The sequence below is a fragment of the Aeromonas sp. JL9 genome (genome assembly GCF_024436075.1).
Classification (GTDB): domain Bacteria; phylum Pseudomonadota; class Gammaproteobacteria; order Enterobacterales; family Aeromonadaceae; genus Aeromonas; species Aeromonas veronii.
Genome location: NZ_JANFNV010000010.1, coordinates 69,162 through 126,832, shown reverse-complemented (window position 1 = coordinate 126,832; position 57,671 = coordinate 69,162). Strand labels below are relative to the sequence as shown.

General features: G+C 55.7%; 53 protein-coding genes, 1 tRNA gene and 1 pseudogene (2 of these 55 cut by a window edge). 33 read left to right on the top strand and 22 right to left on the bottom strand.

Features of this window, described 5'->3' with window-relative positions:
- The 4 genes from NOM06_RS10175 to NOM06_RS10160 form a co-directional block, all read right to left on the bottom strand.
- Positions 1 to 788, bottom strand: the 5' portion of a protein-coding gene (locus NOM06_RS10175) for a fimbria/pilus outer membrane usher protein (protein ID WP_255911445.1). The gene continues 1,519 nt to the left of window position 1, outside the view; 788 of the gene's 2,307 nt are visible here — the first part of the coding sequence; it begins with the start codon at positions 786 to 788; the stop codon falls past the left edge of the window.
- Between the two features lie 43 nt (positions 789 to 831).
- Positions 832 to 1,491 carry a fimbria/pilus periplasmic chaperone gene (locus NOM06_RS10170; RefSeq protein WP_255911443.1) on the bottom strand — a complete coding sequence of 220 codons (660 nt, stop codon included), beginning with the start codon at positions 1,489 to 1,491 and terminating at the stop codon, positions 832 to 834.
- Positions 1,492 to 1,555: 64 nt separating this feature from the next.
- A complete protein-coding gene (locus tag NOM06_RS10165; RefSeq protein ID WP_255911441.1) occupies positions 1,556 to 2,164 on the bottom strand; it encodes a hypothetical protein in 609 nt (202 codons plus the stop codon).
- Between the two features lie 889 nt (positions 2,165 to 3,053).
- Positions 3,054 to 3,506: an antitoxin Xre/MbcA/ParS toxin-binding domain-containing protein gene (locus NOM06_RS10160; protein ID WP_255911463.1), complete on the bottom strand. Its 453-nt coding sequence runs from the start codon at positions 3,504 to 3,506 to the stop codon at positions 3,054 to 3,056.
- 111 nt (positions 3,507 to 3,617) lie between these two features.
- Between NOM06_RS10160 and NOM06_RS10155 the strand changes: the two genes are divergently transcribed.
- From NOM06_RS10155 to NOM06_RS10145, 3 genes are all read left to right on the top strand, one after another.
- Complete coding sequence (locus NOM06_RS10155; protein ID WP_255911439.1) at positions 3,618 to 3,809, top strand: hypothetical protein; 192 nt, start codon at positions 3,618 to 3,620, stop codon at positions 3,807 to 3,809.
- Between the two features lie 117 nt (positions 3,810 to 3,926).
- A complete protein-coding gene (locus NOM06_RS10150; protein ID WP_255911437.1) occupies positions 3,927 to 4,226 on the top strand; it encodes a hypothetical protein in 300 nt (99 codons plus the stop codon).
- A gap of 768 nt (positions 4,227 to 4,994) precedes the next feature.
- Positions 4,995 to 5,402 carry an H-NS family nucleoid-associated regulatory protein gene (locus NOM06_RS10145; protein WP_255911435.1) on the top strand — a complete coding sequence of 136 codons (408 nt, stop codon included), beginning with the start codon at positions 4,995 to 4,997 and terminating at the stop codon, positions 5,400 to 5,402.
- 397 nt (positions 5,403 to 5,799) lie between these two features.
- On the opposite strand, the gene NOM06_RS10140 is transcribed toward NOM06_RS10145, so the two are convergent.
- From NOM06_RS10140 to NOM06_RS10115, 5 genes are all read right to left on the bottom strand, one after another.
- Complete coding sequence (locus NOM06_RS10140; RefSeq protein WP_370688917.1) at positions 5,800 to 6,927, bottom strand: Fic family protein; 1,128 nt, start codon at positions 6,925 to 6,927, stop codon at positions 5,800 to 5,802.
- A gap of 609 nt (positions 6,928 to 7,536) precedes the next feature.
- Positions 7,537 to 7,923, bottom strand: coding sequence for a DUF3289 family protein (locus NOM06_RS10135; RefSeq protein WP_255911431.1), 387 nt, complete (start codon positions 7,921 to 7,923; stop codon positions 7,537 to 7,539).
- A 601-nt stretch (positions 7,924 to 8,524) separates the two neighbouring features.
- Positions 8,525 to 10,711, bottom strand: a complete 2,187-nt coding sequence (locus tag NOM06_RS10130; protein WP_255911429.1) for a ThiF family adenylyltransferase — start codon at positions 10,709 to 10,711, stop codon at positions 8,525 to 8,527.
- Between the two features lies 1 nt (position 10,712).
- Positions 10,713 to 11,771, bottom strand: coding sequence for a hypothetical protein (locus tag NOM06_RS10125; protein WP_255911427.1), 1,059 nt, complete (start codon positions 11,769 to 11,771; stop codon positions 10,713 to 10,715).
- A gap of 1,266 nt (positions 11,772 to 13,037) precedes the next feature.
- Positions 13,038 to 13,244: a helix-turn-helix domain-containing protein gene (locus NOM06_RS10115; RefSeq protein ID WP_150389443.1), complete on the bottom strand. Its 207-nt coding sequence runs from the start codon at positions 13,242 to 13,244 to the stop codon at positions 13,038 to 13,040.
- Positions 13,245 to 13,362: 118 nt separating this feature from the next.
- On the opposite strand from NOM06_RS10115, the gene NOM06_RS10110 reads away from it, so the two are divergent.
- Positions 13,363 to 13,917, top strand: coding sequence for a hypothetical protein (locus NOM06_RS10110; RefSeq protein ID WP_123172642.1), 555 nt, complete (start codon positions 13,363 to 13,365; stop codon positions 13,915 to 13,917).
- 65 nt (positions 13,918 to 13,982) lie between these two features.
- Here the strand turns inward: NOM06_RS10110 and NOM06_RS10105 are convergent.
- A tRNA-Thr gene (locus NOM06_RS10105) sits at positions 13,983 to 14,058 on the bottom strand.
- Positions 14,059 to 14,413: 355 nt separating this feature from the next.
- Positions 14,414 to 15,154 carry a phosphatase gene (locus NOM06_RS10100; RefSeq protein WP_255911424.1) on the bottom strand — a complete coding sequence of 247 codons (741 nt, stop codon included), beginning with the start codon at positions 15,152 to 15,154 and terminating at the stop codon, positions 14,414 to 14,416.
- A gap of 468 nt (positions 15,155 to 15,622) precedes the next feature.
- Here NOM06_RS10100 and NOM06_RS10095 point away from each other — a divergent pair, with 468 nt between their 5' ends.
- The 5 genes from NOM06_RS10095 to ruvC all read left to right on the top strand — a co-directional run bounded on the left by NOM06_RS10095 (position 15,623) and on the right by ruvC (position 23,596).
- Complete coding sequence (locus tag NOM06_RS10095) at positions 15,623 to 16,276, top strand: TetR/AcrR family transcriptional regulator (protein WP_255911422.1); 654 nt, start codon at positions 15,623 to 15,625, stop codon at positions 16,274 to 16,276.
- 48 nt (positions 16,277 to 16,324) lie between these two features.
- Positions 16,325 to 18,664 (top strand): acyl-CoA dehydrogenase, encoded by a 2,340-nt coding sequence (locus tag NOM06_RS10090; protein ID WP_255911420.1) that lies wholly within the window; start codon positions 16,325 to 16,327, stop codon positions 18,662 to 18,664.
- Between the two features lie 167 nt (positions 18,665 to 18,831).
- Positions 18,832 to 21,894 (top strand): efflux RND transporter permease subunit, encoded by a 3,063-nt coding sequence (locus NOM06_RS10085; RefSeq protein ID WP_255911418.1) that lies wholly within the window; start codon positions 18,832 to 18,834, stop codon positions 21,892 to 21,894.
- Positions 21,895 to 21,909: 15 nt separating this feature from the next.
- Positions 21,910 to 22,959 (top strand): efflux RND transporter periplasmic adaptor subunit, encoded by a 1,050-nt coding sequence (locus NOM06_RS10080; RefSeq protein WP_255911416.1) that lies wholly within the window; start codon positions 21,910 to 21,912, stop codon positions 22,957 to 22,959.
- A gap of 115 nt (positions 22,960 to 23,074) precedes the next feature.
- On the top strand, positions 23,075 to 23,596 hold the full coding sequence (gene ruvC / locus NOM06_RS10075; RefSeq protein ID WP_005334512.1) for a crossover junction endodeoxyribonuclease RuvC: 522 nt from the start codon (positions 23,075 to 23,077) through the stop codon (positions 23,594 to 23,596).
- A gap of 143 nt (positions 23,597 to 23,739) precedes the next feature.
- On the opposite strand, the gene NOM06_RS10070 is transcribed toward ruvC, so the two are convergent.
- Both NOM06_RS10070 and malX read right to left on the bottom strand, forming a co-directional pair.
- The gene (locus NOM06_RS10070; protein WP_255911414.1) at positions 23,740 to 24,930 is read right to left on the bottom strand and encodes a MalY/PatB family protein; all 1,191 of its coding nucleotides are present in this window, start codon (positions 24,928 to 24,930) and stop codon (positions 23,740 to 23,742) included.
- An 87-nt stretch (positions 24,931 to 25,017) separates the two neighbouring features.
- On the bottom strand, positions 25,018 to 26,589 hold the full coding sequence (malX, locus tag NOM06_RS10065) for a maltose/glucose-specific PTS transporter subunit IIBC (RefSeq protein WP_255911412.1): 1,572 nt from the start codon (positions 26,587 to 26,589) through the stop codon (positions 25,018 to 25,020).
- A 281-nt stretch (positions 26,590 to 26,870) separates the two neighbouring features.
- Here malX and NOM06_RS10060 point away from each other — a divergent pair, with 281 nt between their 5' ends.
- Positions 26,871 to 27,908, top strand: a complete 1,038-nt coding sequence (locus NOM06_RS10060) for a Mal regulon transcriptional regulator MalI (RefSeq protein WP_255911410.1) — start codon at positions 26,871 to 26,873, stop codon at positions 27,906 to 27,908.
- Between the two features lie 46 nt (positions 27,909 to 27,954).
- On the opposite strand, the gene NOM06_RS10055 is transcribed toward NOM06_RS10060, so the two are convergent.
- Positions 27,955 to 29,199 (bottom strand): NADH:flavin oxidoreductase/NADH oxidase family protein, encoded by a 1,245-nt coding sequence (locus NOM06_RS10055; RefSeq protein ID WP_255911408.1) that lies wholly within the window; start codon positions 29,197 to 29,199, stop codon positions 27,955 to 27,957.
- A 210-nt stretch (positions 29,200 to 29,409) separates the two neighbouring features.
- Here NOM06_RS10055 and NOM06_RS10050 point away from each other — a divergent pair, with 210 nt between their 5' ends.
- From NOM06_RS10050 to NOM06_RS09970, 17 genes are all read left to right on the top strand, one after another.
- The gene (locus tag NOM06_RS10050; protein WP_255911406.1) at positions 29,410 to 29,874 is read left to right on the top strand and encodes a MerR family transcriptional regulator; all 465 of its coding nucleotides are present in this window, start codon (positions 29,410 to 29,412) and stop codon (positions 29,872 to 29,874) included.
- Between the two features lie 96 nt (positions 29,875 to 29,970).
- Entirely contained in the window at positions 29,971 to 30,234 is a 264-nt protein-coding gene (locus NOM06_RS10045) for a hypothetical protein (RefSeq protein WP_043850394.1), read from the top strand.
- Between the two features lie 357 nt (positions 30,235 to 30,591).
- Positions 30,592 to 31,050, top strand: coding sequence for a hypothetical protein (locus NOM06_RS10040; RefSeq protein WP_255911404.1), 459 nt, complete (start codon positions 30,592 to 30,594; stop codon positions 31,048 to 31,050).
- A 56-nt stretch (positions 31,051 to 31,106) separates the two neighbouring features.
- Complete coding sequence (locus NOM06_RS10035; protein ID WP_255911402.1) at positions 31,107 to 31,823, top strand: sugar isomerase domain-containing protein; 717 nt, start codon at positions 31,107 to 31,109, stop codon at positions 31,821 to 31,823.
- A 105-nt stretch (positions 31,824 to 31,928) separates the two neighbouring features.
- Positions 31,929 to 32,444 (top strand): AAA family ATPase, encoded by a 516-nt coding sequence (locus NOM06_RS10030; RefSeq protein WP_255911400.1) that lies wholly within the window; start codon positions 31,929 to 31,931, stop codon positions 32,442 to 32,444.
- 11 nt (positions 32,445 to 32,455) lie between these two features.
- The gene (locus NOM06_RS10025) at positions 32,456 to 33,232 is read left to right on the top strand and encodes a phosphotransferase family protein (protein ID WP_255911398.1); all 777 of its coding nucleotides are present in this window, start codon (positions 32,456 to 32,458) and stop codon (positions 33,230 to 33,232) included.
- 535 nt (positions 33,233 to 33,767) lie between these two features.
- A complete protein-coding gene (locus NOM06_RS10020; RefSeq protein WP_058055764.1) occupies positions 33,768 to 35,675 on the top strand; it encodes a fructose-specific PTS transporter subunit EIIC in 1,908 nt (635 codons plus the stop codon).
- A 579-nt stretch (positions 35,676 to 36,254) separates the two neighbouring features.
- Positions 36,255 to 37,661, top strand: a complete 1,407-nt coding sequence (gene uhpT, locus NOM06_RS10015) for a hexose-6-phosphate:phosphate antiporter (RefSeq protein WP_005334609.1) — start codon at positions 36,255 to 36,257, stop codon at positions 37,659 to 37,661.
- Between the two features lie 219 nt (positions 37,662 to 37,880).
- Positions 37,881 to 38,186, top strand: a complete 306-nt coding sequence (locus NOM06_RS10010) for a PTS fructose transporter subunit IIB (protein WP_005334611.1) — start codon at positions 37,881 to 37,883, stop codon at positions 38,184 to 38,186.
- Positions 38,186 to 38,953, top strand: coding sequence for a PTS sugar transporter subunit IIA (locus NOM06_RS10005; RefSeq protein ID WP_255911396.1), 768 nt, complete (start codon positions 38,186 to 38,188; stop codon positions 38,951 to 38,953). The genes NOM06_RS10010 and NOM06_RS10005 overlap by 1 nt, the downstream gene beginning before the upstream one ends.
- Before the next feature lie 106 nt (positions 38,954 to 39,059).
- On the top strand, positions 39,060 to 39,998 hold the full coding sequence (locus tag NOM06_RS10000) for a pseudouridine synthase (RefSeq protein WP_255911394.1): 939 nt from the start codon (positions 39,060 to 39,062) through the stop codon (positions 39,996 to 39,998).
- A complete protein-coding gene (locus NOM06_RS09995) occupies positions 39,998 to 40,495 on the top strand; it encodes an NUDIX hydrolase (protein ID WP_255911392.1) in 498 nt (165 codons plus the stop codon). Before NOM06_RS10000 ends, NOM06_RS09995 begins: the two co-directional genes overlap by 1 nt.
- A gap of 150 nt (positions 40,496 to 40,645) precedes the next feature.
- A complete protein-coding gene (mnmA, locus tag NOM06_RS09990; protein ID WP_005353619.1) occupies positions 40,646 to 41,752 on the top strand; it encodes a tRNA 2-thiouridine(34) synthase MnmA in 1,107 nt (368 codons plus the stop codon).
- A gap of 23 nt (positions 41,753 to 41,775) precedes the next feature.
- On the top strand, positions 41,776 to 42,390 hold the full coding sequence (hflD, locus tag NOM06_RS09985; RefSeq protein ID WP_005334622.1) for a high frequency lysogenization protein HflD: 615 nt from the start codon (positions 41,776 to 41,778) through the stop codon (positions 42,388 to 42,390).
- 129 nt (positions 42,391 to 42,519) lie between these two features.
- Positions 42,520 to 43,890, top strand: a complete 1,371-nt coding sequence (purB, locus tag NOM06_RS09980; protein WP_076491440.1) for an adenylosuccinate lyase — start codon at positions 42,520 to 42,522, stop codon at positions 43,888 to 43,890.
- Between the two features lie 139 nt (positions 43,891 to 44,029).
- Positions 44,030 to 45,160, top strand: coding sequence for a cupin domain-containing protein (locus tag NOM06_RS09975; protein WP_255911390.1), 1,131 nt, complete (start codon positions 44,030 to 44,032; stop codon positions 45,158 to 45,160).
- 184 nt (positions 45,161 to 45,344) lie between these two features.
- A complete protein-coding gene (locus NOM06_RS09970; RefSeq protein ID WP_255911388.1) occupies positions 45,345 to 45,758 on the top strand; it encodes a hypothetical protein in 414 nt (137 codons plus the stop codon).
- A 96-nt stretch (positions 45,759 to 45,854) separates the two neighbouring features.
- Here NOM06_RS09970 and NOM06_RS09965 read toward each other — a convergent pair whose 3' ends face one another.
- From NOM06_RS09965 to NOM06_RS09940, 6 genes are all read right to left on the bottom strand, one after another.
- Positions 45,855 to 46,394, bottom strand: a complete 540-nt coding sequence (locus NOM06_RS09965; protein ID WP_236344671.1) for a GNAT family N-acetyltransferase — start codon at positions 46,392 to 46,394, stop codon at positions 45,855 to 45,857.
- Positions 46,395 to 46,400: 6 nt separating this feature from the next.
- On the bottom strand, positions 46,401 to 48,041 hold the full coding sequence (locus NOM06_RS09960; RefSeq protein WP_255911386.1) for a GNAT family N-acetyltransferase: 1,641 nt from the start codon (positions 48,039 to 48,041) through the stop codon (positions 46,401 to 46,403).
- Entirely contained in the window at positions 48,041 to 48,655 is a 615-nt protein-coding gene (locus NOM06_RS09955; RefSeq protein ID WP_255911384.1) for a glutathione S-transferase family protein, read from the bottom strand. The genes NOM06_RS09960 and NOM06_RS09955 overlap by 1 nt, the downstream gene beginning before the upstream one ends.
- A gap of 36 nt (positions 48,656 to 48,691) precedes the next feature.
- Entirely contained in the window at positions 48,692 to 49,330 is a 639-nt protein-coding gene (gene pdxH, locus NOM06_RS09950; protein WP_019444749.1) for a pyridoxamine 5'-phosphate oxidase, read from the bottom strand.
- 171 nt (positions 49,331 to 49,501) lie between these two features.
- Entirely contained in the window at positions 49,502 to 49,825 is a 324-nt protein-coding gene (locus NOM06_RS09945) for a hypothetical protein (protein ID WP_236344678.1), read from the bottom strand.
- Positions 49,822 to 51,837: a reprolysin-like metallopeptidase gene (locus NOM06_RS09940; RefSeq protein ID WP_216979247.1), complete on the bottom strand. Its 2,016-nt coding sequence runs from the start codon at positions 51,835 to 51,837 to the stop codon at positions 49,822 to 49,824. Before NOM06_RS09940 ends, NOM06_RS09945 begins: the two co-directional genes overlap by 4 nt.
- A gap of 544 nt (positions 51,838 to 52,381) precedes the next feature.
- Here NOM06_RS09940 and NOM06_RS20915 point away from each other — a divergent pair.
- From NOM06_RS20915 to NOM06_RS09920, 4 genes and pseudogenes are all read left to right on the top strand, one after another.
- Positions 52,382 to 52,663: an antibiotic biosynthesis monooxygenase gene (locus tag NOM06_RS20915; protein WP_255911382.1), complete on the top strand. Its 282-nt coding sequence runs from the start codon at positions 52,382 to 52,384 to the stop codon at positions 52,661 to 52,663.
- A gap of 146 nt (positions 52,664 to 52,809) precedes the next feature.
- The gene (locus tag NOM06_RS09930; RefSeq protein WP_255911380.1) at positions 52,810 to 52,956 is read left to right on the top strand and encodes a hypothetical protein; all 147 of its coding nucleotides are present in this window, start codon (positions 52,810 to 52,812) and stop codon (positions 52,954 to 52,956) included.
- 15 nt (positions 52,957 to 52,971) lie between these two features.
- Positions 52,972 to 53,235 (top strand): annotated as a pseudogene (locus tag NOM06_RS09925) (GNAT family N-acetyltransferase); the annotation flags it as partial.
- A gap of 112 nt (positions 53,236 to 53,347) precedes the next feature.
- Positions 53,348 to 53,596 carry a DUF3297 family protein gene (locus NOM06_RS09920; protein ID WP_005338226.1) on the top strand — a complete coding sequence of 83 codons (249 nt, stop codon included), beginning with the start codon at positions 53,348 to 53,350 and terminating at the stop codon, positions 53,594 to 53,596.
- A 127-nt stretch (positions 53,597 to 53,723) separates the two neighbouring features.
- On the opposite strand, the gene NOM06_RS09915 is transcribed toward NOM06_RS09920, so the two are convergent.
- A complete protein-coding gene (locus tag NOM06_RS09915; protein WP_255911378.1) occupies positions 53,724 to 55,001 on the bottom strand; it encodes an FAD-binding oxidoreductase in 1,278 nt (425 codons plus the stop codon).
- Positions 55,002 to 55,046: 45 nt separating this feature from the next.
- Positions 55,047 to 55,649: an HTH-type transcriptional regulator PuuR gene (puuR, locus tag NOM06_RS09910; RefSeq protein WP_255911376.1), complete on the bottom strand. Its 603-nt coding sequence runs from the start codon at positions 55,647 to 55,649 to the stop codon at positions 55,047 to 55,049.
- 413 nt (positions 55,650 to 56,062) lie between these two features.
- Between puuR and NOM06_RS09905 the strand changes: the two genes are divergently transcribed.
- Positions 56,063 to 57,526: an NAD-dependent succinate-semialdehyde dehydrogenase gene (locus NOM06_RS09905; protein WP_255911374.1), complete on the top strand. Its 1,464-nt coding sequence runs from the start codon at positions 56,063 to 56,065 to the stop codon at positions 57,524 to 57,526.
- A gap of 124 nt (positions 57,527 to 57,650) precedes the next feature.
- A protein-coding gene (gene gabT, locus NOM06_RS09900) for a 4-aminobutyrate--2-oxoglutarate transaminase (protein WP_255911372.1) crosses the window boundary here: on the top strand, positions 57,651 to 57,671 show its 5' portion. 1,269 nt of this gene lie beyond the right edge of the window; the window shows 21 of its 1,290 coding nt (coding positions 1–21); it begins with the start codon at positions 57,651 to 57,653; the stop codon falls past the right edge of the window.

The following is a 57,671-nucleotide window of genomic DNA, read 5'->3' as shown; positions in this document are numbered from 1 at the left end:
TTTTCCAATAAAATTATCGGGATTGATGGTACCGCTACATTCTCATATGGTGAGTGCAGTCTTGGTTCGATTATGTACTCGGCACCAGTAAAATATCTAGAGTCAAAGAGATTTTGCTGTGTTGACTTCTTACCGAAAAACATCGCTGCTTTGCTATCAACTATAGGTCTATATATGTAAATGTCCCTGCTGTTAAAACTAATTTTATTGGCATAATCTTGCGTTAAATTTGAATTTGATATGAAACGCCACGCATCTATGTTTGCTTGCGTTGATAATGTAGCAAAGCTGCTCCTTTTACTGCCACTACTATTATTGTCAGTAATAAACTGTGTTGCAGTATCATAATTTACTCGAAAGGCATTAATACCATGATCCAATGCTTTAATATTTTTCTCATAATCGGTCATGATTAAGTTTTTATTTGCGGATAAGTCAATCGACATGTTATTATTATCGTATTGGTATTCAATGATTCCATGGATAGGAACAATACAACCGTGTTCATTAAATGATAAATGTCGACTATCAGACTTAATTCCTAATAATTGCAGAAGCTCAGTATTAATGCATGGTACAGTTTTTCCTGCATTTTCAATAAAGCGAACCTTAACCTCACCAGATGATATCGAGTTCACATTAACAACAATATCATACACACCAGGGAGCATTTCGTTATTTACGATTGCATTCGCATCTTTTATTGGGTTTGGCAATAAATTAAAGTCAAAGTTAGCAGCAAAAACAGGGTTCACTACTATGAACATGCCGAAAAACAGCCTAAACATGTTTACGCCTTATTGAAAACCTAAAAAAATTTAATAGTGGGTTTTAAAATGAAAATCTAGGTAGCGGTATGTAGTCACCATTATCGTTTATATACTTTCCAATAATCGTTTTTGGAGTTCCTTTACTGACAAGAATCTTTTTATTTGGAGCAATATAGTCAACCTCAACATTCCTTCCATTTACCTCTAACTCAGATAAAACAATATTAAATGGAGAGCTATTAACTAAAAAGCAATCTGACCCATCACATGATACTTTCAGTGCATTCACTGCCTCCTCTAACTTACCGTTAGCCATGTTATTAGGGCGTAGCATCATTTTATATCTTGCATTTACAACCATCTTCAATGCACTACCTTTATCGCCTTCTGGCGGTATAGTTGCAACGTGAAGATAACGTATAGATTCTTCTCGTTCTAATAGGAGGTTATTTAAACCATATATCTTAACAATGCGTCGACCATTCGCTGGAAGTGTAAATACTGATGGATATACACGAATATTTGATGAAACACTGTCTTTTGAATCGACATAGACTTGGATTAATACTTCATGTGGATCTGGATTAACAATCACTACAGATGCAGGCCCAGATTTTTCTTGATATATAAACCTTGTTTGTGGAAGTCCAGCCGCATTTGCTTCAGAAATATTCAATACCGAAAAAATATTAAAGAGTACAAAAAATAATATAAACTTCACAAAAAAACCTCAAATTATAATAGGGCTGCCATTTATATTAGCAGCCCTGCATGTATTTCAGATATTACTTGATTGTAACAATCAAAGTAGCAATAGAGTTATAGTTGCCACTTCCCATGCTCTTCGCGGCTACTTTATCCTTAGCATTGATAGAGTAAGTCAGTGGAACTTCGTTTGCAGTTTTCAGTATTGTATCACTGATATCACCAGGCTTACCCACGTTCTGCAAATATCCATTGTCCAGCGTACGAGGCATAAACAAGGTCATACCGAGTTTGCCCGCAGCCGCACCATCAAAGTTCCACTGTGGAATATTATCGAGCTTAAAAGATGTTACTGGCTGCCCTGCATTATTAATTGGTTGCATATTTACAGAGGAATTAAAGTTACCGCCAGCATGAATCCCCAGTCTTGTCCCTACAGGACAGTTGTCAAGAGTTAGGGTAGCTTGGCCAGTTTTAATTGTCGGTGCAGAATAGCCAGATACACTTTCTACTTGGGCCGCTTCAGCTGCACTCAACTGTACATTAGTTTGTGAAATACTTTTCGGCACACATTTATCAGCACCAGTAAAACTTACAGTTACAGGCATGTCCACTTGTCCACCATCAGCTGCATTAGCAACAGATGTCATGCAAAGGAGAGCGCTAGCTACGGCAGTGAATTTACGCATTTTCGTTCCTATAATATATGTATATTAAAATTAATTTTGATATGAATTTACATTACACACCTAGAGAAAATGCTAGGTGTGCGCTTTATTTTGGCTTACTACTTGTGAGTGGCAGCGACGAAAGAATAGCCCCACCACTGAAAATGCAAAACAAAAAACAACTAAAACAAAATAAATCAAATAAAATCAATGAGTTATCTGTTGGTTAAAAAGATTTAATAAGGGTTTTAAAATGCTCTTTAACAAGTAATGCTATTGCTATCCCCTCATTAAACGCCTTTTATATTCCTTTTTATTAAATTTCATTCTTCTAACCATGACCCCATGGCTAGTTAGTGATGGGGCGATAGAGGGAGAGGGGCTTGCTGATAAGGATGATGTATAGATGTGTTATAGTTGAGGTAAGTATAAAGCAAGAGGTCATATGATAAAAAGAGAGCTGATTTCTCAGCTCTAAAACACGGGATAACATGATAAGCAAGCTTGCTAGCTTGCTAGCACTGCATCCTGCAATGCAGGGTTAAAGTTACACGAGTCAATACAAAACAACACTAAAAATTATTAATTTTAACAAAAAACAAATCAATATGCAGAGCTGAGCTTGTAAAAGCCACTGTTTGCATTTAATAAAAACGCATTAATAAATGTATTTTAGGTGGTGGTAAAGTTCAGTCATTATTAAATAGCATCTAATATCCAAAATGATTAGTCATCATGACTTAACAAAGTAGTGGGAATGAATTTTCATTGATCACCATCAACACGATTTATACTCAAACATCAAGAATATTTTGTCGCATGCATTACCACATAGATACTGGATGGCATGGATATTGTCTAGAGGCAATTTAAAAGTTCAAATGTGCTCGGTTCTACTAGATATTGGGAGCTATTGGATTAGCCCATGTTCAATCCGACCCACAAGGTCGATAACAGCCTGAACCCCCGGTGGTGTAGCCAACAACTTAGCAGGGGCTACGCCACCGAGGCCCCAGGCGGTGCGGTTTAACCACGACACTGTCTTGACGGTATCGTTCCTGTGGAAGACGAGTACCGCATCGAGGGCCTGCGCCACTCCGTATACCCTGGCACCCTGCGATATTGATAAGGGGGCAGCAATCCGGAGCTTGCGGGCCAGTGTACTCTGGCCAATACCAGCCCACTGGCAAACCGTCCCCACATCAGTCTTCATCAATTCAGCGAGCCGATAGAGTATGTCCGGTTCTACGCCAGCCACGATCCATTGATGTGCTCCTAGTGGGTCACGAGGAATACTAAGACCTTCTAGGAGAAGGTTCGGAGTAGCTGCGTCACTACCAGGATGATAGGTTGCATAGGGCATCATGTAGCATTCCTCATTGTACAAACACGACCTTTCATGAGCTATCCTACTCCAAACTGTCGTTTTGAGTGGAAGATTAACTACAAAATGCCCCTGCACCGAGGAGAGTCGATGACTGAGTTGATCTGTACTGAACCTGGCATAGGCATTGAGTTTGGGACTACTTTTCAGGTTCTATCGGAGAACGGCTCTGAATGGGAAATCCTGCTGGGGAACGAATACCGCAGGATCAACAAACGCAGCGGGCGCGTTACAGGTTGGAAAACACCTCCAAAATTTGAGTGCAAAGACATCCAAAAATAACATATCAAATGAGTGCTCAATGCTGGTTATGCCAGTGATAAATAGCCCGCCCAGGTTACTCCCACATCAAAAGAAGAAAAATTATAGTTTCATAAAGCCTTAAATAAGGAGTTCAGCATGCTCGTAAAAGGGATTGTGCCAACAGAACAGGTTATTGACATTCTTTGTGATGTCTGTGGTCGCAGTACAAAAACAACTCTTGGAACCAATGAATTTGGCACCCTATCGGCGGATTTTGGCTATGGTTCCCGTCACGATGGTGAGCGTTATCTGGTACATCTGTGTGAAATGTGTTTTTTCGGTATACTCGCAACAATGAGGGAGACGCATCGAGGGGAACATATGTTTGACGATGACTATGAGGCTGCAAACCCTGACACATTTGGGCGTGATTATTCTAATAGGGAAATAATATGAGTAATATGCTCCTATACTCTAGTTTGTGTGAAGAGAAATGTTTCTTATCATCTGTACTGCCGCTAATAAGCAAGATTTTATTGATGCTGTTTCACGCCAAGCAATAAAGAGTCATACTAAGTAATAAAGTTGCATGCTTAGTAATCAGGAACCAAAAGGTTCCCGTTGCCACGAAGGAGTCGTTGGGATGACCCCTTGAACCCGAAATCGAAGTGGTTACCTGTGACTGTTGACTAGCGGCTTCACCTTGTCATAGAATCAATGCATAGGGAGAGTCGCTGCCATAAGTGCGAAGTTGAAACAAGGGTGAGTCGCTACCCTGAGTGCGAAGTTGAAAAAATGCTGAAACCCTGCCTCGTTGCGGGGTTTTTGCTTTCTAGTGGCCTAGTCATCCAAGACTACCTCTTAAGTTAAGAGGGGCGAAGTGTCTGGATCCTCAAGGGGCCAATCTAAAATTTCTTATCATCGACTCATTCTGTGAGCCAATGATATTGTCCTATCGGCTCATTTCGTGAGCCGATCAAGATCGTTCATCGGCTCATCTGGTGAGGTGGTCTCAACGCTCACTACCACCTAGATTTAATTTTTGGCTACATAGTTTAATAGCAGATTGGAGCTAGACCACTAAGCAGCCCCAAACGCAATTTAGCTCACGATTTTTAAATTATGCTATTTTTTCGAATCATCTTGGTGCCAAAAATAGTGGAGCTGATGCTGGGATTAAGAGATAATTTTCCTGATATAAAAATGTGATACATGAGGCTATCAATGAACGAATTTCTGAAAATCCTGCTGAATATCCGTAGTCTGCGAGCTGCATTGCGTGAGTTGTCATTTGAGCAGTTGGTCGAGGCTAAAGAGAAATTTGACGAGATTTATGCAGAGCGTGAGCAGCACGAGACCAAATTGAGAGAGGAATCTGCCGAGCGCCTGCAAAAATTGGCTGAGTTCACCGTGATGCTGAGAGAAGCTGGCATTGATCCGAGTGAGCTTGTTGGTACTGCTGCTCCGGCGAAGGCTGACGGTTCAGCTAAAGCGAAACGCGCACCTCGTCCTGCAAAATACAAGTACACCGAAGACGGTCAGGAGAAAACCTGGACTGGTCAAGGTCGCATGCCCAAGGCTATCGCGGAAGCGGTGGCTAATGGTCGAGCATTGGAAGAATTTTTGATTTAGTGCTGAGAGCCCATGCCAGCTCGGCGTGGGCCTTTAATTCTGTTTTTAGTAGGAGCACCGTATGGGGAGGACATTGGAGGATATGATTTCATCCGAATCACCCGAGGTTGTCCAGAGAGCCAAGGCGCATGCCGAAGAGCAACTGGTACGTCTCAGTGTGACCAAACTGCTTTCAAATCTCGGGCCTGGTGATGTTCCTGAAATTGCTCCCGATGTTCTCGATAGTTTGTTATCACTCAAAAGATTAGTTGAGAGCCATGACTGTCGGTTAAGTCTATTCGTTCATATGCCTGACGGCACACATCATGGCGTCAACATTTAACTAAATAGCATCATTTGTACACCAATCGCAGCTCTCATCTACCAGATGAAATTAACGCCCCATGGCGATGCTTTTTCAAACTCCCTCGGTGTGCAAGCGGATATGATAGCGTGTACTGCGTCCGCCACCAGGTAATTTCTCAATGCACCCCCTATCTAACAGTTGCGCAAGATGGCGTGTAGCCGTGGGCTTACTAACTCCGGCGACTTTTTGATATTGACTGGCACTGATGCCATTTTCAAAACCCTGTTGGCCGCCATCCAGTAAACGATTCAGCACTTTGGTTTGCTCTGGACTCAGATCGTCATGACAGTGCCGCAACCAGAAAAATGTCTTGGCGAGAGAACGATCAATCACCTGTAATGCCAGCTCTATGGAGTAATCCAGTGTGTCGAGGAACCAACAGATCCAGGAGGTAATATCTAGCGGCCCCCTCTGCGCTGACTCAAGCGCCCGATAGTAGTGCTCCCGCCGTTCGAGAATAGCAACTGACATGGCATACAGACGGATGCTATGGCTGTCAGCCTGTGACAGCGCGAGATCGGTCAGTGCCCGCGCTAACCGCCCATTGCCATCATCAACGGGATGCAGGGTCAGAAACCAGAGATGGCTGATTGCCGCACGAAGGAGGGGATCCATCGTGGGGTCATGCTGAGTCTGGTTAAACCAGGGGATGAACTCGGCCAGTTGATCGTCCAGAGTTGCTCTGGGCGGTGCCTCAAAATGCACGGTGGGGCGATCTACACGTCCAGAGACAACCAGCATCGGCGCATCTCCTCGCAACTGCCCTACATTCAGTCGCTGCACCGACCATTCGTTGACGGGGAACAACCAACGATGCCATTGATAAAGCCTCTCAATCGTCAACCGTTGTTCATGGTTGTCGATGGCATCCAGCATCATGGCCGCGAGCCCCTCTGAGCGATCTGACACGGGATAGGACGGAGTTTCTGATCCCCCTAACCGCAGAGCAAGGGAGGAACGCACAGATTGAGCATTGAGGCGTTCGCCTTCGATAGCGGATGAGGAGATGATGTTAGCCAGTAACGTATCTAACGCTTGGTCGGAGTTCCCCAACCTGGAATGACGACCGATTAGAATTCCCTGCCTGCGTTGAACGTGCCGTAATCTGGGCAATATCTCGCTATCCTGCCAACGAAAATGGGGCCAATCTGCTTGTTGCCAAATCCACAATGATTCCATTATTTCCTCATCCAACATGCTAGGGTCTCAATAATGAGCCGACCCAGCCCATCATTCGGCTCAATGTTTGAGCCGAATATAACACATGCAGCAGAACAGAAGAGCTGGTAATGAGGATGGAGATCTAGGTTGAAAATCTCAGACCGGAGCTAATGAAAAACTGGATGTATTGCTGCTGTGTGGAGATACAGCAACCAGTTGATAGACAAGGCGGGAGCTCGTTTTCGTTTCGAATGGTTCTTGTGAGCTTGCAGCTTGCGCTGCATAAAGCCACACACAAGCAGATGCCGTCTGGTCTGCTCATTCATATGCCTGACGATACTCACTAATATTGGTATGCCAGTCTAAGCCACCAAAAGAGAAGAATTGAACCACCGAGTAGATTGCCTGCCAGGTATTTCCAAGAGCGATCTGACAAGAACAAAATCGCACCTAATATTGTTATCAAACCCCAGAGATAGGGCATGAGCAGTACATATAGGCCAGTCAGTGAGTATTCATCGTTAAACCAATCATAGACAGGCTGAATGAACAGGATCGATGCATTCAAGAGGTGATAGAGCATGAACAAAACAAATACCCATGTTCTCTCTGTCTTCACTGCTGCACTCACTTTAGTTCCCCTTGGAATGGATAGCTTAGTTCAATGACGGTCAAAAATGGCTTGTAAGCAAAGCGCTTGTAGTGTTGTTGAAGAAAAAACCAGCTTCTGAAACCGGACGCTAGGCCGTAGAACTTGACTCTTCCGGTCGTGGGGTCAGGCCCAATGTCAGGATAATCGAGACCGAAGTGGTCATATAGCGTTACTTTGATCGTGCCCTTGTAGAAATCGCCAAACTTTTCGTATGTCGTGATTTCCGCCTTGCCTGCCCAGACATCGTTAACCGCAATTGTAAGGCCCTGCACCTTATCCGCCGCAGAGTTGAAGATGGGTAACCGAAAGCCGGAGGTCTTGCTGTATTGCTGCATCAAGTCACTCAGAACAAGCTGGTTCACATCACCATCAAGTTCGGCCTCAATTTGGATTATCACCAGAAAACTGATAGAGTTAGAGCATATCTAATTAAACTATCGAGCTAGATATTATATGGAAGTTAAAGATTTTCTTGAGAAAATATCGTCATACAATATTTTCAACCATCTACTCCCTGGAACTGTTTTTTGCGTTATAGGGACGCACATAAGTAACATTAGTTTTTTACAAAATGACTTGTTAAGTGGTTTTTTTATATACTATCTAGTTGGTGTAATAATTAGCCGCATTGGTTCCATCATTGTAGAACCAACATTTAAACTAACTAGGTTTGTCATATTTGCGCCATACGAAAAATATATTGAAGCATCAAAAAAAGATCCTAAAATAGATACATTGTCAGAAACAAACAATATGTATCGAACTCTGACCTCATTATTTATTTGTCTTTTGACATTAAAGCTTTATATGTTTTTATGCAATTATTACCCATGGATCTCTGAGTATAGAGAACATGCAGTCTTTTTGGTTTTATTATTAATGTTTTCTTTGTCATATAGGAAACAAACAAAATATATAAAATCTCGTGTTGAAAAAAACAGCCAATAAATGGCTGTTTTTTTTTCAAATTCGGCAAAATTTCACAGTTATATTGGTATCTTGTGCAGCCTGTATGATCATAACTGTTGGCTGAATTCTATCTTTGCATATTGAATCTAACGTATGCAGATCAATGCTGGATGGGTGTGCAGAGCTTCCTGGATGGCTGTGCCATGTCCCCATGGGAACAAGCATGTGGTTGCATGCTTGTAGTACATCATTTACTGCCTGATCTTTACTTATCTCTTCAAGTTCTACGTTATTAGTATCACTTTTAAAGTTACCCTTTGACGCAAAAACAATACTAATTCGATGCGCTTCTATATTATACAAACCAAGTATATATCCAGCAGTTTCCTTTCCTTGCCCTTCACTTCGCACCTGTAACATTTTGTTTTTAACATCATCACTAATAGTAACCGTCCATACCACATTGGCGTCATCATTTACTTTATACTGAGAAAAGAAGTTCTTTTCATTAAATATTTTTTTAAATGATTTAGGACTGCCGTCTTCATCCAAAAGATTGTAAATTATTATCGGCTCAGGCTGAGCCATAACTTTTCTAATAGATGGAACAAGTGCTGATACATGGTTAATTACTGTAGACCATGGCATTGTTAATGTGGTGCTACTACAACTAAAACCAAGCATATGATTTGATAATCGACTTTGCCTATGTAACCAATCATGAATAGCTGGATCAAAAGTGCTACTAAAATATGTAAATGCTTCAAGATCTAGCATATCCTCGCTTGAACACATAGCTTGAGTTTGCAAAAAGCTCAAACGTCCTTCATCCGCGATGAATATCCTAGATACATTACTATTTGGTTTATTCAGCCATTGGTATTCTAAATTTTCACCTGTTGTATCAAAAATATGATTAGGTTGATACTGCTTGATTGTTATATTTTCACTTATAAATCTCCTTGGGAATTTATGTACTACAATATCTGATGCTATGCTCTCCAAATGATCTGAGAGCATTAGTGTTTTGGACTGACCAATAAGAAGCCCAATTGGATTTCTATTGTGAATTAAAATATGCCTAGCATTGTTATGTGGACAATAATGATCACCATCCCATAAAAGAAATTTTTTATGCCCTGAACGTGCAAGCTGATCACTTAATGTAGAACCGATAGCACCACAACCAACAATGCCAATTGTACCATCTCCACACTCAACACCAGATATTTTAGATAATAATTTTGAATTTGATTCAGAATGAATCGACATTGGTGCCAAGCTATAATTTCCATTAGAACATTCAAGATAGAATGCTACTAACTCTATTTTTCTTATTTCTGGATCACTCGATAAACTTGGTATATCTTCAATTAATGGTAATGGGCGTCTGTGGCAACAGATAATAACCGTGTGTTTATCATTTTTCGCATCATTCTCACGCTTCAATGTGTTTATAAACTGTTGGACAATTGAATTTTTACTGTAAGAAGATAAATCATCTAATGTAGAAACTTGAATTGCATTGTGAATTGGTTCTATTTCGTTTTCATTCGGCGATAAAATGCATACATTCAATTCACAAGCATCTTCATACTTTGATGCTGTTAGCAAGTTTTTATAGCTTTTTATAGAAGTGCATTCTTGTCCAATTTTTATAAATCCCACTATAGTTTTTGATTGTGTATCTTTTACCAGATAGCCACAACTGGGTATTTTAAATGCTTTATTATAGCCTTTTCTAGAATAAGCGATGTTTTGTATCACTTCTGGATTCAAATGAATGTTAATGCATCCACTTCTAGGTGTTGGCTCCCAACCATCAACTTGCAAAGCCCCAAGAGATGCATCAACAAACCATTCTGATAATATATTGATGGTCTCTATAATTCCTTTGTGCATATATAAAGATGATGTTCCACCTTTACGCCACAAACATATCGATGCAGGCTTGTAGCTTGGTACGGGGTTTAAATGTGGTAAATCCTTCGGAAAATCCATCCGACCAGAAAGTATTGATGGTGCCATTTTGACTTCAGTGTTCATGTAAAGAAGTCTAATTTCCTCGGGATTTTTTAACCTACCTTCTACTACCTGCCCATATCTATCATAGGATAAAAGAAAGCTGACTGTGAGCAACTGATTAATCTCATCTATATCATCATGTTTAATTTCAGATACATTCGGATGAGTTTTTAATTTTTTAATATCCTCAATGATCCAATCAGCAATCTTAGACATATTATTTACCGTATTTTGTTGTGCGATCTAAACCAACGGAAGGTAATGCAGCATTCATTTTTGAACCACTACCGCTAACTTTTATACCTTTCGATGTAAGATCAAATACTACGGGAGCAGGCTTATTTCCTTCACCATAGGTTGCAGTACAAAAAAATATCTTATCAGCTTCAGCACTATCCTTATCAAGGATTTTTTTCCATTTGTTTTTAGCCTTGTAATGTGGCGGATTATCATCGTCTCTTTTAATTTCTTTAGAAGAAGAAACAACAAATCCACTTCCCTTTTTATTACTAAGGGCAGCTACAGCTTTATCGTTATCAACGTATTCATCACGGCTATTATCTTTTGTTGCAAAAGGCGTTAAACTACAATGATGGAAAGCAGAACAAACATGCCAAGATAGCTCAGATGTACTTTTTTCATCATTCAGACGAGCCCAGACAGGATTCTCTGCATCACCACCAAGAAGAATTAAGGACTCAATACCACTAGGTTGTTTATAAGACCATTGAATAACAACGCTCACATTATTATTTTCAGAGTCTGTCTCAGCTTTTGGATCTGATGCGTCAAGTTCAGTTTGACTAGGAGACATAACTGTACCAGTTAGCAGCGAATTTACCTCTATGGTGTCACCATCTTCGACTATCCTGAGACGATTACCATCGATACTTTTATCCGACTTTAAATTATTTCGCCGCCTAATTTCTTTGACAATATCTTTTGATTGCTCAGTTGGATTTGTTAGTTCAAGCAAATAATTAGAACATACGATCTCTTTAACTAATATCCTTTCATCTTTTGCTCCTTTATGCTCACTTGGAGCACCACAATGAAAAAGCTCACCAAATCCTAGAACATGATCTTTATCAGTATGAGTTAAAACAAAATAGGATAACTTGTTATTTTTACAAGATTCCGTTATGTCGTTCTTTATATCATAGATATCAGACACTGATGTTCTATAATGTATATCTGTAATAACAGTATCATCCCCGGCTTTGATAAGGATCGTGTCACCATTATCAACTGGCAAATACTTCAAGTAATCAGTCATAACTCTTCCTATGTGTCATGAGGTCAACGAGACATATAAAGTAAGGACTCAGACAGTCAGATTCAATGACATTTTTATCAAAAAACGCATTGACATAAGACATAAACTTAATTATGTGCTCGGAGCGATCACTCCAAGGCCCCATGAACATGAATTATAATTACATGTTCAACTTTCTCTCTTCAACCAGGGAAGGTTCGAACAAGTGCTCTAGTGTGAGACCATTGCCCCACTCGATACCATGCTACGTATTCACAGCATGTAGCAGTGGGATAACCTCAGCGATAGTTCTATAGACAATACACTCTACGAGATTCCTCTATGCGTTTGTTGCCAAACAATTATTGGACTAGGCCATTCCTGACAACATGACCATCATGAATTTCAGGCATCTACTGTCCCAGTACCAATTGGCCTACCAGCTCTCCAAAACAGGTGTCATGATGAAGCACAGCTCGTAGAACGATGCCAACTTCATCTAAGCCATCACTACGCTAAAAACAAGTATGGCGTAGCTCTGAGATGCATCAGATCTAGAGTAGAATATAGGTATGAAGCCCCCTCAGCGTTGATGCTAGGGTTGTCTAGCTCGCAATCCGGATACACGTCAGTCAACAAGCACGACCTCAATCAGGTGGGTCGCCAGCTCCACGTCAAGGACGAATTTGTATTCGCAGGTGTCGGACATCTAGAAGAGCTGGCCGATGTGAATGCCAAATATGCAATGGCTATGTACCCTGGCAAGCTAAGGAATTAATAAATAAATCCTAGTAAAAACAAGATGGTGATTGCTTTTTAGGAGCTGAAATCAAGCACCTTTGCCAAGGTAGGCCATCCGCTTCGGTTCATCAAACATCCGTTAGGTTTTGCGTAAGCGCCGCACAATGGGCGACGGAAGAACAACAAGAACTGGAGTTATTGTTTAAGCTGGAGAACCTATTTCTAGTACACCAGATAATTCGGACATACTGTAGCTTAACCCAAATCAGAAATTATCTCAGAAGAATTAAAAAAAATTAAAGAAAATGCGAATAAGTCAGTCTCGACACCAAAACAATCCCACTCAGCAATTGATGTTAAAGAGCTAAAACTTTTGACCTTTGTGGAGGGGATACTTATCCTCACCTTCCCTAGTAGAGGGAAACATAATTTTATTATATATAAATTACCATACACGATAAAATATTCAGTTATATCTTTACAGGAACGTACTCATTCCTATTACCTTAAGCGTTAACTTTTCTGCTAAATATATTAACCCACAGTCTATGGCAACAAATCTTGAATATCACAGTCTAGCGCTTGGGCAATTTTGTATGCTTTCTCTAGGGTGACATTGACCTCACCACGTTCAATCCGTCCTACATAGCTTCTATCGATGTCGGTCATCAACGCTAGTGCATCTTGTGATACCCCCAAACGAAGCCGTCTTTCACGTATGGTATTGCCAAATTTTTTTGCTAAGTCTTGCATGTCTCGCCTCTCTCTGGCGAGCACTATCCCTAGTTGTCTGGTTTATCGCCACGGATTATAATCCGCAATCCAGTTTAGATTCCCACTAACCATTGTCGTTCGAGACCGAGGATTACTTATGGGCTCCCAAACTGTGTGGCTACCAACCGCACTCTACACAGCACTCATTCGGATGCAGCTGAACGATTTCACTGCACAGGAGTGCGTAATCGCTGTATTTGGTGACAAGATTGAACGCTTGTCACAACAGAGACGCTATGGACTCATATATCGCAATCTGAACAAGCTAGTCGATATTGGCATCTTGGATAAACGTAATGTTGGCAATAAATGCCTACGTCCCAACTACATCAAAACAGCGATGTTTGAGGAGGTTACCTTCCAGGAATACCTGTTAGATCCAGAGATTCCAGTGACTCAGGTCGAGCAAAAGGCTGTCGTGGAAGTGAGGAACGAAGGGCTAAGGGAACTGGAGGCCAGGGCGCGTACTTATCGGTTGGAGCTCCAGGAATACCAGGCTACGTTCGCCGAATATTGCGAGCTACGAACAGATTTTCCCGCGCTAGAGAAGACCATTGAGAATGTGCTCAGGAACACCTGCCAAGAGTATCGAGGCTTACGAGGTCGGTTGGCTGCCGTGGAGGAGGTAATGAGGGCGTTAGGGAGAAGCTAACGTATTGTTGAACCTTGCTTTCAACAAATCACTGACTCATTCAACTGAGAGCGTGTGCATAAAAATGGTGCTGACTATCAGAATCGAACTGATGACCTACTGATTACGGGTCAGTTGCTCTACCTACTGAGCTAAGTCAGCTAAAACATACCAAATAGTGACAATCAATATTCGGGTGTAAATAACCTACATTTTTGAAGGCTTGTTTATGTCAATCTTGTTAGTTGATTGTCAATCTACCCTCAAGATCTGTCAATAATCCAGTGAAATTCGGCGTGTCAATCAAACCAACAAGACAAACATAAAAATCATTTAAAAACAACGTATTAGAATGTGTCAATGTTGAGGCATGCAACATATAACCACTGATTACGAATGCGCTGCTCTACCAACTGAGCTATACCGGCTTGTTGCTATCCACATTCATGAAAAATGGCCGGCAAGTCAATTGAGCCAGCTCGATTTTATGAGTTGGCTCATGGTGTTAGAGCCCGATTTACAGATCGACAAACTCGGGGATATGGGCACGGCCGCGGCTTTCGAGGAAATCGAGCAGAGCACGGGGGGAGCGCACCAGGATCCGCTCTTGCGGGAAGCCCGCTTCGGTCACCAGACGGTGGCAGTGGTCAAAATCGCCAAGGGTAAATGCCACGTGGGAATCAGAGCCGAAGGTAAGATAGGCCCCCAGATCCCGCGCGGCTTCCACGATGGCACGGCAGTTGCTTTCACTACCCGGGCGCGAGTGAATGAAGGAGGAGTTGTTGATCTCCAGCGCCACCCGATAGTCCGCCGCCGCCTTGACCACCGCCTGAATGTCGATGGGAAATGAGGGATTTCCCGGGTGGCTGATCATGTCGACCCGACCGCTCTTGATGGCGTTGATCATCGCCTGGGTATGGGCGGCCTGATCGCAGGGAGGGAATACCTGCTCATGAAAGCCCGCCATGATCATGTCGAGGCGCGACTCATAGCGCTCGGGAAAATCGATCTCCCCGTCGAGGTTTTTGATGTTGGCCTCGATACCCCGCAGGATCCCTACCCCATCCACCACTCTTGGCAATATCGGCAAGTTGGCAAAGTGCCAGACATGAGGGGCATCGGCCATCTCGGGGCCATGATCCGTGGTGGCAAACAGCTTGATCCCCTTGGCCCTGGCTATCGGCAGATAGTCGTGGATGGTGCTGTAGGCATGGGTGCTGGCAATGGTGTGAGTGTGGGTATCGACCGGGTACTTCATCTTCTCTCCCCTCATATTTTGAAAGGGCAGCATAACAAAGAGCGGCAGCTTGGGCCACGTCAGTGCTTGCCACACTTTGTCACAAAATACCGCGAAGCTGACATAGTCTGAGGGGCTCTGGCTGGCATACTGCCCCCGTCGATACATGCCTGAACTCGCATCGACAGTTTGCCGTCAGGATGACGCGAACTCACTTTCCCCACCGTCGCACCCTGCGGCGGTTTTTTTTGCCTGCAAACCGCAAACAGGTAACAGACGCGCAAAAAAAGGCCCAACTAGCATGGTGCTGGTTGGGCGAGACTTAATGTTTAATTGCAGTGGCATAGATATAGAGTCCTGCTTTTTGACTAAGTTCCGCCCACTTTGCTTTTTTCATCGAAAAACATTCCGCTAACACTCATTCACATTCTCTTGACACTTCACGTTATGAAACGTACTTTTTAAACATTCGTTTAAGTGAGGTGTCCAGTGAGTAAAATCGATACCAAAAACCGTATTCTCGACGCCGCTGAAGTGCTGTTTGCCGAGCGGGGATTCGCCGATACCTCTTTGCGTCTGATCACCAGCGAGGCCGACGTCAATCTGGCTTCCGTGAACTATCACTTCGGCTCCAAGAAGGAGCTGATCCAGGCGGTGCTCGACCGCTATCTGAGCCTGTTTATGCCCGATCTCGATGCCCGCCTGCGGGTGCTGATGGAGCAGGAGCAGCTGACCCTGCTGCAACTCTTTGAAAGCTTCGTCGAGCCGCTGATGAAGCTATCCTCGGTGCGGGCCAACGGCCCGGCCATCTTCATGCAGCTGCTTGGGCGCGGCTATATCGACAGCCAGGGCCACCTGCGCCGCTTTATCACCGCCCACTATGGCCCCATTTTGCAGCGGATCACCCAGGCCATCTCCAAGGCCAATCCGGCCTTGTCGCCGGCGGATCTGTTCTGGCGGCTGCACTTCACCCTGGGCACCGTCGTCTTCACCATGGCCTCGGCCGATGCGCTGCGCGACATCGCCCAGGCCGATTTCGGCCAGCAGCTCGATGTGGAGGGGCTGGTACGCAACGTCATTCCTTATCTGGCGTCCGGTGTCGGGGCGCCCGTGGAGTCGACCAGGCTCTCCCTGGCCGTGTAACAACCAACAATAAATCAACGGAAACAGTGAAATAGAAGGAACTTGAGTATGATCACATTGCTTATCCTGCTGGTGCTGGCGATAGCCGTCGTGCTCGGCGTGCCCTCCATCCGTAAAAAGGTGGTCACCCGCCCGGTGTTCGGCATCTTCAAGAAGATACTGCCGCCTTTGTCGGCCACCGAGCGGGAGGCCATGGAAGCCGGCTCCGTCTGGTGGGATGGGGAGCTGTTTCGCGGCAACCCCGACTGGAAAAAACTGCACGGCTACGGTAAAGCCGAGCTGACCGCCGAGGAGCAGGCCTTCATCGACAACCAGGTCGAAACCCTGCTCGCCATGGTCGACGACTTCAAGATCGTCAACGAGACCAAAGACCTGCCGGAGCCGGTCTGGGACTATCTGAAGAAGGAAGGTTTCTTCTCCCTGATCATCCCGAAATCCTATGGCGGCCGTGAATTCTCGGCAATCGCCAACTCCACCATCGTCACCCGCATTGCGACCAAGAGCCTGAGCGTGGCAGTCACCGTCATGGTGCCGAACTCCCTTGGCCCGGGCGAGCTGCTGATGCACTACGGCACCCAGGCCCAGAAGGACTTCTGGCTGCCGGGGCTGGCCAATGGCAAAGAGGTGCCCTGCTTCGCCCTGACCGGGCCGGAAGCGGGCTCCGATGCCGGCGCCATTCCTGACAAGGGGATCGTCTGCAAGGGGATGCACAAGGGGGAAGAGGTGCTGGGTATTCGCCTCAACTGGAACAAGCGCTACATCACCCTGGCCCCGCGCGCCACCGTGCTGGGGCTGGCGTTCAAACTCTATGACCCGGAAAAACTGCTGGGTGACAAGGAAGAGCTGGGTATCACTTGCGCGCTTATCCCCACCAGCCACCCGGGCGTGCGGGTCGGCGATCGTCACTACCCCATGGGGCTGGCGTTCCTGAACGGTCCGACCTTCGGCAAGGATGTGTTCATTCCGCTCGACTGGATCATCGGCGGCCCGGATTACGCCGGCCGTGGCTGGCGCATGCTGGTGGAGTGCCTCTCCGCCGGTCGCGGCATCTCGCTGCCTGCTCTGGGCACCGCTTGCGGTCACATGGCGAGCCGTACCGTGGGCGCCTACTCCTATGTGCGCAAGCAGTTCGGCATGTCCATCGGCAAGTTTGAAGGTGTTCAAGAGGCGCTGGCCCGTATCGGCGGCCTCACCTATCAGCTCGAAGGGGCCCGTCGCATGACCGCCGGCTCCCTGGACTTGGGTCAGGCACCGGCCATCGTCACCGCGATTTCCAAGTACCACATGACCGAAATGGCGCGCCAGATCATGGATGACTCCATGGACATCCACGCCGGTCGAGCCATCCAGCTGGGCCCGAAAAACTACACCGGCTACGCCTACATGGGGATTCCGGTCGCCATCACGGTGGAAGGGGCCAACATCCTGACCCGCAACCTGATGATCTTCGGGCAAGGTGCCACCCGCTGCCACCCGTACGTGTTTGCCGAGCTGGAAGCGGCGGCCGATACCGATGTGGAGCGCGGTCTCGAGAAGTTTGACGCCCTGTTGCTGAAGCACATCGCCTTTGGTGCCGGCAACTTCTTCGGTTCCCTGTTTCAGGGGCTGACCCTGGGCCAGTTCAACAGCGCGCCGGTGGCTGGCGAAACTGCCCGCTACTACAAGCAGCTCTCTCGCATGAGTAAAGGGCTGGCGCTGTGCGCCGACGTCTCCATGCTGATGTTGGGTGGCGATCTCAAGCGCAAGGAGATGATCTCCGCTCGTCTGGGTGACGTGCTGAGCCACCTCTACCTGGCCTCCGCCACCCTCAAGCACTACGAGGATCAGGGCCGCATGGTCTCCGATCTGCCGTTCGTGCAGTACGCGGTGGAGCGCAACCTCTACCTGATTGGCAAGGCGTTCGAGGGCTTCTTCCAGAACTTCCCGAACAAGGTGGTGGGTGCCGTGCTCAAGCGCGTGGTGTTCCCGTTCGGCGTGGGTTACAAGATGCCGGCCGACGATCGCTGCCACGCCATCTGTCTGGCCATGATGAAGCCGGGCGAGTTCCGCGACCGTCTGACCGCCCTCTGCTATGTGGGCAAGGACGATGCGGATCCGGTCGGCCTGATGGAGCGCGCCTTCCAGGCCATGGTCGCTGTGCAGCCCTACGAGAAGAAGCTGGTGCAGGCCCAGAAAGAGGGCAAACTGCCCCGCAAACTGGCGCTGCCGGAGCTGGTTGCCGCCGCACTGGCCGGTTCCATCCTGAGCAAGGACGAAGCGGACAAACTGCTGGCCGCCGATGCCCTGCGCTACGAAGCGATTCAGGTAGACAACTTCGCCCCGGGCGAGCTGGAAGGCTTCTCCCAGCAAGCAAACAAGCAGCCAAACAAGGTCGAGCACGCCGCCTGATCCCCTTGCAAACCTGCCCCAAACCGGCCCTCGTGGCCGGTTTTTTTGTTTGTTAACCATGCATTTACAAGCAAGGAGAATTCCAGTTAAATGCTTGAGTCCCTGTTGCAGGGGCTTTGGAAGCAAGGCCAGCGGAATGGCCGATAACAACAACTCAGGAAGAGTGAATGAACCTCGCCAAAACGGCGATCGAACGCCCCATCTGGGTGGCGGTCTCGATCGTGCTGATTTTCCTGCTGGGCCTGCTCAGCATCCGGGGACTGCCGATCCAGCTGTTCCCCGACATCGACCGTCCACACCTCAACATCTCGGTGAGCTGGCGTTCCGCCTCGCCCCAAGAGATGGAGTCGGAGATCACCGACCCCATCGAGCAGGAGATGCAGGGGGTTCAGGGGCTCAAGAGCCTTGTCAGCAACAGCTATCCCGGCTTTACCGAAATCGACATGGAGTTTGTCCTCGGCACCGACATGCAGCGGGCCCAACTCGACGTGATTTCGCGACTGAACCGGGTTTCGGGATTGCCGGACAAGATCGGCGGCCCCTACGTCAACAACTACAGCAGCAACGATACCCTCACCTTCTTCTTCATCCAGCAGCTGCCCGGCGCCAAGGGAGTGATCGATGATCATCAGGCGCTTATCGAGGCGCGGGTCAAACCCGAGCTGGAGCGCATCGAAGGGGTCTCGACGGTCGCAGTCGAGGGGATCAACGAGCGCCAGATCCAGATCCGCTTCGACCCCTATCGCGCCGCCGAGCTGGGGGTGGAGATCCCGGTGCTGGCCAGCCGCGCCACCACCGGCTGGGACGTGTCGGCCGGTACCCTCGACATCGGTCGCTGGGAGTACAAGCTGCGCTTCGCCGGTCGTTACGACGTCGAGACGCTGGGGGACAAGGTGGTGGACTGGCGCAATGGCCTGCCCATCTATCTGCGGGATGTGGCGGAGGTAAGGGTGGCCAGGGAAGAGAACCCGGTGCTGCGGATCCAGAACGGCAATACCGCCATCGCCGCCCAGATCTTCAAGGAGAGCGGTGCCAATGCCCTGGCCTCCCTTGAGGCGATCAAGGCCCGGGTGAACGAGCTCAACCGCGAGGTGCTGGAGCCGGTCGGGCTGCACATGGAGCAGTCGTTCGATGCCTCCCTCTACATCAATCGCGCCGTCAGCATGGTCACCGCCAACCTGGGGCTCGGGGTGCTGCTCTCCTGTGCCATCCTCTGGCTCTTCCTGCGCCAGCTCAAGGCGACCCTGATGATTGCCCTCGCCATCCCCATCAGCATCATGCTCACCTTCTGCCTGCTCAAGGTGATGGATCGCACCCTCAACATCATCTCGCTGGCGGGCATCGCCTTTGCCGTCGGCATGGTGCTCGACGCCGCCATCGTGGTGCTGGAGAGCATCTACCGGCGCCACGAGCGGGGGGATTTGAGCAAGGCGGAGGCGGCGCTCGAAGGCACCCGTCAGGTGTGGACGGCGCTGGTCGCCTCCACCCTCACCACGGTTGCCATCTTCCTGCCGGTGCTGCTGCTCAACGATGTGGAGGGGCAACTGTTTGCCGATCTGGCGCTGACCATCGCCTGCGCCGTGACGGTCTCCATGCTGGTCGCCGTCATCGTGCTGCCTGCGGTGGCGGCGCGCTGGATGGGACATGAAACACTGACCGATCCCTATGAGTCGCTGTGGCAGCGCACTACCCGTCATGTGATCCGCTGGACCTCGACCTCACGCCAGCGCTGGGCGGTCATTACCCTGATGATGAGTCTGCCGGCACTTGCCACCTGGGCGCTGCTGCCCAAGATGGACTATCTGCCGGACGTGAAACGGGACGCGGTGGATGTCTGGATGAACTTCACCCCAGGGGTCAACCTCAAGGCGCAGCGCGAAGAGGTGATCGATACCCTGATCGCCCGCCTCGCCCCCTACATGAAGGGGGAGAAAGAGCCTGCCCTCAAGAACTACTACATCTTGCGCTACCCGGGGGGCGCCCAGATTGGCGTGCGCCCCAAGGACGAGACCCGCATCAAGGAGCTGGAGAGCCTGTTGATGAAACAGCTGCTGGTGGGTATTCCCGACACCCGGGTGTTCGGCGGTCAGGGGTCGCTGTTTGGCGGCTTTGACAGCGAGAACGGCGTCTCCCTGCTGCTGCAGGGAGGCAACCTGCCCGAGCTCTATCAGGCGGCCCGTGCCAGCATGGGGATCCTCAGCAAGGACTTGCCGGGAGCACAGATCCGGCCCGAGCCGAGTCTCGACTTCACCGCCCCCGAGCTCAAACTGGTGCCGCAAGATCGGCGCCTCGCCGAAGTGGGCTGGGATCGCACGCCCCTGCCCACCATCATCCAGACCTTTGGCGACGGCTTGCGGGTTGGCGAGTATTTCGACGGCGAGGATCGGCTCGACATCATGCTGATGGGGCAGAGCTCCGCCAATCCGGATGAACTGAAGGCAGTGCCGCTGGCCACCCCCTCCGGGCGCATCGTTCCCCTTGGCGAGCTGCTACGGGTGGAGCACGACATGGGCCCGGCCAGTATCTTCCGGGCCGATGGGCGGCGCAGCATCAGCCTGCAGATAGCGCCCCCGGCGGGCATGACCATGGAGCAGGTGATCGACACCCTGAAAAACCGCAGTTTTGCCGCCATCCGCCCCCTGCTGCCCGCCGGTGGCGAGCTGCGCATTGCCGGCAATGCCGACAGCCTGCAACAGGCGCTCGACAATCTGGGGACCATCTTCCTGTTCGCCGTGGTGATCCTGCTGGTGCTGCTGTGGGGAGTATTTGCCTCCATCAAGGATGCCCTGCTGGTGCTGCTCACCCTGCCCCTTGCCTCGGTTGGCGGCGTGCTGGCGCTGCAACTGAGCGGGCTGCTGGTGCCGCTGCCGATGGACCTGCTCACCATCATCGGCTTTGTCATCCTGCTGGGACTGGTGGTCAACAACGCCATCCTGCTGGTGCATCAGACCCGCACCGCCGAGCGGGACGGCATGAGCCGCCAGCTGGCGGTGGCCGATGCCCTGCAAAGCCGGATGCGTCCCATCGCCATGACCAGTCTCACCAGCATCTTCGGCATGCTGCCGCTGATGCTGAGCCCGAGCGAGGGGAGCGAAATTTACCGCGGGCTCGCCACCGTCATTGTTGGCGGCATGAGCTGCAGCACTCTGTTTACCCTGATCCTGTTGCCTGCCTTCCTGCGTCTCGGGGAGCAGGTGGCGATCCCACAACCCCTGCGCCAGCGGGCCTGAGCAAGGAGCTCATCGATGACACATATGATTACCCGAATGTTGGCTGGCGCTGTGCTGATAGCAGGCAGTGCGCTACCGGTATTGGCCGATCAGGGCAAGATGGTGACCCTGGCGGATGTGACCCAAGGGGATGCGGCCGCCAATATCTGGGTCAGCGGCACGGTGGCGAGTCGCCAGCAAGCGGCGCTCAGCGCCGAAGTGAGCGGCCGGGTGGAGTGGATCGCCGAATTTGGCAGCCGGGTCAAAAAAGGGGACGAGCTTCTGCGCCTCGACAGCGCAGCACTGCGCCTCTCGCTGGAGCAGGCTCGCGCCGAGCAGGCGAAATGGCAGAGCAACCTGCGCTTCGCCCGCGCCGAATCCCAGCGGATCACCCGGCTGCACCAGCAAAAGAGCGCCTCCCAGAGCCAGTACGACAAGGCCAGTTACGATGTGGAGCAGGCCGCGCTGGCCGAGCGACTGGCCGCCATACAGGTAAACCAGATTGAAGAACAGCTGCGCCGCAGCCACATCTATGCCCCGTTCGACGGGGTGGTGAACAACCACTTCATCCAACCCGGCGAGCATGTGGACGCGGGCGAGCAGGCGCTGGAGCTGGTCAACCCGGATCAGCCGGATATCCGCCTGCAGGCCCCCATTCTCTGGGCCCAGCAGCTGGCGCCGCAAACCCGGCTGCGGGTGGAGGGGGAGCAGTTGAGCGGTCACGGCGTCTATTACCAGCGGGCCGCCAGCGCCGATCCCAAATCGCGCCTCATCGAGCTGCGCCTCAAACCGGAAGCGGGCAACTTCATCATCGGTTCGCCGGTACGGGTTGCCCTGCCACTGGGGGATCAGCAGAGCATGCTGCTGCCCCGTGACGCTCTGGTGCTCGGCACCGATGGCAGCGTGGTCTATCAGGTGGCGCGAAGCGGCAAGGCGCTCAAGGTGAATCGGGTGCCGGTCACCGTGCTGTTTGGCGACAGCCAGCAGGTGGCGGTGAGCGGCTCCCTCAAGCAGGGGGATCGGGTGGTGGTGCGTGGCGCAGGCAGCCTGCAGGATGGCGACACCATAGCGCTGTTCAAGGGGTAGCCACGCCCGGGTCAAGCTGGCCAATCTTTGCCCGCTTGACCCGGGACATACAGCCAAACGGGCCACAGTTTGCTATCTTGGCGGCCATCACTCGCGTTTAGAGCAATCAACACCCATGAGCATTATTTTGGGCATCGATCCGGGTTCGCGGATCACCGGATACGGGGTTATCCGGGTCGTGGGCGGCAAGGCCGAATACTTGGGCTCTGGCTGCATCCGCACCGATTGCGGCGAGCTGCCGGAGCGCCTCAAGCAGGTTTATGACGGGGTATGCGAGATCATCACCCAGTTCAAGCCCACCGAGTTTGCCATCGAGCGGGTCTTTATGGCCCGCAACGCCGACTCGGCCCTGAAACTGGGACAGGCCCGGGGCAGCGCCATCGTCGCCGCGGTCAACGCCTATCTGCCGGTGAGCGAATACTCTGCCACCCAGATCAAGCAGGCAGTGGTGGGCACTGGCGGCGCCGCCAAGGAGCAGGTGCAGCATATGGTGACCCATCTGCTGAAACTCTCCGCCACCCCGCAGGCGGATGCAGCAGATGCCCTCGGCGTCGCGCTCTGCCACCTGCACACCCGCCAGAGCCTGATCAAGATGGCCGGCCGCGCCAGCAGCTCCGTACGTGGCCGCTATCGCTGAGCCCTTGTGTCGTCCACGACTCATCTCGGTATCGCTAAATAAAAAAACCGCCCCGTAAATCCGGGGCGGTTTTTTATATTTCCCCACATAACGGGGCCATCACTGATGGCCCCGTTATGTTTCTCATGTTGAATGGATTTGCTCTACACCAGCTCCCCCAGCGCGCTGATAAGAGCGTCGAGTCCTTGGTCAACCTTCGAGCGCGGACAGCCGACGTTGAGGCGGATATAACCTGTGCCTTCCGGGCCGTAGGTGTCGCCGCGCATGATGGCGACCCGGTATTTCTCCACCAGCACGGTTTGCAGCGCATCCATCCGTTTGGTGGAGTCGATGCCAAGACCGCGCAGGTCAATCCAGGCGAGATAGGTTCCCTCGGGCACCCGATAGTCGATGGCGGGGAAAACCGCGTTGAGCCGCGCCGCCACATGGGCGAGATTGCCGTGCAGGTAGGATTTGAGCGCATCGAGCCAGCCAGCGCCGTCCCGATAGGCGCTGATATGGGCTAGCACCCCGAGAATGGGCGGCGATGAGAGGCCATGGGCCGCCTTGAGCCGCTGCAGATAGGCGGCGCGCGCCTCGGCGTTAGCGATAAAGGCGTAGGCTCCGCCAAGGGCGGGAATATTGAAGGATTTGGAGCCCGAGCTCACCAGCGCCCAGTGATCGTCCGGCGCTACCTCGCTCCACGGCAGGTAGCGGGCAAAGCTCACATCCATATGGATGTCGTCCGAGATGACCTTGACCCCGTGACGCTGGCAGATGGCGGCCATCCGGCAAAGTTCATCCCGCGTCCAGACCCGGCCGGTGGGGTTGTGGGGGCTGCAGAGCAGCAAAATCCGGCAATCGGGACGAGCGGCTTGCTGCTCGAAACATTGCCAGTCGATCTGGTAACTCCCCAGCTCTTTTTTGAGCGGACAGGGCAGCAGCACCCTGTCGTTGGCGGCCAGCATATTGCCGAAGGCATCGTAGGCGGGGGTATGCACCAGCACCCCCTCTCCCGGCGCCGACCAGAGGCTCACCAGCTGGGCAATCACATAGATGACCGAAGGGCCGTAGACCAGCGTCTCGGGATCGAGGGTCGCGCCGTAGCGGTGGGCAAACCAGTCGCTCACCGCCCCCTTGAAGTCGTCGTGATTCCAGCGGCTGTAGCCAAATACCCCGTGCTCAAGGCGGGTTGCCAACGTCTGGCGAATGCAGGGGGCGGTCTCGAAATCCATATCGGAGATGGTAAAGGGGAGCAGATCGGCATAGCCAAAACGGTCGGCCACATAGTCCCACTGGGTGCAGTAGGTGCCGTGGCGGTCGACCACACGGTCGAAGTCATAAATATCGTGCATGAAGTTTCTCCCTCCATAAACAGGAGACATATTGGGAGAGGCAAACAAGGGGGGCTTGCGCCCCCCGTTCGGATCTTATTGGCCGGTTCAGGCCCCCATCAGGCTCTGCAGTTGGTTTTTCACCAGATGGACCTGGGGCCCAATCACCACCTGCAGGTTGTGCTCGTCGAGCTTGATCACCCCGATGGCGCCGTTTGCTTTCAGTACCTTGTCATCGACCCGGCTCATGTCCTGCACCGACATCCGCAGGCGGGTGATGCAGTTATCGAGCGCCAGAATGTTATCGGCGCCGCCCAGGGCGTTAAGGATGATTTCACCGTTGTAACCGCTGTTGCCGGCCTTCTTGCCTGCGGGCTGGGCCGTCTCGCTGGTTTCGATTTCGCGGCCGGGGGTTTTCAGGTTAAAGCGCACGATGGCGAAGCGGAACACGCTGTAGTAGATGGCAAACCAGATGGCGGCCGCGACCGGCACCAGATACCACTTGGTAGCGGTGCCTTGCAGCACGCCGAACACCAGAAAATCGATGAGGTTGCCGTCAGTGTTGCCGATGGTGACGCCAAGCAGCCCCATGGTCATAAAGCCCAGACCGGTCAGGATGGCGTGAATGACGTAGAGCACCGGTGCCACGAACAGGAACAGGAACTCGAGCGGCTCGGTGATGCCGCCGATGACGCAGGCCACCACGCCGGAGACCAGCAGCGCCTTGATCTTGCCGCGATTTTCCGGGCGAGCGCAGTGATACATGGCGAGCGCCGCGCCCGGCAGACCGCCGAGGAAGGCTGGCATCTTGCCCTGAGAGAGGAAGGAGGTGGCAGAGACCGAGAAGCCGCTGGTATCAGCGCAGGAGAGCTCGGCGTAGAAGATATTGAGTGCGCCGCTCACCTCGTGACCGCATACCAGCTGGGTGCCGCCCGCTTCGGTAAAGCGGATCAGCGCCACCAGAATATGGTGCAGGCCGAGCGGCAGCAGCAGGCGCTCACCGGTACCGAACAGGAAGGGGCCGAAGGGACCAGCGTGGGAGATGAGCGCCCCGATGCCGTTGATGCCGGCAGCAAACCAGGGCCAGGCGAACGGCACGACTAGACCTACTACACCCAGCACCAATACAGTGATGATGGGCACGAAGCGGGCACCGCCGAAGAAGGCGAGCGCATCGGGCATCTTGTAGGTGTAGAAACGGGCGTGCAGTTTGGCGACGATCACCCCGACGATGATGGCCCCCAGAATACCGGTGTCAATGGAGCTGATGCCGAGGATCGATTTCACCCCGTAGGCCTTCTCCGCCGCCGCGTCACCGATGACGTTGGCCACGGTCAGGTAGAAGTTGATGGAGAGGTTGAGCGCCGCATAGCCGACGAAACCGGCAAAGGCCGCGACCCCCTTCTCTTCTCGCGCCAGCCCGAGCGGAATGGCCACCGCAAACATCACCGGCAGGTAGATAAAGGCCACCAGCCCCACCTTGGTCATCCAGAGGAACAGCAGTTGCAGCACGGTATTGTCGAGGAAGGGCATGCTCTGCTTGACCGCATCGCTGGTGAGCGAGCTACCGACACCGAGCAGGATGCCCGAGAAGGCCAGCAGGGCGACCGGCAACATAAAGGTCTTGCCGAGGCTCTGCAGGAACTCCCAGATGGTGGATTTGGCTTGAGACTTGGCCATGAAACGGCTCCTTGTGAATAGACAGCAATATCTGCGGCTTTCCCCGTGGCTGCTCGAAGCAATCTCGACGCAGAGGCGCGGGTCAGCATCAGGTTTTGCTGGATGATAAAACGTTTTATCAACTTACAAGTGCCGACAGGATCACAGAATAAGGGGGCTGGCTGGCAGCAGGTGCCAAATTTGTGAGCCGGATCGGCCAGATGGTGATGTAACGTTTCACTTGAGCATCTGAGCAGGTATGCTGGGGCCTCGCTTTCAACTGTCCGTCGTCCGTTCGCCCTATGTCGCCCAAATCCCTCTCTGCCAAAGCCACCAAGATCACCGATGTCGCCCAGCGGGCGGGAGTGTCGGTCACTACCGTCTCCATGGTGCTCAACGGCAAGGGGCGCATCTCGCCGGCCACCGCCGAGCGGGTGCAGCAGGCGATCAAAGAGCTCGACTACGTGCCCAACAGCGCCGCCGCCAACCTGCGCAGCCAGCAATCCAATCTGGTGGGGCTGATCCTGCGCGACATCACCGACCCCTTCTATACCGAGGTGACCGCCGGGGTGAGCGAGGTGCTGGAGCAGCAGGGTTATCTGCTGTTTCTGACCCAGTGCGGCCACAGCCCGGAGCGGCTGCAGCAGAACATCCACTCCCTGTCACGGCAAGGGGTGGCGGGCATCATCTTCAATCCGGTGCGCGGCGCGGCGGCCAAAACCCTGGAGACCCTGCTCGATTCCGAGCTGCCGGTGGTGTGCGCCGCCCGCTCCTACTATCGGGATGATGTGGACTTTATCGGCCCCGACAACACCCACGCCGCCAAGCAGGCCACCACCTACCTTATCGAGCAGGGCCACCGCCATATCGCCTATGTCGGCGGGCGGGCCGACTCCCTCACCCGTGCCGAGCGGATCGGCGGCTACTGCGCCAGCCTGTTGCAATATGGCCTGCCCTTCAAACCGGAGTGGGTACTGGAGTGCGAGCGCACCCAGCGCAGCGCAGCCGACACCATCGCCCAGCTGCTGCACCAGCACCCCAAGGTGACCGCCGTGCTCTGCCACTACCCCGAGGTGGCGCTCGGCGCCATCTATGGCGTCGAGGCGAGCGGCCGCACCGTGGGCAAGGACAACTACATCGGCCAGCAAGTGGCCCTGCTCGGTTTTGACGATGTGGCGGAGGCCGAACTCACCTCCCCCGCCCTTACCTTTGTCAGCTCACCGGCCCGCGAAATCGGCCGTCAGGCGGCAAGGCGGCTGCTGACCCGGATGCAGCAACCCGAGCTTGCCCCCAACCGCCATATCATCACCCCCAATCTGCAAAAGCGAGAATCAGCCTAAACTGGCTGGGCAGCCCGAGCTCGCCCGCCTGCGAACCGCCCTCTCTTCACTTTTCCTGCGCCTTGATCCAGCGCCGATAGCGGGCGTTGCCAAGCAGGGTTTGCCACTGCTGGCAAGCCAGCGCCAGCGATGGTGCAACCTTGGGGTGGCTCGGCTGACCTCGGCCCAGCCGCCGCAGCTGGTATTTCACCATCGCCATATAGCCTACCGAAGCCAACACCTTGTTGCTCCAGGAGATGGGTCTGAGCTCGGCGCTTGCCGCCTGCTCACGGCGCCATCTGGCAGGCAGATCCGGGGCGATGGCAAGCGCGGTGGCCATGCCAACGACCGCCACTCCGCTGCCGAGCACTTGTTCCACCACCGGATAACGGCGGATCCCCCCGGTCACCATCACGGGCATATGAGCGGCACTCACTATCTCTTCGGCAAACGTCAGAAAATAGGCTTCCCGCGCCAGAGTGCGGCCATCGCGGGCCTGGCCGTGCATGGCGGGCGCCTCGTAACTGCCACCGGAGAGCTCCACCAGATCCACCCCGAGCGGGTTGAGCATGTCGACCACCGCTCTGGCATCTTCGGTACTGAAGCCGCCACGCTGAACGTCGGCGGAGTTGAGTTTGACCGACAGTGAGAAGCGCTCCCCCACCTGCTCACGGATCCCCTGCACTATCTCCAGCAGCAAGCGGGCACGATTCTCAAGGCTGCCGCCCCAACGATCGCGGCGCTGGTTGGTGAGCGGCGAGAGGAACTGGCTTAGCAGATAACCGTGCGCAGCGTGGATCTGCACTCCGTCAAAGCCGAGACGCTGTGCCAACAGCGCCGTATTGATAAAGCGTGCTTTTACCTCGGCAATGTCGGCTTCGCTCATGGCCCTGGGCGGTGAGAACTGTTTGGAGAAACTGCCGAGCGCCATGGGCACGGCAGAAGGTGCTAGGGTAGGTTGCCCCAGCGCCGCCGGCATCTGGCGACCGGGGTGGTTGATCTGCATCCAGATCTGGGCGCCCCCGCTTTTGGCCGCTTCGGCCCAGGCCCTGAAACGCCCGACCAGCTGTGGGGATAGCGCCGGGGTGTCGAGCACCACGCCCCCCGCTCCCGTCATGGCGTGCCCATCCACCATCACATTGCCAGTGATGATAAGACCAGCGCCGCCCTCTGCCCAGGTGCGATAGAGGCGGATCAGCGCCTCGGAGGGGGCATGGTCACGGTCAGCCATGTTCTCTTCCATGGCTGCCTTGGCGAGACGGTTGATAAGCTGGCTGCCATTGGGCAGGGTCAGGGGAGTAAATGGGTTCATGGCGATCTCCTCGGTAGTGAGGGCCCCACCATAAGTTTGAAGCTGACTTGAAGGTCAAGCCCTTTGTCGAGATGCCGCTACGACCAAGAAAAGGCTCCTCCCCTTGCTCGGAGCCGTTGACATTCAAGCGGGCTTTAACCCTAGAATCTCCCGGCACCCGCCCCTCAGCCTTAACGTCAGGGGCCATCAACCCGCAGCCCAGGAGGCAAGATGAAGATCGGTGAACTGGCCAGACAGACCGGCATGACGGCATCGGCTATCCGCTTTTACGAAACCAGGGGCCTGCTCAACAAGGTGCAACGGGGGGCCAACGGCTATCGCGACTACCCGCCCGAGACAGTGCCGTTGCTGACCATCATCAGCCAGGCACAGCAGGCAGGCTTCTCCCTCGACGAGATCAAGCAGCTGGTACCGGCGGATATCAGCACCTGGCAACATGCCCCGCTGCTGGCGGCACTCAAGGCCAAAGTGAACGACATAGAGGCGCTGGAGGCCAGGCTTGCCCACAGCAAGCAGCAGTTGCAGACCCTGATCCGGCTGGTGGAGTCCAAACCCGACGAGATGCCCTGTGAAGAGAACGCCGCCCGGGTATTGGCCAGCATGGGCATACCCTCTCACAAGCACGTCGCAAAGGCTGCCACCACGGCCAAGTCTGTGTCACGCCACAAAAGGTGATCCTGTTCACAACCGGCACACGCCCTCGATCAGAGAGATTGAGAGCCAAGTGAAGAGGAATATGATGGGCGCCAGCCTCACTTCACGAGCCCATGTATGAGCCACCCGCACGACCAGAACCCGCCGAGTGAAATCCATCGCTGTGACAAATGCAGGGAACGAACCCGCCATATCGTGGTGCTGGTCGCCCGCGATCACAGCCAGGACATCATGCCCAAGGATCCGCGCAAAGCCTTCTGGCAAGCCTTTACTTCCAGCAGCATCACCAACTGGGCGTTTGGTGAAACACTGGCCTACCAGACCACCCATGTAAAACATCTAATTTGCGAACGCTGCGGAGAGAAGTTTCTGGAGTATTGATGGCTACAGTCTGTCATCCGTCACACAACCAACCGAATAAACTCCCGCCATCAAGCAAGTAGTTTGTTGATCCTTGGCAGGTTTTTACCTGCTGCCGGTTTTGCATCGCCCCCACCTTGATTACCATGGCTCACTTGGCAACCGGGATTGGGAGGGACGTTGCCGAGATCGCTCTGGCCACCATAGTGCCATCCCCTCCCGCCACATCGCCGGTTAACAGCAGCAGAGTGGAGGCTGTCGTCCAGGGGCGGTAGCGTGCCAGCAAGAAATGGGATGTAGCGATAATTTCCTCGTGACCGTCCAATTACGCTTCGACAATCCGACCGACAAAACTGAACAATCAAAGCGGTAAAAAACATGATCGATCACAAGCAATTCCAGAGATTGGTACAACAGCTCTACTCGACAGTAGAGGAGCTTGAAGAAATGTTTCCGGGACGACACTTTACGCCCGATGGCCATATGGTCGGCAGTATTGGCGAATGTCTGGTTGCAGATGCTTACGGGTTAGAATTGATGAATGCATCAAACAAGGGATATGACGCTTTATCTCCATCCGGGCTGCAAGTTGAAATCAAAGCCACGCAGGCAAAATCAGTCGCCTTCCGCAGCCAGCCAGAACACACCATCGCCATCAAAATTCTTCCCAACGGCACATTCGAAGAGATTTTTAATGGCCCGGGAAACTTGGTATGGCAGCAGTTTGACGGGAAGCCCCTGCCCTCAAATGGTCAATACCAAATCTCTCTTAACAAGCTCAAAGAATTAAACAAGCAGGTTGATAAATCGCAGCGGATCTTAAGAGTCACCCAATAGAACCCGTTCACAGGATGAGGTTCCCCTCTCCGGCAACAGAAAAGGATCCCGAAGCTATGTTTGAGTACGTCGAAAAACTGCAAGCGCGCATCGCTACCATGGTCAGCCAGAACGAAGCCGGGATCCGGCAGGCGGCTCACTGGTTTAGCGAGGCCATCGTCCACAACAAGATGATCCATATGTTGGGCACCGGACACTCCCATATGGTCGGGCTGGAGGGGTTTATCCGTGCTGGTGGCCTTGGCAATATCAACGCCGTGCTCGACTCCACCGTCACCACCGCCGATGGTGCCCTGCGCAGCTCGGCGCTGGAGAAGCTGCCGGGGCTTGCCGCCATCCTGTGGGAGGAGCAGCCGATTGCGCCGGGGGATCTGATGGTGGTCATCTCCAATTCGGGGCGCAACGCCCTGCCCATCGAGTGGGCCCAGCTTGCCAGAGCACGCGGCCACAAGGTGATCGCTATTACCTCGGTGGCGCAATCGGAGCAAAACCCGAGTCGTCACCCTTCTGGCCAGAAACTGATGGAGCTGGCCGATCTGGTACTGGATAACTGCGTGCCGCCGGGCGATGGCCTGTGCGAAGTCAATGATCGGGTCACCGGCGCCTTCTCCTCCATCTCCGGCATGGTGCTGATCAATACGCTGGTAGTCGAAGCGCAGAAACTGGCGCTGGCACAAGGCGTCACCCCGCTTATTTTCTCCAGCCAGAATGTGGATGGCTTTAATAACGATGATGTTTACCGCCATTTCCAAGGGCGATTGAAGTCGATGTAAGCAATTAAGATATTGTCGCGGTAAACGTTGGGCTTCACTTCGTTCAGCTCCAACCTACGATGTTTGGCCCAACATACGAGATGTTCCAGAAAAGAGCACTCATAGATGAAACGTATTCTGATTATTGGCAACTCGGGATCGGGCAAGAGCTGGTTAGCGGCTCGATTGGCTGAACAGTTAACTATCCGCGAGGTCAATCTGGACCCCATTGTCTGGCAGCCGGGCGGCTTTAACCAAAAACGGCCCCAGCATGAGATTGACCATGCCATCCAAACACTTGCTCAAGAGCCCTCATGGGTGGTCGAAGGGGTATTTGGCGCCCTGGCCGAGCAACTGCTTGATGCCGCCGATACCCTGCTTTTTCTGGATCTCGACTGGTCGGTATGCCGTGATTCACTGCTATCGCGCGGATCACAAAGTGCCAGGCAACGGGATGCCGTAGCAGCCGAAGAGAGCTTTCAACAACTGCTGGTGTGGGCATCTGAATATGGGCAGCGAGCCGGTAAAAGCTCCCGCCAATTCCATCGCGAGCTGTTTGAACGATTCCCAAACGACAAGCACCGTTTCACGACTCGGGCAGAGGTAAGTAGCTATCTCACGCACCTGACCACTCATAGCTAACGGGGTAGAGGATGACGCAACAGGAGTTGGCGAAAATGGGGGGCGCTTCGGTAAATCTCCAGCTGCTGGATGGCAAACCCTGTATCAGAAAAAGCGGCGCATCGCCTGTCGAGCGCCATTTCTACCAACGCGCCGCACTACATTTGAGCGGGCTCAACACTCCTACCCTGCTCAAGGTCGAAGGGGAGACCCTGTTCCTTGAGCAGATCCCTCATCCGGTCACGCTCACGCAGCTGCACCACAACGAACAGACCTTTGCTCAGCTGGCCTGCCTGCATAACGCCAACTATCAGCCCGACTTTGCGATGAAAACTCACAGCTGGTCGCTCGCCGACACCAACGAGGCGCTCTCTGTACTCTGCCTGCCGGAAGCGGTAAACGAGAAGATCCGCCATATCCAGCAAGTTGGCCACGAACTATTCGAGGAGTCATACCTGATTTCGGGAGATAGCAACGAGGGCAACTGGGGCACCCGCGACAATGGTGAGCTGGTGTTGTTTGACTGGGAGCGATTTGGTTATGGCAGCCCAGCCATCGATCTGGCCCCGCTGGTGCCGCGGATGGGTTCGCTGGCTGAGTATGAAACCATCATTGAACGCTATCTGCACCACAGCTCGCTGCTCTCTGGCGACCGGTTGCTGCGCCATCTCGTCATGGCCAAGTGCTGGCTGATTATTGAAGTCACCAATCTGCTGACCAGAAGGGAGAAGCCGCAGGCACAGCAATATCTGGAGTGGTATCGGCAACAAGTTCCCCACTGGCTGGAGTCGGTGGCGCATATTGTGTAATCCGTAGGTTCGAATAGCGGAGCGTATTCGAACGTTCGCGTTATCACCTCTCTCTTTTCAGCCATCCCTCTCTTGCCACCACACTTTCTTCCCAAACAACGCCCCTCTGCGCTCGCCCAGCCAATGCGATTGGCCTCCGCCATCAGGCGCATAAAAATCCTAATCCGCCCGACGAAACTGCGACTTTTTGTGAGAAAGGTCACATCTGATAACGCCTTAAAACCACATATAAATCCAGATCCTGCTGGTGATTAATTTATTGATATGACACATTACAAACCTGGTTGCGAGGCCAGCCACAATCCATTTATTTGTTTTTAAAGAAAAAACCAGCAATGGCCTGAAAATGGTGAGTCCTGCCTGAAAACGGGATCTTCATCACATCGCGTTTTACTGCGCACAAAAATCCAGTGATTAGCACATTTGTCCGATAGGGAGGGTGCGGGCGAGCCGCGATAATGATCAGGTCATTTTTATCCAGTACGTCGATACGTACTCACGCATAGCTTCCGTCACCGGAAGCGGGGAGAGCGCCATGATCACCACCTTGATCAATGAACATCTGATCAACCTCGATTTGAAAGCGACGCGTAAGGAAGAGGTCTTCACCGAGATGGCCCGCCTGCTGGCGTCGCAAGGCAAGGTCAGCAACGAGCAGGCCTTTATCAAGGATCTGTGGGCCCGCGAAGAGTTGGGTAACACCGGCTTTGAAGAGGGCGTGGCCCTGCCCCACGCCAAGAGTGCGGCGGTGTGCAATCCGGCGGTCGCCATCGGCATCAGCCGCAACGGCATCGAGTACGGCGCCGAAGATGGCAAGCCGTCCCACATTTTCTTTATGATCGCCTCCCCCGATGGCGGCGCCAACCACCATATCGAAGTGCTGGCCGAGCTCTCCGGCAAGCTGATCGAAGAGGGCTTTATCGCCAAACTGCTGGCGGCAAAAACCCCGGCCGATGCGCTGGCGCTGCTGCTGACCAAGAAAGAGGAGCAGAGCGCGGCCCCGACCACTAGCAAGGGCTTTATCATCGGTGTCACCGGCTGCCCGGCTGGTATCGCCCACACCTATCTGGCGGCCGAGTCGCTGGAGCGCGCCGCCAAGGAGCTGGGTTATGAGGTGAAGGTGGAGACCAACGGCTCCATCGGCGTCAAGAACAGCCCGACCGCGGACGAGATTGCCCGTGCCACCGCCATCGTGGTGGCTTGTGACAAGCAGGTGGACATGGCCCGCTTCGCCGGCAAGCCCCTCATCAAAACCGGCGTCAAGGCCCCCATCAAGGATGGTAAGGGTCTGATCGAGCAGGCCCTGAAAGCCCCCGCCTATGTGGCTGGCAAAGAAGATAAAAAAGGTGAAGAGAAGAGCGCGGGTGGCAGTTCCGATCTCTATCGCTACCTGATGAACGGTGTATCGCACATGATCCCGTTCGTGGTGACCGGCGGTCTGTTGATTGCGCTGGCACTGGCCATCGGCGGCAACCCGACCCCGAGCGGCATGCAGATCCCGGAAGGGAGCATGTGGAACCAGATCCTCAACGTGGGCGTGGCCGCCTTCACCCTGATGATCCCCATTCTGGCGGGCTATATCGCCTACGCCATCGGTGATCGTCCGGCACTGGCACCGGGCTTTATCGGTGGCTGGATCGCCAACAACGGCAGTTTCTACGGCGCTGACGCAGGTACCGGCTTTATCGGTGCCATCATTGCGGGCCTGTTGGTCGGCTATCTGGTGCGCTGGATTGCCACTCGCCAGTACCACAAGATGGTGCAGCCGCTGGTGCCGATCCTGATCGCCCCCATCGTCGGGTCGCTCTTTATCGCTGCCGTATTCATCTTCATCATCGGCGCCCCGATTGCCGACATGATGACTGGCCTCAATGCCATGCTGCTCTCCATGAGCGGTGGCAGTCTGGTGCTGCTGGGTATCGTGCTGGGTGGTATGGCGGGCTTTGATATGGGCGGCCCGGTCAACAAGGTGGCCTTCCTCTTCTCCGTCGGCATGATCGCCTCCGGTCAGACCCAGTTTATGGGCGCCATGGCCTGCGCCATCCCGGCTGCGCCCCTTGGCATGTCGCTGGCGACCGTACTCGGTCGCAAGCTCGGTATCTTCGATGCCTCTGAAATCGAAGCGGGCAAAGCAGCCGGTGCCATGGGTCTGGTGGGTATCTCCGAAGGGGCGATTCCGTTCGCCGCCCGTGACCCGCTGGCCGTGATCCCGGCCAACATTCTGGGCAGCATGACCGCAGCTGTGATGGCCTTCCTGTTTGGCATCACCAACAGCGTTGCCCACGGTGGCCCCATCGTGGCCCTGCTGGGTGCGGTCAACAAGCCGCTGCTGGCCCTGCTCTGCATGATCTGCGGTGCCATCGTCACCGGCGTGGTCGCGGTTGCCCTGAAAAAACTGCGGGTCAAAAAGAGTGATGAGGTAACCCTGGCCAAGGCGGCCTGAGGCCTCCATCGCCATCGCGGCTCGTAGAGCATAAAAAGAGGCCACCCCACGGGGTGGCCTCTTGTTTTTGGGGATAGCTGGCGGGCCGTATTTCCCAATATCGCCCCCCGAGAAATAGTGGTCGATAAGCACTCTTCCTCGTCTCTCCCTTCACCTCTCTCCTTGCCTTTCCCTAGCTCCCTTCTGGCCTATCCATCCCACCAGCCCAGCACTCACACAGAGCGCCAAACTGGCTGAAATGGCAGCAATCCGGCGTCAGCGGTGTGATGTTTCTCACGCTTTGTCCGCGAAAGCGCAAAAACTAGGAAAATTTCCTAGCCCCACTAGGGATGGCTCTCAAGCCATTTTTTGCCCCTCTTATTAGAGTCACCCCACCTGATGTCGTGACCCGCACCGCGACGGGCAATGCGCCCCGTCATCCCGTGCCGGGCCCGGGTTTATATGGATGGAGCGTCGAGCGCAGCAACGGCTGACAGCCCCGACGTTCCGTTCCCCCTTCCGTGGCGTGACCTCGAACAACCTATCTACAAATGAGGGGCGCGGCGGAAATACCGTCTATCTCGCAGAGGATGAACGAAGATGTTGAAATTGCTCCAACAGGTCCGGGTCCCCACCCTGGACCTGCCGGTCGAAGCCCGGCGCAAGCTCTGGTTCAAGCCGTTTATGCAATCCTATCTGGTTGTATTTATTGGCTATTTGACCATGTATCTGATCCGCAAGAACTTCAACATTGCGCAAAATGACATGATCCAGGAGTACGGTCTCTCCATGACCGAGCTTGGGATGATCGGCCTTGGCTTCTCCATCACCTACGGGGTGGGCAAGACCATCGTCTCCTACTACGCCGATGGCAAGAACACCAAGCAGTTCCTGCCGCTGATGCTGATCCTCTCCGCTCTGTGCATGCTGGGCTTCAGTGCCAGCATGGGCGGCACCGGTTTCAGCCTCTACTTCATGATCTTCTTCTACGCCCTGAGCGGTTTCTTCCAGAGCTGTGGCGGTTCGTGCAGCTACTCCACCATCACCAAGTGGACCCCTCGCAACAAGCGCGGCACCTATCTGGGTATGTGGAACCTCTCCCACAACGTGGGCGGTGCCGGTGCGGCCGGTGTGGCGCTGTTCGGTGCCAACTACCTGTTCGATGGCAACGTGCTCGGCATGTTTATCTTCCCCTCCATCATCGCGCTGATCGTCGGTTTTATCGGCCTGCGCTTTGGTAGCGATTCGCCGGAAGCCTATGGCCTTGGCAAGGTGGAAGAGCTGTTTGACGAAGTGGCGAGCGAAGAGGATATCGCCACCGAAGAGCAGAAGCTGACCAAGTGGCAGATCTTCGTGAAGTACGTGCTGCTCAACAAGGTGATCTGGCTGCTCTGCTTTGCCAACATCTTCCTCTACGTGGTGCGTATCGGTATCGACCAGTGGTCCACCGTCTATGCCCACCAGGAGCTGGGCTTCTCCAAAGACGTGGCTATTCAGGGCTTTACCTTCTTCGAAGTGGGCGCTCTGGTCGGCACCCTGATGTGGGGTTACCTCTCCGATCTGGCCAACGGTCGTCGTGGTCTGGTTGCCTGTGTGGCACTGGCGCTCATCATCGCCACCCTGGGTCTCTACCAGCATGCGACCACCCAGTTTATGTTCCTGGGCTCCCTGTTCACTTTGGGCTTCCTGGTGTTTGGTCCGCAACTGCTGATCGGCGTCGCCGCCGTGGGCTTCGTCCCCAAGCAGGGCATCAGCGTGGCCGATGGCGTCAAGGGCACTTTTGCCTACCTGATTGGTGACAGCTTCGCCAAACTGGGTCTGGGCATGATCGCCGATGGCACCCCCATCTTCGGTCTGACCGGTTGGACCGGCACCTTCGCGGCGCTGGATATCGCAGCCGCCGCCTGTCTGGTGCTGATGGGTTGTGTCGCGGTCGCCGAGGAGCGCAAGATCCGCCGCATCAAGCGCGAACTGAAAGCCGCCGAACTGGCCGCCCAGACCGCCTGATAGCCATAACAACAGACGCAGATTGTTCAGGGCCACCCACAGGGGTGGCCCTTGTTGTTTGGAGCAACCAGACACCCGACTGGCCCGGCATGAGCCTGCACAGCCGTTCAAGGGACGGGCATATCCCCATCAAGATCCCACTTTTCATATGGACTTTTGGTAAAAGCCCCCCGCTGGCGCTATCTTGTTGCTCCCCCTTGTCAGCATCACAGAGAGCAGATGAAGATCGTCGCCGTCACCGCTTGCCCGACCGGTATCGCCCATACCTATATGGCTGCCGATGCCCTGCAAAAAGCCGCCACTGGGCTGGGACTCAAGATCAAGGTCGAGACTCAGGGCGCCATGGGCATGGAGAACATGCTGACCGCCCGCGATATTGCCAGCGCCGACCTGGTGCTGATTGCCTCCGATATCGAGATTGAGCAGAAAGAGCGCTTCCTCGGCTGCACCATCCATCAGGTGAGACTGGAAACCGTGTTGCTGGATGCCAACGCCGTACTCAAGGCTCTGCCGATCCCGGCCTGATGCTGACCCGCGAAATCACCTTCTACTGCCAGCAGGGGTTGAGCATCACCCAGGCCAAGCAGTTGAACCGGCTGGCGGGGATGTTCAAATCCACCATCCGCTGTGCCAACCTCACCCGGCGCCAGACCGTTGCCGCCAGCAACCAGCTCTCCCTGTTGACCCTCGCCACCCAGCCCGGCGATCTCTGCCAGTTGCAGATTGAAGGGTGCGATGCCGAGCTCGCCCACATGGCCTTCACCTGCTGGTGCGGCGAACTGGGTCAACCGCTGGTGCGCCCGCGCACCGCCGCGCTGGCGGAGTTGCGACTGACCAACGCTCTGCCCGGCTACCATTTTGCCCTGCGCCAGCTGGCCTACAGCCCCGAACCGCTGACCAAAGCCGAAGCGCTCGAGCATCTGATCGATCTGCTGCCCGCCGAGCTGGTCAGCAACAGAGCCGCGCTGGAGGAGGCGATCAGTCGGCGCGAGCAGGTCTCAGCCACCATCATCCGCCCCGGCCTCGCCATGCCCCATGTTTTGAGCGAAGGGATCAGCCAGCCAGCGCTGACCCTGCTTAGCTGCAAGGAGCCCATCGAGTGGGGCTCTCAAATCGGGCCGGTGCAGACCATCATTTTGCTGGCGGTGCCGGTTGGTAGCGAACGGGAGACCCTGCGCCCCCTCACTAGACTGGCGCAGGCGATGATCGACGATGTGGTTAGCCACGCCCTGCTGTTGGCGGGCTCGGCCCCCGCCCGTCAGGCTATCGTCATCGAGAGCCTGCTGAGCTAGGCGAATTGGCTCTGGGCACTGCTTGTTGTGACGCCACAGCCATTCATCCTGCCCTCAGCACCCTGTGGTACACTCGCTGCCATCGTCTGTCTGAAGTGTGTATCCGATGAAATCTCCCCGCCCCCGTCTCTCTGTCAGCCGTTCGCCACGCGATAACGCCCCGCGCACGGCAGCCAAACCAGCCGCACCTCGCCATGCATCCCCCCGCAAACCGGAGCTGGCCCCAGAGGATCGCAAATTGCTCCTGCTGAACAAGCCCTACATGGTGCTCTGCCAGTTCACCGACGAGGCGGGCCGCGAGACCCTCAAGGATTACATCAAAGAGCCCGGCATCTATGCCGCAGGGCGGCTTGACCGCGACAGCGAGGGGCTGTTGCTGCTCACCAACGATGGCAAATTGCAGGCGCGCCTCACCCAGCCGGGGGAGAAGACCCCCAAGACCTACTGGGTGCAGGTGGAAGGGATCCCCAGCGAAGAAAAACTGGCCGCCCTGCGCGCCGGCGTGGAGCTCAACGACGGCATGACCCTGCCCGCCGGGGCGCGCATCATGGATGAGCCTGCGGTGTGGCCGCGCAATCCCCCCATTCGCGAGCGCAAGGAGATCCCCACCTGCTGGCTGGAGATCAAGATAGTGGAGGGGCGCAACCGGCAGGTGCGGCGGATGACAGCCCACATCGGCCACCCCACCCTGCGCCTTATTCGCTACGCCATCGGCGACTGGACCTTGGGTAACTGGCAAGAAGACGGGCTGGCACCCGGGCAGAGCCGCGCCCTGCCCGCCCCCGAGCAGGCGCCGAGCTCCAGCAGCCGCCCGCGTCCCTCCTCATCACGTTCAGGCGCTCATACCGCCAAACCGGCCAAACCGGCAGGGGAGGCGCCACGGCGGGCCAGCCAGCCGAGACGGGACGAGCGTCCTCGCAGCACTCACCTAACCGAGCGCGCAGCCACGAACCCGACCGGCGGCAAACCCCGCAGCAGCGGGCGAGGAACGGCACGCAGACCCGCCCGTACGGGCACTCCCAATAGCAGCGACAAGGAGTCATGATGAGCAATCAGGCAGAGCAATCGACCACCAGTCACGCCCGTATGGAGGCGCGCCTGACGGTCGCCGCCCTGGTGCAGTGGCAGGGGCGCTTTCTGGTGGTGGAAGAGGAGATCAAGGGCCAGCGCCGCTTCAACCAGCCCGCCGGCCATGTGGAGGCCGGTGAAGATCTGCTCACCGCCGCCTGCCGCGAGCTGAAAGAGGAGACGGGGCTGACCGCCACGCCTACCTCCTGGCTTGGCACCTATCTCTATAAACCGGCCGACAGCGAGGCCACCTATGTGCGCACCGCCATCATCTTCGACCTTGAAAAAGCGCCGGGTCAGCACCATCCAGAGGACCCTGACGGCGATATCCTCGCCTGCCACTGGCTCACCCTGGAGGAGATCGCCGAGTGCAAACCGGCCCTGAGAAGCCCCTTGGTGTGGCAATGCATCGAGGATTATCTGGCGGGAACACGCCTGCCGCTCTCGGCGCTCAAGGCCTTTATCCAGAGCTAGGGGCAGAGCTGGCATCCGCTGGCAATCGCCACAAGAAAAACGATTTCCTGTTGCAAGGTTCCTGATGGGGACAGTGGCATGGAGATGTGACCGGGGGCGCAAAACTCTGGTAGAATACGCCCCGTTTAAACGAACTGGTAACTTCGACTAATGACAGACAACAGCCAAATCAAGGTGATCGTCGGCATGTCCGGCGGCGTGGATTCTTCCGTCTCGGCCTACCTGCTCCAGCAGCAGGGCTATCAGGTCGAAGGCTTGTTCATGAAGAACTGGGAAGAAGACGACACGGACGAGTACTGCTCTGCCGCCCAGGATTTGGCTGATGCCAAGGCCGTCTGCGACAAGCTGGGGATGAAACTCCACACCATCAACTTCGCGGCCGAGTACTGGGACAACGTGTTCGAGCACTTCCTCGAAGAGTACAAGGCTGGCCGCACGCCGAACCCCGATATCCTGTGCAACAAGGAGATCAAGTTTAAGGCGTTCCTCGAATTTGCCGCCGAAGAGCTGGGTGCCACCTACATCGCCACCGGCCACTATGTGCGCCGTGACGACAGCACCGGCCGCCCGCGCCTGCTGCGCGGTCTCGATACCAACAAGGATCAGAGCTACTTCCTCTATACCCTGAGCGAGAAGCAAGTGGGTCAGAGCCTGTTCCCGGTTGGCGATCTGGAAAAGCCGGAGGTGCGCCGCATCGCCGAGCAGCTGGATCTCATTACCGCCAAGAAGAAAGACTCCACCGGCATCTGCTTTATCGGCGAGCGCAAGTTCAAGGACTTCCTGGCCAAGTTCCTGCCCGCCCAGCCCGGTAAAATCGAGACCGTGGATGGCAAGGTGATCGGCGAGCATCAGGGTCTGATGTATCACACCCTGGGTCAGCGCAAGGGGCTCGGCATCGGCGGTCGCAAAGATGCCACCGAAGAGGCCTGGTATGTGGTCGACAAAGAGGTCGAGCGCAACGTGCTGGTGGTGGCGCAGGGCGAACATCCCCGCCTCTACTCCGATGGTTTGATTGCCAGCCAATTGCACTGGGTGGATCGCACCCCCATTCGCGAGCCGCGTCGCTGCACCGTCAAGACACGCTACCGTCAGCAGGATATCCCCTGCCTGATCCAGCCCATCGACGACGAGACCATCCGGGTCATCTTCGACGAAAAGCAGGCTGCGGTGACCCCGGGCCAGTCCGCCGTCTTCTACGACGGGGAAGTTTGTCTGGGCGGCGGCATCATCGAACAACGTTTCAGCCATCCGGTTTGAATCCTTAACAGAAGGCAGCAGACGTGAGCGATAAATTCCAAGACAGAACCATGGCCTTTGCCGGCATCTGCCAGGCCGCGTATCTGGTGCAGAAGGTGGCCCGAGACGGCAGCTGTGACGAGGCCGCCCTGCGCGAGAGCCTCTCCAGCATTCTGGTGACCAACCCGAGCCAGCCACTCGAGGTGTTCAACAACACCCATCTGGCCATTCGCGACGGCTACCGCGCGCTGGTCGAGCAGCTGGGTGCCGATGGCAGCCAGAAGAATGCCGAGCTGACCCGCTACGTGGTGAGCCTGATTGCGCTGGAGCGCAAGCTGGCCAAGCGCAAGGACATTCTCAATATGCTGGGTGAGCGGATCAGCCAGATTGGTCGCCAGCAACAGCACTTCGATCTGCTCGACGAGCAGATTTTGGCCAACATGGCGAGCATCTACAGCGATCTTATCAGCCCCATCGGGCCGCGCATCCAGGTGGCGGGTACCCCGCTGTTCCTGCAGCAGCCGCTGGTGCAGCACAAGGTGCGCGCCCTGCTGCTGGCGGGCATTCGTGCCTGCGTGCTGTGGCGTCAGCTCGGTGGCAGCCGCACCCAGATCATCTTCGCTCGCAAGAAGATGGTGGAGCTGGCCAAACGTTACTAATCATCGGCTCGCGCGCGGGCAAGCGAGGTCAACATCAGGGTGAACAGCCGCACATCCGCCCTGACGACGACTCCGCCCCACGCGCGAGTGGATACGGATCCCCCACACAAATCATCAGGAGTTCACCCCATGGAGCTGTCCGCGCTGACTGCTGTTTCCCCGATTGACGGTCGTTATGGCGACAAGGCCGATGCCCTGCGCCCTATCTTCTCCGAATTCGGCCTGCTGCGTTTTCGCGTTGAAGTCGAGGTTCGCTGGTTGCAAAAACTGGCCAGCCACGCCGGGATCCCGGAAGTCCCAGCCCTGAGCGCGGCCGCCAGTGCCCTGCTCGACGGCATCGTCAGCAACTTCAACGAGAGTGACGCCGCCCGTATCAAACAGATCGAGCGCACCACCAACCATGATGTGAAAGCGGTGGAGTACTTCCTCAAAGAGAAAGTCGAAGTGAACCCGGAGCTGGCGGCTGTCAGCGAGTTCATCCACTTCGCCTGCACCTCGGAAGACATTAACAACAACTCCCACGGTCTGATGCTGAAAACCGCCCGCGAAGAGGTCATCAAGCCTTATTGCGAAAAGCTGATCAGCGAACTCAAGCGTCTGGCCCACGAGTACCGTGACATGCCGCTGCTGTCCCGTACCCACGGTCAGCCGGCGACCCCGAGCACCATGGGCAAGGAGATGGCCAACGTCGCCTACCGGCTGGAGCGCCAGTACAAGCAGATCATGGCGGTGGAGATCCTCGGCAAGATCAACGGCGCGGTCGGCAACTACAACGCCCACATCAGCGCCTACCCGGATGTGGACTGGCACCAGTTCTCCGAGGAGTTCGTCACCTCCCTGGGTCTGACCTGGAACCCCTACACCACCCAGATCGAGCCGCACGACTACATCGCCGAGCTGTTCGACGCCATGGCTCGCTTCAACACCATCCTGATCGACTTCGACCGCGATGTGTGGGGTTACATCTCCCTGGGTCACTTCAAGCAGCGCACCATTGCGGGGGAAATTGGCTCCTCCACCATGCCGCACAAGGTCAACCCCATCGACTTCGAGAACTCCGAAGGCAATCTGGGTCTGGCCAACGCCGTGTTCCAGCATCTGGCGAGCAAGCTGCCTATCTCCCGCTGGCAGCGTGATCTGACCGACTCTACCGTGCTGCGCAACCTGGGTGTGGCGGTGGGTTACTCCCTGATTGCCTATCAGGCGACCCTCAAGGGCATCTCCAAGCTGGAAGCCAACGACGCAGCCATGGCTGCCGATCTGGATGCCAACTGGGAAGTGCTGGCCGAGCCGATCCAGACCGTGATGCGCCGCTACGGCATCGAGAAGCCCTACGAGAAGCTTAAAGAGCTGACTCGTGGCCGCCGCGTCGATGCCGAAGGGATGCGTACCTTTATCGACACCCTGGAGTTGCCGGAAGCGGTCAAGGTCGAGCTGAAGAAACTTACCCCGGCCAACTATATCGGTGACGCCCAGCGTCTGGTTGATCTGCTGAAATAAGCGGATAAATGATTCCACCGGGGCCCTGTGCATGATCTGCAACAGGGCCCCTGTTATTTTCCCTGCCACGGCAGGGTCCCGAGTGGCTTTTCCCAAGCCCGCCTTGGGCAAAACCTCTTTGCGAGACACGAGAAACAGCATGTACGAACTCAATCTGGATATCGCTCACTTCCTCGAGCACTACTGGCAGAAGCGCCCGCTCCTTATCAAGGGGGGCTTCAAGGACTTTCAGGATCCCATCAGCCCGGACGAGCTGGCAGGTCTGGCCATGGAAGAGGTGGTAGAGTCCCGCCTCGTCACCCGTTTCGACGGCAAGTGGGATGCGGCCCACGGTCCCTTCGAATCCTACGACCATCTGGGCGAAGAGAACTGGACCATTCTGGTACAGGCTTGCAACCACTGGGCTCCCGAGGTGAACGAGCTGGCCGTGCCGTTCCAGTTCATTCCGGGATGGCGCTTTGACGATGTGATGGTGAGCTTCTCCACCCCTCACGGCGGGGTCGGTCCTCACATCGACAACTACGATGTGTTCATCACCCAGGGTCTCGGCAAGCGTCACTGGCGGGTCGGCGATGCCAAGCCGCTCAACGAGTTTGCTGCCCACGCCGCCCTGCTGCACTGCGAGCCGTTCGAGGCGATCATCGACGTCATCATGGAGCCGGGTGACATCCTCTACATTCCGCCCGGATTCCCCCACGAAGGCTACGCCATCGAGCCCTCCATGAACTTCTCGGTGGGTTTCCGCGCGCCGGATGCCAAGGCGCTTATCTCCTCCTTTGCCGATCACCTGATCGACAACGAGGTGCGTACCGAGCGTTACGGCGATGCCGATCTCAAGCCCCGTGCCCGTCACGGCGAGATCCAGCCCCACGAGCTGCACCGTCTGCGCGAGCTGATGCAACAGGCCCTCGATGACGAGACCCTGTTCAAGGAGTGGTTCGGCACCATGATCTCCGAAGCCAAGCACGATCTGGACGTCAATCCGGTCGAGCCGGACTACAGCGCCGAGGAGGTAGCCGACCTGCTGACCCAGGGCGAGCCTGCCATCAAGGTGCCGGGCCTGCGCAGCGTCTGGTTCAGCGGCGAGAGCCAGCAGTGCTATATCGATGGCGAAGCCTGGACTCTGCAGAGCGAAGATGCGGCCGCCATTTCGCTCCTGTGTGACAAAGACATCATCACTCAGGCCGACATGGTGGAGCTGGCCGATCAGGCCGGTTTCCTGCAACTGCTGACCCGTCTGGTCAACCGCGGGTACTGGTTCTTCAACTGATCCTGCGATGACGGAACGACAAAAAGGCGCCTTATGGCGCCTTTTTTTGTCACTATGCGACGGTTCAATTAACAATCGATACGCGAAGCTGAACCCACTCTTGATGAACCGACAAGTGGTCATTTATTGAGCTAACATGGATGGGTATCATGCGTCCGTCCCTGTTCACAAGAGAAGCGCCACCATGCAAATCACCTCCCGGCCCATGCCGCTGCCCGATTACGGCAAATACCCCTCCTCTCCGGCAGTCACACCCGAGCAGGTCAGTCAGGCCCGTAACGAAGCACTGACCAAGAAGGATGAATTGCAGGCACAGAGCGAAGAGAAAGCAACGGCTCGCAGAACCCTGGCGGTCTCTTATACAGCTAACCCGCAAGATAAAGCCGTGGTGGAGCGCTACCTGGAGGCCGGCGGTCAGGAGAGCGACAGCAAATCGGGCCCGAGCACGGCTGAACTCTATCAGGCGGCCAATCGCTACCAGCGCCAGCAGAATCTGAGCGACTACATGCAATTCCAGCAGAGCCCGCTCGCCCAGCAGATGGGTGACATGGTGGGCGAAGATAATCGCAAGGGCTCCCAGCTCGACATCATTGCCTGAGCCAATTTGCTCGAATAAGCCCGGCAGGGACTGATATAAACTGAAAAAGCCCTCGATGAGGGCTTTTTCGCTATGGCTTGTCGCTGCGACTTCTCGCTATAGATGGGACGCTTCTGCCTGCGCGTCCGGCAGCTCGTCAGGGAGTTCATCAAACAGGGGGTGATAGAGCACCTCCCCCTGCACTCCCGCAAACCCCCCTTCCTGCAGCTCCATCGCCATAAAGCAGTCGGCAGGCACCTCATAGATGCAGTGCAGGCTAAACTCGCTGGCCGGGCGGAAACCGAAACGGCTGTAATAGGCCGGATCCCCGAGTACCACCACCCCTTTCCAGTCCATCTCGAGCGCCGTATCAAGCCCTTCACGGATAAGATCCGAGCCAATCCCCTGACCTTGCCAGTCGGGATGAACCGCGACCGGCGCCAGACCAAGCCATGGCCCTTCCATGCCGTTAATGGTGATCGGGCTCAGCATCAGATGCCCCATGAACTCGTACTCTTCCTCTTCGACCATGGTCACCACGGCAGCGCCACATTCGCGCAGACGGTTGACCAGTTCGGCCTCATCGGCACGACCGAAGGCGGCACTCAGCAGCTCATAGACCGGCAGCATGTCACCGGGGCGCTCGGTTCTCAACATCAGGTATTACTCCTCGTACAGCAGAGCGGGCATTATTCCACACAACGGCTGGTCACTCTGAGTACCTTTGTCCAAAAATGGGAGGGTGCACTCAGGAAAACGAGCGGCAAACTGCTGCTGCAAGGCTGTTAGCGTAGCCGAGGTGACCCTGTTCATCGCCTCGCGGTAGGCAAGCCAGAGGGCGGGGGCCTCACGCGCCAACCGCTCAAAAGTCAGTTCGGGCGTTTGATGCCAACAGCCATCCAGCTCGTCGACCAGCTCCGGCAGCTCCACCAGCAGCCGTAGCTGCTGATAGCGTATCTGCGGCGAGTCACCGTTGCCGCCCAGCGCCTGCGCCATCAATTGGTTGAACCAGTGAAGCCGTGATGCGCGCTCCTCGCGGCTGAGCAACTCGGGCCCCTGACGCTGCAGTGTGGCCAGTTGCAGCAGCCATGCCAGCCCCTGTTCATCCCTGTCTTTCAGCAAGACGCCGCCAAGATGGGACAACTGCTCCGGTTCGGCCTGCTCCAGCAGATCGACGGGGTAACAGTGCATCGCCAGCAACCGCTCAAGATGCGGCGGGCAGTGCAGAGAGCAGGGCTCCTCCTCCGCGCCCCTCTTATCCACAAAGAGCGAGATGGCCAGCTTGCCATTGGCACTCTGCCGATTGGTCGTTGCGGGATCCCACAGGATCACTACGGCGATCCGCTCATCCGCCAGCCAATGATCAATCTCATCAAGTAAAGGGGCTGGCAAGGAGAGGGGGCGATCCAGCCGCCAGTAGCTCACCTCGCACGGCTGACGACCGCTGATATGGCGCCGCCCGCGATAGTGCATCCCCAGTTTTTCCATCACCCGGCCGGAGGCTAAATTGTCTGGCATATGGCGAGCCGTCAGCGCCGGCAGTTTAAGTTGGTCAAAGGCAAACTCCTTGACCAAGCTGGCGGCCCGAGTCGCCAGACCGCGATTTTGCCAAGGTACGCCCACCCACCAGGCCAGCTCGCCATTCCAGTGCAGGGAGATCACCCCAAGCAACGCCGCACCTTGCTCCTCTGGCAAGGTGATGGCCCAGCTCCAGCCAAGGCCAAGCGCCGCCTTGCGCCAGCTGAGGGCCAGCCAGTCGCGGGCCCCCTCAGGCGGATAGGGGTGAGGAATATTGAGGGTGTAGCGGGACAGCGCCTCATCGCTGCAGTAGCTTACTATCTCGCGATCATCGGCGGCCTGCAGTAGTCGCAATACGACACCTGATAGCGAATGCCCCTCAGCCAGGGGTGGCACCGTCACGCGGCGCGCCAGCAGGCGATTGAGCACGGCGCCCAAATCGGCCTCGGGGGTGAGCGGCAGATCGGCTCCCACAGGGCCAAGGGTCAGCAGCCCCTGCTCCCTGGCGAGGGTCAATAGGGAGGTAGAGGCGCTGATCAGGATCTGGCGGCTGGGATCAACATGAAAATCCGCCAGCAGCTCCCCATCGAGCCAGGCGGCCAGCAGGGCTCCCGGACAGAGCACCCCGTCAGGAGGGCTGCTCGCCCAGGGAGCATCGGTTTGATCGAGGGCGGCGGCCGCCCCTTTGCCGAGCAGCAGCTGCCAGCGATGACCCTGCTGCTGCCAGCACTGCAACAGCGCAGCCCACTGCGGTTGCCACAGAGTCGCCTCGATCAGCAGTTCCATCAGCTGGCCTGACAGGCCGCTGGCAGCGTCAGGTGGCGGGGATGATCTTCGATACGGGCTATCCAGCTACGGATAGCTGGCCACCCCTGCAGGGAGAAGATCCCCTCCTCTGCCACATGGGTGTAGGCATAAAGGGCGATATCGGCGATGGTCGGCGCATCACCACACAGGTAGGGGCTCTGTTTCAGCTGTTGCTCCATCACCGCCAGCGCCTTCTCGCCACCGGCTTTCAGCCCGTCGAGACGCGCCTCCTGCGACTCGGGTCGGCCGAGATAGTGAACGATGAAGCGGGCCACCGCGATGTATGGCTCGTGGCTGTATTGCTCGAAGAACATCCATTTGAGCACCTCGGCCTGCTGGCGCGGATCAGTTGGCCACAAGGTACTGCATTGCCCCAGATAGAAGAGGATGGCGTTGGATTCCGCCAGCGTATCGCCCTGGCCCATCTCCAGCACCGGGATCTTGCCGTTGGGGTTCATGGCCAGAAATGCGGGGGTACGGGTATCCCCCGCCTGAATATCCACCTCTACCCACTCAAGGGGCAGCTCCAGCCAGCGGGCCAGCAGCCACACCTTGTAACAGTTGCCGGAACGCAGATCACCATACAGACGCATACACACTCCTTGTGAAAACAGATTTGAATAGCGCGCTCAGGGAGCCAGACGCTCGATATGCCAGCCATCCCCGTCGCGGGTGTAGTAGAAGCGGTCGTGCAGCCGGTGCTCGCCCCCCTGCCAGAACTCCACCGTCTCGATCACCACCCGGAATCCGCCCCAGAAGCTCGGCAGCGGCACTTCGCCATTGGCAAACTTCTGCTTGAGCTCGAGGAACTTGGCCTCCAGCACGCCGCGGGCCGAGATGCGGGTCGACTGTTTGGAGACCCAGGCTGCGATCTGGCTATCCTTGGGACGGCTGTGGAAATACTTCATCACCTCGAAAGTGCTCATCTTCTCCACCCGACCGGTCACATGCACCTGACGGTCGAGCGTATGCCAGGGAAAGAGTAGGCTGATACGGGGATTGCCTTCCAGCTGCTGCGCCTTGCGGCTGCCCATGTTGGTGTAAAAAACCATCCCCTGGGCGTCATAGTGCTTGAGCAGCACGGTGCGCTGCCAGGGCTGACCATCGGCATCCACCGTCGCTACCACCATGGCGGTAGGATCGGTCAGTTTGGCCTCACAAGCCTGCGCCAACCACTTCTCGAACAGCGCCAGCGGCTCGGCCGGCAGATCGGCCCGGTGCAGCCCGCCACGGGTATACTCCCGACGCAGATCAGCAACATCCATCATCTTGATTTTCCTTCTCTCTTTGCCGCCCATGCGGCCATGCGTGCTGGCATTGTGCGACGAGCACGCCATGGGTACAAGCCTTGTGACCAGCAAATGGCTGCTGCAAAAAAAGAGGGAGGCTCACGCCTCCCTCCTTGATATACCCTTCGCACGATCTTGGTACGCGCAGGCTTATTGCCTGCCAGCGACAGCAGGACAATGCGCCAGCATGCGCCGGTTGTAATCGGCCGCGTAGGCCGCCAGCTTGGCCTGGGCCTCTTCCTGTCCGGGCTTGATGACATCCCCCAGACCGTCGAGGTAGCGCACACCGCAGCGCGCCTTGGCCGGGGCCTGCTGCTCCGGCGCGATGCCGGGCGCCACCTCGCCGCGCCCAGCCCGCACGATCAACCGGTAATCCTGCTTTGCCAGGCTGGCGCTGACCGCCTGCTCCAGAGTATCGGCATCGGCCTGACAGCCGCCAAGCAGGGACACCAGCATCAGCCAGCCAACCCTCATCCGCGCCTCCGTTGCCAACCCAGCAGGGCCAGCGCCAGAGTCCAGAGACCGAGGGCACCACCGCCGCCGCTACCGCCCGAGCTGCCGCCGCTTTGGACAACCGGCAGCTTGGAGGGACTGATCGCGAAGAAGATGTTGTCGCTGCAGGCCACCTTCAGGCGGGCAGAGCTGGCCAGATCCGCCGGCAGGGTGACAGTGGCGGCGCCGCTGTTGGGCTGGCTGACCGCCAGATTGCTCCAGCTGGTTCCCTCGTTTTGGGTGATGAACAGGTCTACCTTGCTGCAGCTGATCGGCGCCAGCGTGGTGCCGGCCACATCCCAGCTGACAGCCAGGCTTGCCCCCGGCGTCAATGCCACCCCAATCGGGGCGGTCAACCGGAAGGCACTGCCAGTGTTGATCACCTGGACCTTCATGTCGTCGCTGGCGACACCGCCCTTGCCGTCACGCACCGTCAATCGGAAGTTGAGATCCCGGTTAGTGGTGGGCCATGCCTCGCCCTTGGCGAGCGAGCCCGAGAGCAGGGATGGCAAGCTCGGCAAAATCCGCTCCGGCGAGCCGGTCGGCGACACGAAGCGGAACAACGGACGGGAGCCGTCATCGATCATGTCAAGAGCACTGCTGGACGGGTCGCCCAGATCAATCTGCTCCCAAGTGTAGGTCAGGGGATCCTTGTCCAAATCGGCGCCGGCCCCCTTGAGCACGAATGGCGTGTTGGCGGGAATGATATAGCTGGCTCCGGCCACCGCCTGGGGCGTGTTGTTGACGAGATTCAGGGTGGTGCCACAGGCCGGCACGGTCGCCATGTGCGCCCGCATCTGCTCGATAGATTTGCTGTGAAAATAGGGATCGCTGTGGGGCTGGATGTTCTCGTCCCCGCAGATCCCGGCATAGGCCATGATGGAAGTACCGCTGCCCGGCTCCCAGGCTTGTGCCGCCTCCCGATTGCCACCGCCGCAACTGCCAGTGGTGCCGTTGAAGGTGTGGTCGGCACCGAACTGGTGGCCGATCTCGTGAGCCACGTAGTCGATAAAGAATGCATCCCCCACCGGCTTATCGGAGCCCGTCATCCCGGCCGACTTGTCCGCGGTGCACAGCACGCCGAGCCCGGCCAGGCCACCTCCCCCGGTATTGACCACATGCCCGATATCGAATGCGCCCAGCTCACCATTGGCGAAGGCTTCTCCCTGTACCAGGACGTTCTTGCTGGTGTCATCAGCCTCATAGATGCTGCTCACGCCGCTCACGTAGTCAGGGTTATCGCCGTTGTAGAAAGGGTCTGTTACCGGATCGGTAAAAATCACAGAATCGTTGCCGCTGGCCAGCACGAACTCGGCCCCCACATCTCGCTGGTACACCTCGTTGACCCGGTTGAGCAGGGTAGTAATGGCCGCCAGGGCCAGCACTTGGGAGCCGCCATGATATTGGGTGTACTCACCTGCGGCCGAGATAGCGATGGTGTAACGTTTGCGAACATTACCATCCACTTGCACCTTGCGAGCCAACGTTTTGGCGTCAGCCCCGATCACCTTGTCGGCGTCTTCTTCCAGTCGGCTGTAGGCATCCTGCTGGTAGTAAATTGCATACCCCTCGGCATTGCGCAGCGGATCGACAAACACCATCTTGCCCTGATGGCTGAACATGGCATGAAAACCTTGCGGCCCCAGATCGAAGCGTCCAGTATCAACCGGATGAGCCGGGTTGTACCCCTTGAAGGTGCGGATCTGAGGATACTTGGCTGCAAGGTCTGCGGGCAGTACATTGTAAGCTTCCAGTGCAAAGGTAACCTCCCCCCCATCAGGCAGTGGCAAGGTCAGCTTGCTGGCACCCGCTTGCAACCCGGCAAAATAGTCGAGCGGCACCTTGGCGACCCGGAACTGATGAGCCCGTACCTCATAACCCTCGTCAGCTGTTGCTCTGGCGGCAACCGTGCTCCATTCGCTGGCCATCAGGCTGGTTGAGCCCAGCATGCTGGCAACCAGCAAGGCCACCCTAGAGTATTTCGTCACATGCATTGTTTGTAGTCCTTGTATTAATGCAATCGCCTGAATTGCGGCCTGTACTTTATTTTTATTCGGCCACATCAATACAAAGCTGAAGCAACCCTTTCCACCATTCCCGAGTGGGAGTGTTGCGCCAACCCCGTCTAACCCCTATCATTGCGCATTTTGGTCAATTTTAGAATACATCTCTTGACAAGAAGGCTATCTGTACCTGCTTAGTTAAAATAGACAAATAAGTGTTTTTTTGCTAAATCACATAACTGTTCATAGCTAAAATAAACTTAGATACATAAACCACATGGCTCTATTTCGAATGAACCACCATCTTTTATTAACCAGTTAAGTATAACTTGAAATAAACACCTGAATGTGAATGCCATAATTAGGTTATAAAAACACTATCCAAACTGAATATAAAATGACTGGCGATCCACAGAAATTGGTACAAATACTCTGTCGAGGTGAATGTTGTCTCCACCTTGAATACTGAAGTAAATCGCACAAAAATATAAACCACGAGCAGCAAAAACCATTAATATAAATTAAGGGATATAATGTGGGCAAAGTGATTTTACAGGGATTTATTATTGTGCCTCTCTCCGAGCTTACGATAGTCAAGAGTGAGCTTGATGCCCATATCTGTTTAACTCGTGCGGAAACCGGCTGCCTGATCTTTAAGGTGGCTCAAGATCCTCTCAATCCCTGTCGATTCGATGTATACGAAGAGTTTGTTGATGAGGCGGCTTTTCAAGCGCACCAGGCCAGAGTCAAATCCTCCCGCTGGGGGGAAATAACCGTCAATGTCGAGCGACACTATACGGTAACAGGGATTGCATAAATCACAGCCTTGCCATTTTGGCCAAGGTGGCGAACCGGGAGTGGTGCAGAACTCTCCCCCTCCTCGCGACCACGAATGCCCGATTACACTGCGCTTATCGAGCCTACGTCATTGCGTTATTTCCACACTTTGTAATTGAGGCCACGATGATCCGTCCATTATCCGCCACCGATCTGGATGCCGCCGTCGAGCTCTGGTATCAGGCATCGGTGCAAGCCCACGACTTTATTCCCACCGCCTTTTGGCATGAGCAACGGGCAGCGATGCGGGACATCTATCTGCCCGCCAGCTAGAGCTGGGTCTATGAGGAGGATGGACAGCTACTGGGCTTTATCTCCTGGTATCAAGGGTCTATTGCCGCCCTGTTTATCTCCCCAACTCACCAATCACACGGGTTGGGTCGCCAACTGCTCGAACACCTCAAAGCCCAATATGACCGGCTCGAGTTGAAGGTCTACGCCGAAAATGAGCAGGCGCGGCGCTTCTATTCCCGCAACGGTTTTAAAGAGGGTGAGCAGCTGTTGTGCGAGCATAGCGGCCACCCCGAGCTGGTGATGCATTGGCAACGATAAGCGGGTCGCCCATAGCGATGGCGAGCACGCTTTGCCTGTTTTGTGGCCGCCTTGAATGCCATGGCGGCATTCTCTACAATGACCCACTTTTTATTCATTTCGGGTTATATCGATGAGCGATACCAGCACCAAACCGGCTCTGCCGGATCACCTCTCCTGCAATCCCCGCAGCCCTCACTATGTGGCCGCCTGCTTCGAGCACCCGATCGGTATTCGCCTGAACGGCAAAGAGCGCACCGATGTCGAGGAGTACTGCATCAGCGAAGGTTGGGTAAAGATCCCCTCCCCCAAAGCGCTGGATCGCCGTGGTCAGCCCATCCTGATCAAGCTCAAGGGCACCGTTGAAGCCTTCTACAGCTAATCAGCGCGCTGCAGTTTAATAAACAACAAGGCCACCCTCGCGGTGGCCTTGTTGTTTCCGGTATTGATGCTGGCGTCAGCGTTATCTAAGCGGCAGCCACCAGCCCACATTTCTCGCAGAGCGGCTCTTATACCCCCAGCCGATCGCGCAGGGTGTACCAGGCGGCGCCCGCGGCGGTGAAGGGGATACGGAACAGCCGACCACCCGGGAAGGGGTAGTGCGGCAGTTTGGCAAAGGCATCGAAACGCTCCGCCTGACCGCTCAGCACCTCGGAGAGCAGCTTGCCCGCCAGATGGGTGCAGGTGACGCCGTGACCGCTGTAGCCCTGCATGTAGTAAATGTTGGGGCCGATGCGACCAAACTGCGGCAGGCGCGACAGGGTGAGCAGGAAGTTGCCGGTCCAGGTGTACTCCACCTTGACGTCGGCCAGTTGCGGAAAAGTCTTGAGCATTTTGGGGATGATCAGCCGCTCGATATCCGCCGGATCCCGCGCCCCATAGACCACGCCGCCGCCATAGAGCAGCCGGTGATCGCCGGAGGTACGGTAGTAGTCGAGCAGGTAGTTGCAATCCTCCAGACAGTAGTTTTGCGGCAGCAGTGAACGGGCCCGCTCCTCTCCCAGCACTTCGGTGGCGATCACCTGGGTGCCACAGGGCATGCTCTTGCTGGCCAGTTCCGGCACCAGATTGCCGAGGTAGGCGTTGCCGGCCACCACGATAAAGCGTGCCTTCACCGCCCCCTTGGCGGTCTTGACCAATGCTGGTTGACCCGGGGTGATACTGGTGACGGCGGATTGTTCGAAGATCTGCCCCCCCTGGATGCGGATGGCTTCAGCCTCCCCCAACGCCAGATTGAGCGGGTGAATATGGCCGCCGCTCTTGTCGAGCAAAGCGCCGACGTAGCAATCGCTCGCCACCACCTCGCGCACGCCTTTGGCATCGAGCAGCTCCAGCTGGTCGTTACCCCACTTCTGCCAGCGGGCGTATTGGGATTTGAGCTCGTGCAGCTGCTTCTCGGTCTCGGCGGCAAAGACACCGCCCTCCTGCAGATCGCACTGGATGTTGTAGCGCTTGATCCGCTCGCGGATGATCTGCCCCCCCTCAAACAACATGGAACCGAGCAGCCTGGCCTGATCCGGCGGGCAGTTCGCTTCTATGGTGTCGATGTCGCGGCTGTAGGAGTTGACGATCTGGCCGCCGTTGCGGCCGCTGGCGCCAAAGCCGACCCGGGCGGCTTCCAGCACCACCACCTTGTAGCCCTTCTCTACCAGATGCAGCGCGCTGGAGAGGCCGGTATAACCCGCACCGATGACGCAGACATCGCACTCCAGCTGCTCGGTCAATGTCGGATAGGGCGCGTGTTTATTGGCGCTGGCTGCGTAGTAACTGTTTACATGTTCGGTCATGATCCCTGTTTCCTTACCGGTTCGGTTGCCAAACTACTGCCTAGATTAAAAGCTCGCCGGGGTGTGGGCGCTGACGATGCGGCAGGTCTGCCCCGACGGATTGCTGAAACTGTGGGGCTCGCCGGTGTCGATCACATAGCTGTCGCCCGCCTCCAGCTGATAACTCTGGCCCGCCACCGTCAGGATCACCGACCCCTCCAGCACGGTGCCGACCTCCTCCCCCTGATGGGTTACCTGACCTCCGGTATCGGTGCCGGGGGGATAGGTCTCCAGCATAAAGCCGAGCTGGCGGCGGTTGTTGCCGTTGTGCACCAGCTTGAGGGAGACCCCCTGACTGCCCAGCTCGATAAGCTGATCAGCCTTGATCACCACCTCCGGAGTGCGGCTCTCCTCCTCGGCGAAAAAGCGCGACAGCGGCAGGCCGTAGATGGTGAGCAGCTTTTGCAGGGAGGCGACCGAGGGGCTCACCTTGTCCTGCTCGATCATGCAGATGGCGCCATGAGTCAGGCCGCTCAACTCGGCCGCCCGCCGCTGGGAGAGCCCCAGCTGATGGCGCACCGCCGCCAGCCGTTCCCCCATGGTGCGCGCCCCGGCGTCAGCCACACTCAACGGTCGAGCCACGCTCTCCCGGCTCTGTGGCCCGCTCATGACAAGCCCCCTGCTGCGCCATGTCTGCATCCTTGCATCATCAGCCTCTCCTGCTTGCGCGTGATCGCATCGGATCAGGCGCAGCCTGTTTACCCTGCTGGTTAAAATAGCCAACCAGCTTTCCCTTGCCGTTCACTATGTTACACAGCACAACCGTTCATTATTTTGCACACCTGATTTACCATCCCCCGGTCGTCTGCCCACTTGCAGCCGGCAAGCGAACCGGAGAAAGCGCGCTACACAGCCCATTTTCTAGCATGGCGCCCCCCAGCAATTCAAATATATTTAACACTTGAAAAACATTTCAGCTCAAATTATGGTCTTCCTGTGCTTATTATTTTATACGGCAGCGGCGCAGGAAGGGTCGGCTCACTCCGGCAACCAGCTGCTCTGACCCACACTCGAGGCTTCTCATGTCAGGAACAACATCCCACTCCAGCTTGATCACATCCCGCGCCTATATAGATGGACAGTGGTGCGAGGCCGCCAGCGGCCGCACCTTCGAGGTCACCAACCCCGCCAGCGGTGCCGTCATTACCCAGGTACCCGACATGGATGCCGAGGATACCCGCCGCGCCATCGCGGCCGCCCACGCGGCGCAACCCGCCTGGGCGGCGCTGACCGCCAAGGAGCGCAGCAACAAGCTCTACGCCTGGTTTGCCGCCATCACCGCCCACAGCGACGAGCTGGCCCGCATCATGACCTGCGAGCAGGGCAAGCCGCTGGCGGAAGCAAAGGGCGAGGTGGCTTACGGCGCCAGCTTTATCCAGTGGTTCGCCGAGGAGGGCAAGCGCGCCTATGGCCGCACCATCCCGGGCTTTAGCGGCGATCGCCGGTTGGCCACCATCAAGCAGCCGGTGGGCGTGGTCGCCGCCATCACCCCGTGGAATTTCCCCATTGCCATGATCACCCGCAAAGCGGGCCCGGCGCTGGCCGCCGGTTGCACTATCGTCATCAAGCCTGCCGCCGAGACCCCGCTCTGCGCGCTGGCACTGGCGCTGCTTGCCGAGCAGGCGGGTATCCCCGCCGGTGTCATCAATATCGTCACCAGCCATCAGGCGAGCGCGGTGGGCAACGAGCTGTGCAGCAATCCGGTGGTGCGCAAGCTCTCCTTCACCGGCTCCACCCGCATAGGCAAACTGCTGATGCGCCAGTGCGCCGACACCATGAAGAAGCTGTCGCTGGAGCTGGGTGGCAACGCCCCCTTTATCGTCTTTGACGACGCCGACCTCGACGCTGCGGTGGCCGGGGCGCTCGCCTCCAAATACCGCAACGCCGGGCAGACCTGCGTCTGCGCCAACCGCATTCTGGTACAGGCCAGCGTCTATGACGCCTTCGCCGAGAAGCTGACTGCCGCCGTCAAGGCCTTCAAGGTGGGAGATGGCATGGCGGAAGGCACCCAGATCGGCCCGCTCATCAACCCCGCCGCCGCCAGCAAGGTGGCCGAGCTGGTACAACAATCGGTCGCCGCCGGTGCCGAAGTGCTGCTGGGGGGCGAAGCTCACCCCGCTGGCCCCCTCTTCTACCAACCCACCATTTTGGGCAAGGTGGATAAAACCAACCCCATCCTGCAGGAGGAGATCTTCGGCCCGGTCGCCCCGCTGGTACGCTTCGAGACGGAAGCCGAAGCCATCGCCATTGCCAACGACACCCCTTATGGCCTGGCCACCTACTTCTATGGCCGCGATATCGCCCGGGTGTGGCGCGTCGCCGAGCAACTGGAGTACGGCATGGTCGGCATCAACGAGGGGATCATCTCAACCGAGCTGGCCCCCTTTGGCGGGATCAAGGAGTCGGGTCTGGGTAGGGAGGGTGCAGCCGAGGGGCTGGAGGAGTATCTGGAGACCAAATACCTCTGCTTTGGCGCCATTCGCTAGGGCTGCAACAGAGAGACAAGGCGCCGCCGATCTGGCCCGATGGGCTGATCGGCGGTAATAGGCGCCAAAACGCCTGCCACATTTTCAGGGAATATCGGGGGCTGCGGCCCCTCAGGGAGGAAAGATGAGTCAGCCAGAATCAAAC

Excerpts from the sequence above, each read along its gene's own strand:
- NOM06_RS10000 (WP_255911394.1), top strand. The coding sequence starts at position 39,060 with ATGAAATCTCCCCGCCCCCGTCTCTCTGTCAGCCGTTCGCCACGCGAT.
- NOM06_RS10040 (WP_255911404.1), top strand. The coding sequence starts at position 30,592 with ATGATCGATCACAAGCAATTCCAGAGATTGGTACAACAGCTCTACTCG.
- NOM06_RS09995 (WP_255911392.1), top strand. The coding sequence starts at position 39,998 with ATGAGCAATCAGGCAGAGCAATCGACCACCAGTCACGCCCGTATGGAG.
- NOM06_RS09915 (WP_255911378.1), bottom strand. The coding sequence starts at position 55,001 with ATGACCGAACATGTAAACAGTTACTACGCAGCCAGCGCCAATAAACAC.
- puuR (WP_255911376.1), bottom strand. The coding sequence starts at position 55,649 with ATGAGCGGGCCACAGAGCCGGGAGAGCGTGGCTCGACCGTTGAGTGTG.
- NOM06_RS09940 (WP_216979247.1), bottom strand. The coding sequence starts at position 51,837 with ATGCATGTGACGAAATACTCTAGGGTGGCCTTGCTGGTTGCCAGCATG.
- NOM06_RS09955 (WP_255911384.1), bottom strand. The coding sequence starts at position 48,655 with ATGCGTCTGTATGGTGATCTGCGTTCCGGCAACTGTTACAAGGTGTGG.
- NOM06_RS10035 (WP_255911402.1), top strand. The coding sequence starts at position 31,107 with ATGTTTGAGTACGTCGAAAAACTGCAAGCGCGCATCGCTACCATGGTC.
- NOM06_RS09945 (WP_236344678.1), bottom strand. The coding sequence starts at position 49,825 with ATGAGGGTTGGCTGGCTGATGCTGGTGTCCCTGCTTGGCGGCTGTCAG.
- NOM06_RS10060 (WP_255911410.1), top strand. The coding sequence starts at position 26,871 with ATGTCGCCCAAATCCCTCTCTGCCAAAGCCACCAAGATCACCGATGTC.
- NOM06_RS10055 (WP_255911408.1), bottom strand. The coding sequence starts at position 29,199 with ATGAACCCATTTACTCCCCTGACCCTGCCCAATGGCAGCCAGCTTATC.
- NOM06_RS10025 (WP_255911398.1), top strand. The coding sequence starts at position 32,456 with ATGACGCAACAGGAGTTGGCGAAAATGGGGGGCGCTTCGGTAAATCTC.
- NOM06_RS10115 (WP_150389443.1), bottom strand. The coding sequence starts at position 13,244 with ATGCAAGACTTAGCAAAAAAATTTGGCAATACCATACGTGAAAGACGG.
- NOM06_RS10080 (WP_255911416.1), top strand. The coding sequence starts at position 21,910 with ATGACACATATGATTACCCGAATGTTGGCTGGCGCTGTGCTGATAGCA.
- NOM06_RS10045 (WP_043850394.1), top strand. The coding sequence starts at position 29,971 with ATGAGCCACCCGCACGACCAGAACCCGCCGAGTGAAATCCATCGCTGT.
- NOM06_RS09970 (WP_255911388.1), top strand. The coding sequence starts at position 45,345 with ATGCAAATCACCTCCCGGCCCATGCCGCTGCCCGATTACGGCAAATAC.
- NOM06_RS10165 (WP_255911441.1), bottom strand. The coding sequence starts at position 2,164 with ATGCGTAAATTCACTGCCGTAGCTAGCGCTCTCCTTTGCATGACATCT.
- NOM06_RS09975 (WP_255911390.1), top strand. The coding sequence starts at position 44,030 with ATGTACGAACTCAATCTGGATATCGCTCACTTCCTCGAGCACTACTGG.
- uhpT (WP_005334609.1), top strand. The coding sequence starts at position 36,255 with ATGTTGAAATTGCTCCAACAGGTCCGGGTCCCCACCCTGGACCTGCCG.
- NOM06_RS10085 (WP_255911418.1), top strand. The coding sequence starts at position 18,832 with ATGAACCTCGCCAAAACGGCGATCGAACGCCCCATCTGGGTGGCGGTC.
- NOM06_RS10155 (WP_255911439.1), top strand. The coding sequence starts at position 3,618 with ATGACTGAGTTGATCTGTACTGAACCTGGCATAGGCATTGAGTTTGGG.
- NOM06_RS10125 (WP_255911427.1), bottom strand. The coding sequence starts at position 11,771 with ATGACTGATTACTTGAAGTATTTGCCAGTTGATAATGGTGACACGATC.
- NOM06_RS09905 (WP_255911374.1), top strand. The coding sequence starts at position 56,063 with ATGTCAGGAACAACATCCCACTCCAGCTTGATCACATCCCGCGCCTAT.
- NOM06_RS10150 (WP_255911437.1), top strand. The coding sequence starts at position 3,927 with ATGCTCGTAAAAGGGATTGTGCCAACAGAACAGGTTATTGACATTCTT.
- NOM06_RS10050 (WP_255911406.1), top strand. The coding sequence starts at position 29,410 with ATGAAGATCGGTGAACTGGCCAGACAGACCGGCATGACGGCATCGGCT.
- NOM06_RS10020 (WP_058055764.1), top strand. The coding sequence starts at position 33,768 with ATGATCACCACCTTGATCAATGAACATCTGATCAACCTCGATTTGAAA.
- NOM06_RS10070 (WP_255911414.1), bottom strand. The coding sequence starts at position 24,930 with ATGCACGATATTTATGACTTCGACCGTGTGGTCGACCGCCACGGCACC.
- NOM06_RS10100 (WP_255911424.1), bottom strand. The coding sequence starts at position 15,154 with ATGAAGTACCCGGTCGATACCCACACTCACACCATTGCCAGCACCCAT.
- ruvC (WP_005334512.1), top strand. The coding sequence starts at position 23,075 with ATGAGCATTATTTTGGGCATCGATCCGGGTTCGCGGATCACCGGATAC.
- NOM06_RS10130 (WP_255911429.1), bottom strand. The coding sequence starts at position 10,711 with ATGTCTAAGATTGCTGATTGGATCATTGAGGATATTAAAAAATTAAAA.
- NOM06_RS09920 (WP_005338226.1), top strand. The coding sequence starts at position 53,348 with ATGAGCGATACCAGCACCAAACCGGCTCTGCCGGATCACCTCTCCTGC.
- mnmA (WP_005353619.1), top strand. The coding sequence starts at position 40,646 with ATGACAGACAACAGCCAAATCAAGGTGATCGTCGGCATGTCCGGCGGC.
- NOM06_RS10145 (WP_255911435.1), top strand. The coding sequence starts at position 4,995 with ATGAACGAATTTCTGAAAATCCTGCTGAATATCCGTAGTCTGCGAGCT.
- NOM06_RS09965 (WP_236344671.1), bottom strand. The coding sequence starts at position 46,394 with ATGTTGAGAACCGAGCGCCCCGGTGACATGCTGCCGGTCTATGAGCTG.
- pdxH (WP_019444749.1), bottom strand. The coding sequence starts at position 49,330 with ATGATGGATGTTGCTGATCTGCGTCGGGAGTATACCCGTGGCGGGCTG.
- NOM06_RS10010 (WP_005334611.1), top strand. The coding sequence starts at position 37,881 with ATGAAGATCGTCGCCGTCACCGCTTGCCCGACCGGTATCGCCCATACC.
- NOM06_RS10160 (WP_255911463.1), bottom strand. The coding sequence starts at position 3,506 with ATGCCCTATGCAACCTATCATCCTGGTAGTGACGCAGCTACTCCGAAC.
- NOM06_RS10030 (WP_255911400.1), top strand. The coding sequence starts at position 31,929 with ATGAAACGTATTCTGATTATTGGCAACTCGGGATCGGGCAAGAGCTGG.
- NOM06_RS10140 (WP_370688917.1), bottom strand. The coding sequence starts at position 6,927 with ATGGAATCATTGTGGATTTGGCAACAAGCAGATTGGCCCCATTTTCGT.
- NOM06_RS10110 (WP_123172642.1), top strand. The coding sequence starts at position 13,363 with ATGGGCTCCCAAACTGTGTGGCTACCAACCGCACTCTACACAGCACTC.
- purB (WP_076491440.1), top strand. The coding sequence starts at position 42,520 with ATGGAGCTGTCCGCGCTGACTGCTGTTTCCCCGATTGACGGTCGTTAT.
- NOM06_RS09930 (WP_255911380.1), top strand. The coding sequence starts at position 52,810 with ATGATCCGTCCATTATCCGCCACCGATCTGGATGCCGCCGTCGAGCTC.
- NOM06_RS10005 (WP_255911396.1), top strand. The coding sequence starts at position 38,186 with ATGCTGACCCGCGAAATCACCTTCTACTGCCAGCAGGGGTTGAGCATC.
- malX (WP_255911412.1), bottom strand. The coding sequence starts at position 26,589 with ATGGCCAAGTCTCAAGCCAAATCCACCATCTGGGAGTTCCTGCAGAGC.
- NOM06_RS09960 (WP_255911386.1), bottom strand. The coding sequence starts at position 48,041 with ATGGAACTGCTGATCGAGGCGACTCTGTGGCAACCGCAGTGGGCTGCG.
- NOM06_RS10090 (WP_255911420.1), top strand. The coding sequence starts at position 16,325 with ATGATCACATTGCTTATCCTGCTGGTGCTGGCGATAGCCGTCGTGCTC.